27 protein-coding genes and 13 pseudogenes (2 of these 40 cut by a window edge) are annotated in these 57,671 nt (G+C 58.0%); 18 read left to right on the top strand and 22 right to left on the bottom strand.

Annotated features, from left to right (window positions below):
* Positions 1 to 227: the 5' portion of a hypothetical protein gene (locus QMO82_RS03830; RefSeq protein ID WP_164736476.1), read on the bottom strand. The gene continues 40 nt to the left of window position 1, outside the view; only the first 227 of its 267 coding nucleotides appear in the window; it begins with the start codon at positions 225 to 227; its stop codon lies beyond the left edge, outside the window.
* Between the two features lie 158 nt (positions 228 to 385).
* Between QMO82_RS03830 and QMO82_RS03825 the strand changes: the two are divergent.
* A pseudogene (locus QMO82_RS03825) lies at positions 386 to 1,565 on the top strand (IS256 family transposase).
* 31 nt (positions 1,566 to 1,596) lie between these two features.
* Here QMO82_RS03825 and QMO82_RS03820 read toward each other — a convergent pair.
* Positions 1,597 to 2,028, bottom strand: coding sequence for a hypothetical protein (locus QMO82_RS03820; protein ID WP_239789226.1), 432 nt, complete (start codon positions 2,026 to 2,028; stop codon positions 1,597 to 1,599).
* Positions 2,029 to 3,490: 1,462 nt separating this feature from the next.
* Between QMO82_RS03820 and QMO82_RS03815 the strand changes: the two are divergent.
* The 11 genes and pseudogenes from QMO82_RS03815 (at position 3,491) to QMO82_RS03765 (ending at position 15,342) form a co-directional block, all read left to right on the top strand.
* Positions 3,491 to 4,179, top strand: a pseudogene (locus QMO82_RS03815) (transposase).
* 31 nt (positions 4,180 to 4,210) lie between these two features.
* Positions 4,211 to 4,885, top strand: a pseudogene (locus QMO82_RS03810) (IS3-like element ISRel21 family transposase); the annotation flags it as partial.
* A gap of 419 nt (positions 4,886 to 5,304) precedes the next feature.
* Positions 5,305 to 6,198 carry a nitrogenase iron protein gene (gene nifH, locus QMO82_RS03805; RefSeq protein ID WP_004675840.1) on the top strand — a complete coding sequence of 298 codons (894 nt, stop codon included), beginning with the start codon at positions 5,305 to 5,307 and terminating at the stop codon, positions 6,196 to 6,198.
* A gap of 107 nt (positions 6,199 to 6,305) precedes the next feature.
* Positions 6,306 to 7,808: a nitrogenase molybdenum-iron protein alpha chain gene (gene nifD / locus QMO82_RS03800; protein WP_010023084.1), complete on the top strand. Its 1,503-nt coding sequence runs from the start codon at positions 6,306 to 6,308 to the stop codon at positions 7,806 to 7,808.
* Positions 7,809 to 7,931: 123 nt separating this feature from the next.
* Entirely contained in the window at positions 7,932 to 9,473 is a 1,542-nt protein-coding gene (nifK, locus tag QMO82_RS03795; RefSeq protein WP_004677342.1) for a nitrogenase molybdenum-iron protein subunit beta, read from the top strand.
* A 58-nt stretch (positions 9,474 to 9,531) separates the two neighbouring features.
* Positions 9,532 to 11,022, top strand: coding sequence for a nitrogenase iron-molybdenum cofactor biosynthesis protein NifE (gene nifE / locus QMO82_RS03790; protein ID WP_011053415.1), 1,491 nt, complete (start codon positions 9,532 to 9,534; stop codon positions 11,020 to 11,022).
* Between the two features lie 9 nt (positions 11,023 to 11,031).
* Complete coding sequence (gene nifN, locus QMO82_RS03785) at positions 11,032 to 12,387, top strand: nitrogenase iron-molybdenum cofactor biosynthesis protein NifN (protein ID WP_004672660.1); 1,356 nt, start codon at positions 11,032 to 11,034, stop codon at positions 12,385 to 12,387.
* On the top strand, positions 12,384 to 12,878 hold the full coding sequence (nifX, locus tag QMO82_RS03780; RefSeq protein WP_008536565.1) for a nitrogen fixation protein NifX: 495 nt from the start codon (positions 12,384 to 12,386) through the stop codon (positions 12,876 to 12,878). The genes nifN and nifX overlap by 4 nt, the downstream gene beginning before the upstream one ends.
* 3 nt (positions 12,879 to 12,881) lie before the next feature.
* Complete coding sequence (locus QMO82_RS03775; protein ID WP_012489542.1) at positions 12,882 to 13,370, top strand: NifX-associated nitrogen fixation protein; 489 nt, start codon at positions 12,882 to 12,884, stop codon at positions 13,368 to 13,370.
* Positions 13,371 to 14,035: 665 nt separating this feature from the next.
* The gene (locus QMO82_RS33745) at positions 14,036 to 14,188 is read left to right on the top strand and encodes an IS66 family transposase zinc-finger binding domain-containing protein (RefSeq protein ID WP_196411598.1); all 153 of its coding nucleotides are present in this window, start codon (positions 14,036 to 14,038) and stop codon (positions 14,186 to 14,188) included.
* A 221-nt stretch (positions 14,189 to 14,409) separates the two neighbouring features.
* Positions 14,410 to 15,342, top strand: coding sequence for a cation diffusion facilitator family transporter (locus tag QMO82_RS03765; protein ID WP_008536567.1), 933 nt, complete (start codon positions 14,410 to 14,412; stop codon positions 15,340 to 15,342).
* 607 nt (positions 15,343 to 15,949) lie between these two features.
* On the opposite strand, the gene QMO82_RS03760 is transcribed toward QMO82_RS03765, so the two are convergent.
* A complete protein-coding gene (locus QMO82_RS03760; protein WP_029875819.1) occupies positions 15,950 to 16,678 on the bottom strand; it encodes a carbonic anhydrase in 729 nt (242 codons plus the stop codon).
* Between the two features lie 635 nt (positions 16,679 to 17,313).
* On the opposite strand from QMO82_RS03760, the pseudogene QMO82_RS03750 reads away from it, so the two are divergent.
* Both QMO82_RS03750 and QMO82_RS03745 read left to right on the top strand, forming a co-directional pair.
* A pseudogene (locus QMO82_RS03750) lies at positions 17,314 to 17,556 on the top strand (biotin/lipoyl-containing protein); the annotation flags it as partial.
* Between the two features lie 117 nt (positions 17,557 to 17,673).
* A pseudogene (locus tag QMO82_RS03745) lies at positions 17,674 to 19,047 on the top strand (ISNCY family transposase).
* Between the two features lie 229 nt (positions 19,048 to 19,276).
* Here the strand turns inward: QMO82_RS03745 and QMO82_RS03740 are convergent.
* The 7 genes and pseudogenes from QMO82_RS03740 to QMO82_RS03715 form a co-directional block, all read right to left on the bottom strand.
* A complete protein-coding gene (locus QMO82_RS03740; protein WP_283196505.1) occupies positions 19,277 to 22,300 on the bottom strand; it encodes a Ulp1 family isopeptidase in 3,024 nt (1,007 codons plus the stop codon).
* Positions 22,301 to 23,490: 1,190 nt separating this feature from the next.
* Positions 23,491 to 26,295 carry a Ulp1 family isopeptidase gene (locus QMO82_RS03735; protein ID WP_283196504.1) on the bottom strand — a complete coding sequence of 935 codons (2,805 nt, stop codon included), beginning with the start codon at positions 26,293 to 26,295 and terminating at the stop codon, positions 23,491 to 23,493.
* Between the two features lie 639 nt (positions 26,296 to 26,934).
* Positions 26,935 to 30,141: a Ulp1 family isopeptidase gene (locus QMO82_RS03730; protein ID WP_283196503.1), complete on the bottom strand. Its 3,207-nt coding sequence runs from the start codon at positions 30,139 to 30,141 to the stop codon at positions 26,935 to 26,937.
* A gap of 760 nt (positions 30,142 to 30,901) precedes the next feature.
* Positions 30,902 to 32,099 (bottom strand): annotated as a pseudogene (locus QMO82_RS03725) (transposase).
* Positions 32,100 to 32,364: 265 nt separating this feature from the next.
* Positions 32,365 to 32,519, bottom strand: a pseudogene (locus QMO82_RS33740) (group II intron reverse transcriptase/maturase); the annotation flags it as partial.
* Between the two features lie 263 nt (positions 32,520 to 32,782).
* Positions 32,783 to 35,194, bottom strand: coding sequence for a Ulp1 family isopeptidase (locus tag QMO82_RS03720; RefSeq protein WP_283196502.1), 2,412 nt, complete (start codon positions 35,192 to 35,194; stop codon positions 32,783 to 32,785).
* A 514-nt stretch (positions 35,195 to 35,708) separates the two neighbouring features.
* A pseudogene (locus QMO82_RS03715) lies at positions 35,709 to 35,931 on the bottom strand (hypothetical protein); the annotation flags it as partial.
* An 88-nt stretch (positions 35,932 to 36,019) separates the two neighbouring features.
* On the opposite strand from QMO82_RS03715, the gene istA reads away from it, so the two are divergent.
* On the top strand, positions 36,020 to 37,306 hold the full coding sequence (gene istA, locus QMO82_RS03710) for an IS21 family transposase (RefSeq protein ID WP_029875831.1): 1,287 nt from the start codon (positions 36,020 to 36,022) through the stop codon (positions 37,304 to 37,306).
* The gene (gene istB / locus QMO82_RS03705) at positions 37,306 to 38,106 is read left to right on the top strand and encodes an IS21-like element ISSme2 family helper ATPase IstB (RefSeq protein WP_009997167.1); all 801 of its coding nucleotides are present in this window, start codon (positions 37,306 to 37,308) and stop codon (positions 38,104 to 38,106) included. Before istA ends, istB begins: the two co-directional genes overlap by 1 nt.
* A 503-nt stretch (positions 38,107 to 38,609) precedes the next feature.
* Here the strand turns inward: istB and QMO82_RS03700 are convergent.
* On the bottom strand, positions 38,610 to 40,778 hold the full coding sequence (locus tag QMO82_RS03700) for a Ulp1 family isopeptidase (protein WP_283196506.1): 2,169 nt from the start codon (positions 40,776 to 40,778) through the stop codon (positions 38,610 to 38,612).
* A 252-nt stretch (positions 40,779 to 41,030) separates the two neighbouring features.
* Positions 41,031 to 41,539: pseudogene (locus QMO82_RS03695) on the bottom strand (transposase); the annotation flags it as partial.
* Positions 41,540 to 42,063: 524 nt separating this feature from the next.
* Here QMO82_RS03695 and QMO82_RS03690 point away from each other — a divergent pair.
* Positions 42,064 to 42,951: a hypothetical protein gene (locus tag QMO82_RS03690; RefSeq protein ID WP_029875558.1), complete on the top strand. Its 888-nt coding sequence runs from the start codon at positions 42,064 to 42,066 to the stop codon at positions 42,949 to 42,951.
* Positions 42,952 to 43,068: 117 nt separating this feature from the next.
* On the opposite strand, the pseudogene QMO82_RS03685 reads toward QMO82_RS03690, so the two are convergent.
* Positions 43,069 to 43,333, bottom strand: a pseudogene (locus QMO82_RS03685) (LLM class flavin-dependent oxidoreductase); the annotation flags it as partial.
* 705 nt (positions 43,334 to 44,038) lie between these two features.
* The gene (locus QMO82_RS33735; protein ID WP_335723779.1) at positions 44,039 to 44,419 is read right to left on the bottom strand and encodes a nuclear transport factor 2 family protein; all 381 of its coding nucleotides are present in this window, start codon (positions 44,417 to 44,419) and stop codon (positions 44,039 to 44,041) included.
* A gap of 781 nt (positions 44,420 to 45,200) precedes the next feature.
* On the opposite strand from QMO82_RS33735, the pseudogene QMO82_RS03680 reads away from it, so the two are divergent.
* Positions 45,201 to 45,758: pseudogene (locus tag QMO82_RS03680) on the top strand (radical SAM protein); the annotation flags it as partial.
* Positions 45,759 to 45,968: 210 nt separating this feature from the next.
* Here QMO82_RS03680 and QMO82_RS03675 read toward each other — a convergent pair.
* From QMO82_RS03675 to tssK, 8 genes and pseudogenes are all read right to left on the bottom strand, one after another.
* Positions 45,969 to 46,979, bottom strand: a complete 1,011-nt coding sequence (locus QMO82_RS03675; protein WP_029875556.1) for a LysR substrate-binding domain-containing protein — start codon at positions 46,977 to 46,979, stop codon at positions 45,969 to 45,971.
* 239 nt (positions 46,980 to 47,218) lie between these two features.
* Positions 47,219 to 47,497, bottom strand: a pseudogene (locus QMO82_RS03670) (carbamoyltransferase N-terminal domain-containing protein); the annotation flags it as partial.
* 823 nt (positions 47,498 to 48,320) lie between these two features.
* Positions 48,321 to 48,515, bottom strand: a pseudogene (locus QMO82_RS03665) (hypothetical protein); the annotation flags it as partial.
* A 143-nt stretch (positions 48,516 to 48,658) separates the two neighbouring features.
* Positions 48,659 to 50,275 (bottom strand): hypothetical protein, encoded by a 1,617-nt coding sequence (locus tag QMO82_RS03660; protein WP_012489526.1) that lies wholly within the window; start codon positions 50,273 to 50,275, stop codon positions 48,659 to 48,661.
* Positions 50,276 to 50,571: 296 nt separating this feature from the next.
* Positions 50,572 to 54,177 carry a type VI secretion system membrane subunit TssM gene (tssM, locus tag QMO82_RS03655; RefSeq protein ID WP_029875555.1) on the bottom strand — a complete coding sequence of 1,202 codons (3,606 nt, stop codon included), beginning with the start codon at positions 54,175 to 54,177 and terminating at the stop codon, positions 50,572 to 50,574.
* Positions 54,178 to 54,186: 9 nt separating this feature from the next.
* Complete coding sequence (gene icmH, locus QMO82_RS03650; RefSeq protein WP_012489524.1) at positions 54,187 to 55,476, bottom strand: type IVB secretion system protein IcmH/DotU; 1,290 nt, start codon at positions 55,474 to 55,476, stop codon at positions 54,187 to 54,189.
* Positions 55,476 to 56,567 (bottom strand): type VI secretion system-associated FHA domain protein, encoded by a 1,092-nt coding sequence (locus tag QMO82_RS33730; protein ID WP_010069401.1) that lies wholly within the window; start codon positions 56,565 to 56,567, stop codon positions 55,476 to 55,478. The genes icmH and QMO82_RS33730 overlap by 1 nt, the downstream gene beginning before the upstream one ends.
* A 136-nt stretch (positions 56,568 to 56,703) precedes the next feature.
* Positions 56,704 to 57,671, bottom strand: partial view of a type VI secretion system baseplate subunit TssK gene (gene tssK, locus QMO82_RS03645; protein ID WP_010069402.1) — the 3' portion only. Its footprint extends 388 nt past the window's final position; the window shows 968 of its 1,356 coding nt (coding positions 389-1,356); the start codon falls outside the window, past its right edge; its stop codon occupies positions 56,704 to 56,706.

Raw genomic sequence — 57,671 nt, 5'->3', positions numbered from 1 at the left:
TCGATGAAGATCAGCTGTTCTGGATCGAGATCAGTTGGCCGTCGAACCAGACACGCCGGCGCTTTAGGACATCCGGCTGGTTCCGCAAAGCCAATTTTTTCGCCGATACCAAGCTCGACGAATACCTCAAAGCCCTTTTCTGTGTAGTACGGCACTTCATTCGGCACGATCATAGTGCGGAATTCAGAAGGGTATTTTTCGCGCACGAAAACGATTTGTCTAGACATGTTCCGCCTCGATTTCGGATAATACTTTCGGTTAAAGCGCTTCCACAATATTTGGATGCGTTATTCTTGTTCCAAGAAGTGGTGTAGCTGGATTTCCTAGCCATCGGTGATTTCCGGTAGGGTCGGGTTGCTTAGAGCCAACCTGAGGGACACCACCGATGACCGACGACATGATGAACCTGCGCTCACTCGTTGAGAAGAGCGCCGATGCCGATTTGCTGCGCGAGATGATCGGCTTTACTGCCGAGAAGCTGATGGCGCTGGAGGTCGGCACGAAGACCGGCGCGGGCTATGGCGAGAAGAATGGCTTCCGACTGGCCCAGCGTAACGGCTATCGCGACCGGGATTGGGAGACACGGGCGGGCACCGTCGAGCTGCGCATTCCCAAGCTTCGCACAGGCAGCTATTTCCCGAGCTTTCTCGAACCACGCCGGATGGCCGAGAAGGCCCTGACGGCGGTCATCGAAGAAGCCTATATCCATGGCGTTTCGACCCGATCCGTCGATGACCTCGTCAAGGCCATGGGCATGAGCGGCATCTCCAAAAGCCAGGTATCCCGGCTGTGCGAAGAAATCGATGAGAAGGTGAAGGTCTTCCTCGACAGGCCCATCGAAGGAGAATGGCCCTACCTGTGGATCGATGCGACCTCCCTCAAGGTTCGGCGCGGTGGTCGTATTGTCTCCGTCGCCGTAATCATCGCCGTCGGCGTCAACACCGACGGTCGACGCGAGGTGCTCGGCACGTCCGAGGCCGAGGCGACCTGGACGGAGTTTCTTCGAAAGCTGACCAGGCGGGGTCTGCGTGGCGTGAAGCTCGTTGTCTCCGATGCGCATGAGGGCATCAAGGCCGCAGTATCGAAGGTGCTCTCCGCCACCTGGCAGCGCTGCAGGGTCCACTTCATGCGCAATGCCTTGGCCCATGCTGGAAAGAGCGGACGCCGAGTTTTCTCCGCCTTCATTGCCACGGCCTTCGCTCAGGACACGCCGGAGGCGGCAAGCACTCAGTGGCGCAACGTCGCCGACCAGATCAGGCCAAAGGTACCGAAGCTCACCAGTCTTATGGACAGCGCCGAGCAAGACGTGCTCGCCTACATGTCCCAAGCAGCATTGGGCCAAACTTCACTCGACCAACCCGATTGAGCGATTGAACGGCGAGATCAAGCGGCGGACAGAGGTCGTCGGCATCTTCCCCAACGACGACGCCATCGTGCGCCTGGTCGGTGCGCTGCTGCTCGAACAGAACGATGAATGGGCCGTCCAGCGATCCCGCTACATGACACTTGAGACAATCGCCACAATGAGCGATGATCCCCTCATCAGCCTGCCAGCAGCAAGCTGACACTCATCCGGCTGGGATGAGCCGTGGTCGTCTAAGCTACACCACGTCCTGGGACATGATCCGCTTCTTGCTTTTGCATTGGGTGTGCAGGCGGCATAGCCATGATCTCCTTGGTGGCTTGGAGAATATCCTTTACGGAGGCTTCGTCTGGGCTTGTACCGCCGGCAATTGGATAGATCTCAGAGGATTCGCCAAAATTCCTTAACAACGACAGCATGGGACCGGGCGACACCGCCCAATCCAAATAGGTATATTCATTCCCCTGAACCGTGTTTCTCAAAGGGTGTTGGACGGCCCAGTTCATGCTGATTGTGATCAGAGAGCCCGTTTTCCGCCAGCATTCTAAGGCCGAAAACAATTGCTGCCTTTCAGCAGCTCCCTCGCCCATACCAAATAGGAGGGATACCCCAACCTTGATTCCGGCTTCGGACAAGATCTCAACTGCTTTGTCCGCGCGTTCCATCCACGAACCCTTCTTGGTGGCGATGTTCTTGTGAAGACCTCCAACAAGTTCTGGGCGCGGTGTCTCGACCCCGATGAAAAGATATCCAGGCCCATGCGGCCTAGTCTTCGTGCAAGGGCTGGGTTATTGACAATTTGGTCAATGGTCGCTTGTCCGCCAAGCCGCACAGGATTTTCGAGTGGGTCGAATACCTTTTCAAACTGGGCTACGAGGGCCGAATTCCATCCAAGAAGAGTTGAGTCTTCAATGAACGCCGAGACAGGAAAGTTTTCGCCGTAATCTGCCTTGACTACGCGGCGGGCTGCTGCGAGTTGGCCGCATAACCGGTGGGGGCTTATCTTGAACTGTCGAGGAGGCCCGCCAACGCTGATCCTCTCACTGCAGAAGATACAATCATAGATACATCCACGCCCGATGTCGCTGAAGACGTGCGCGGTAGGCGCGCCACCAAACACGTCAAAGCTAGTTGTAACTCCGAACATTTCGGCTGGGGATGGCATCCCATTATAATCGAGCGGCATGCCCGAAGAGCACACAGTGTGGACCTGATCGTCCATGATTGTGCCGGCGATCCAGTGCCCCGGGGTGGTCGTCAGGTGGCCCAATGAGAATTTCGCCTCCCTTGGCGAAAAACCTCTTGCTTCCAAGGAAGCTACGACGCACCCAATTTCCGCGATAAAGTGTTCACCATCTCCGGAGAGCGCGATGTCGAAACAGCTGGAAACTTTTCCGTCAGCAATTAGCCGCAGAGGGGACGCTAGATGATGTCTTACACGATTTTCGTCATCCCGATATATTGTTTCGGTGGCGTGGCGACCGCCAAGAACGATACAAACGTCATCGCCTAGAAACTCTCTGATGTATTTCGCTGTCTCAATCGCACCACGGAAGCATATCGACATCGCTCCTATGAGAACTAAATTGGGCCGGACCCGGACTAATAGCGGCGTTAGCCTTCGCTGCACATCGTCCCTGTCAGATAGCAGAAGCGTTGATTGTCGCCTGTCACTCCTGGTGCCGCGCCAATTGCTTTCGCCCCATGCACCTTCCGCCTTGGATGCCAGTGACGCAGCATATCTGCAGGCATTGTAGAGGCTTGCCGGATCGGCGCTTGATAATGCCATTTCGCCCGCCTCGCCGTGAGAAAACTGGGGAGCAGAACACGCGATTACACGTAAGCCCACGGGCTTCCTCCACTATCTGTAATATTTTTTGAAATGATTCGGGCGGTTAAGCGATCTTTTCTCCGGTATTAGACTCGGTCGTATCCGATGGCATAAGTATTGATACAACAAATAGGGCTCGTATAACCGCGAAGCACGCAGAATACACCAAGTGGTAATGCCCGGTATATTTGATAATCCGTCCTCCGCCGAAATTGCCTAAGAGCCCGATTTAAAAGAAGTTGAGCGATAACAGTCAGTTGTGATTCCCTATTGGTGCTAAATCAAATGGGGTTTCGATGAGCTGGACTGCTATCGCTCGCCGTGAGCATAACCGAGACGTGCTTCGTTTTCCAAGTGATTTGAAGGACCGGGAATGGGCGTTGATCAAACCGCTGATCCCGCCAGCGCGTCGTGGCGGGCGGCGTCGGACGACGAATATGCGCTCGGTCGTGGAGGCGATCCTCTATATCGCCTCGAGCGGCTGCCAATGGCGCATGCTGCCGGGCGATTTTCCGCCGGTTTCGACAGTGCGCGGTTATTTTTATGCTTGGCGCGCGATCGGACTGTGGCAGAGCATCAACCAGCTTCTGGTGATGGCGGCGCGGGAAATCGAGGGACGGGAGGCGCAACCGACGGCAGGGATTATCGACAGCCAAAGCGTAGCGACGGCGCACCCCATGTCCTCAAGGCGATCCGCCGCCGTTTTCCGTGGCTGCGCCACATCTTCGCCGATGGTGGCTACGCCGGAGCCAAGTTGAGGCGAGCAATGTGCGGCCATGGTGACTGGACGATCGAAATGGTCAAGCGTTCGGATCACGCCAAGGGCTTCGTCGTCCTGCCCAAGAGATGGGTGGTGGAAAGAACTTTCGCCTGGCTTGGACGCTGCCGCCGTCTCGCCAAGGATTGGGAGAAATCGATCGAAAGCGCAACCGCATGGGCGCAAATCGCTTCAATCAGAATGCTCACAAGGCGCATCGCAAGATAGGATATACGAATGAACTTTTGAATCGGGCTCTGAGACGCGGGTGCGCTACGGCTATCGCCGCGTGCATGTGCTGTTGGAACGCGAGGGTTGGGGCACCAACATCAAGCGAACCTACCGCATTTACAGGGACTTGGGGCTACAGTTGCGGAACAAGACACCGAAGCGGGGGGTAAAAGCCAAGCTTCGCGAGGATCGGCACATGGCCGTCGGACCCAACGACGTCTGGGCGATGGACTTCGTTCACGACCAACTCGCAACGGGTAAGAAACTGCGCGTGCTGACGGTGGTCGACACCTTCTCGCGCTACGTGCCGGTGCTTGATCCACGTCATAGCTATAGAGGCGAAGACGTTGTGCAAACCCTTGAACGGGTGTGCCAAAAAGCCGGCTATCCGAAAACGATCCGTGTCGACCAAGGGACCGAGTTCGTGTCGCGCGACTTGGACCTGTGGGCCTATTCCAAGGGTGTGACGTTGGACTTCTCACGCCCCGGCAAGCCGACTGATAATGCTTTCATCGAAGCGTTCAATGGCCGCTTCCGTGCAGAATGCCTGAACCAGCATTGGTTCCTGACCCTTGCGGATGCCCGCGAAAAGATGGAGGATTGGCGTAGATACTACAATGAGGAAAGACCTCATGGTGCGATCGGCAACAAGGTGCCGATCTCGTTGGTGAATTCGGGAGGCGCAACCAGCCCGCCTCCCTGAATGAAGCCGGAAAACTCTAGCATCCGGTGGTCCAACGTTTGGGAGCGTTTCAAGACCGCCGAGGCTCTAATCGCCGTCAGTGGCAGGTCAGGATCGAAAGCTTCAACATTTTTCGATTGGGAGCTGGGTGCGATTGTCTCCAGTTTTCGGATCCGTTGTCCTGCTGATAGTCGCGGTCGACCTAGCGGTGCAAGTGATGCCATCACGACACCGTCTGTCGGCTTTGTCTGATCGGCGACATTAGGTTTGTTTGGCAGTTTCCTGTGGTGGTTCGGAGTAACTTTCTGAAACCCAACAAAAGGATCTTTCCTTTGGCTCGATCGGCCCACATGGCACGGGTTTTGAAGATTGCCATGCGAGGCGGCGCGAGCTGCCTGCCTTTTACTCAGCGATGGATGGAACGAAAGAAGGAAGGCGATATGTCAGATTTGCGTCAAATCGCATTTTACGGCAAAGGGGGGATCGGCAAGTCCACCACCTCCCAAAATACGCTCGCAGCGCTTGTCGACCTCGGGCAGAAGATCCTGATCGTCGGATGCGACCCGAAAGCCGACTCCACCCGGCTGATCCTGAACGCCAAAGCACAGGACACGGTTCTGCATCTGGCAGCGCAGGAAGGTTCGGTGGAAGACCTTGAGCTCGAGGACGTGCTCAAGGCCGGCTACAAAGGCATCAAGTGCGTGGAGTCCGGCGGTCCGGAACCGGGCGTCGGCTGCGCCGGGCGCGGCGTCATCACCTCGATCAATTTCCTTGAAGAGAACGGTGCATATGACGATGTCGACTACGTCTCCTATGACGTGCTCGGCGATGTGGTGTGCGGTGGCTTTGCGATGCCGATCCGTGAGAACAAGGCCCAGGAGATCTACATCGTGATGTCCGGCGAGATGATGGCGCTCTATGCCGCCAACAACATCGCCAAGGGCATCCTGAAATATGCCCATTCCGGCGGCGTGCGGCTCGGCGGCCTGATCTGTAACGAGCGCCAGACGGACCGCGAGCTCGACCTCTCCGAGGCGCTGGCTGCCAGGCTCAATTCCAAGCTCATCCACTTTGTGCCGCGTGACAACATCGTCCAGCACGCCGAGCTCAGGAAGATGACGGTGATCCAGTACGCGCCGGACTCCAAGCAGGCCGGGGAATATCGGGCGCTAGCCGAGAAGATCCATGCCAATTCGGGCCAAGGGACCATTCCGACCCCGATTACCATGGAAGAGCTCGAAGACATGCTGCTCGACTTCGGCATCATGAAGAGCGACGAGCAGATGCTGGCCGAACTACAGGCCAAGGAGTCAGCGGTGGTTGCGGCTCAATAACTGCCGCTGTCGACAGGACGCGCTGGCCCTTGCGCCAGCGCGTCCTTCCAAGAAAGCCGCTTCGGCGACGACGACCTAACCCGAACCTTGAAAGGGGGCAGGGGCCCATGAGCCTTGATTACGAGAATGACAGCGTTTTGCATGAACAGCTCATTGCGGAAGTATTAGCGCAATATCCAGACAAGGCGGCGAAGCGCCGCAAGAAGCACCTCAGCGTCGCAACGAGCGGCGACGAGCCTGGCGATGAGCCGAAGGCCCTTTCCGAATGCGACGTCAAATCGAACATCAAGTCCATTCCGGGCGTGATGACGATCCGCGGCTGCGCCTATGCCGGTTCCAAAGGCGTGGTATGGGGGCCGGTCAAGGACATGGTCCACATCTCGCACGGGCCGGTCGGTTGCGGTCATTATTCCTGGTCGCAACGCCGCAACTACTACGTCGGCCTGACGGGCATCGACACGTTCGTGACGCTGCAGTTCACCTCAGACTTCCAGGAAAAGGACATCGTGTTCGGCGGCGACAAGAAGCTTGAACAGGTCATCGACGAGATCGAGGAGCTTTTCCCCCTCAACAACGGCATCAGCGTGCAGTCGGAATGCCCGATCGGGCTGATTGGCGACGACATTGAGGCGGTGTCGCGCAAGAAGGCCAAGGAGCACGAAAAGACGATCGTGCCGGTACGCTGCGAGGGCTTCCGCGGCGTCTCGCAATCGCTCGGCCACCACATCGCCAACGACGCCATCCGTGACTGGGTTTTCGACAAGAACGAAGTCGAGTTTGAGACCGGCCCTTACGATGTCAACGTCGTCGGCGACTACAATATCGGTGGCGACGCGTGGGCTACGCGCATTCTATTGGAGGAGGTGGGGCTGCGCGTGGTCGGCAACTGGTCGGGTGATGCCACGCTCGCTGAGGTCGAGCGCGCGCCAAAGGCCAAGCTGAACCTCATCCACTGCTACCGCTCGATGAACTACATCTGTCGGCACATGGAGGAAAAATACGGCATCCCGTGGATGGAATACAATTTCTTTGGTCCGTCCCAGATCGAAACCTCCCTGCGCGAAATAGCCAAGCACTTCGGTCCGGAAATCGTCGACAAGACCGAGGCTGTCATCACCAAGTACCGGCCCCTGGTCGATGCTGTCGTCGACAAGTACCGGCCGCGCCTCGAAGGCAAGACGGTGATGCTCTATGTCGGCGGCCTGCGTCCTCGCCACGTCATCACGGCCTATGAGGACCTCGGCATGCGGATCGTCGGCACCGGCTACGAGTTCGCCCACAACGACGACTATCAGCGCACCGGCCATTATGTGAACAAGGGTACGCTGATCTATGACGACGTGACCGGTTACGAGCTGGAAAAGTTCATCGAAGGCATCCGCCCCGACCTTGTTGGGTCCGGCATTAAAGAGAAGTATCCGGTGCAGAAGATGGGCATCCCCTTCCGCCAGATGCACTCCTGGGATTATTCCGGCCCGTATCACGGCTATGACGGCTTCGCCATATTCGCCCGCGACATGGATCTGGCCATCAATAATCCGGTGTGGGATCTCTACGACGTCCCCTGGAAAAAAGAGGCCGCGCCAGCTGAGGCGGTTGCGGCCGAATGAGAGCCTGGCCTGTCTTGGGAAGGGGCAGGCCAGGCTCTTCCTATCGGACTTGATCCGCACTCGTGACAGATGACATCCCATTGCCGCCACCGGTGCGGCGCGATGAAAAGAAAGGTGCTTACTATGCCGCAGTCGGCGGAAAAAGTTCTCGACCATGCTCCCCTGTTCCGCGAGCCGGAATACAGGCAGATGCTCGCCGAGAAGAAAGCCAATTTCGAATGCCCCCACCCGGATCAGGTCGTTGCCGATCAAAACGACTTCACGAAGACCTGGGAGTATCGCGAAAAGAACCTGGGCCGCGAAGCCCTGGTCGTGAACCCGGCCAAAGCCTGCCAGCCGCTCGGTGCCGTCTTCGCAGCCGCAGGCTTTGAGCAAACGATGTCCTTCGTCCATGGCAGCCAGGGCTGCGTCGCTTATTACCGTTCGCATCTGTCGCGTCACTTCAAGGAGCCTTCATCGGCGGTCTCGTCCTCGATGACGGAGGACGCGGCAGTGTTCGGCGGGTTGAAGAACATGGTCGACGGGCTCGCCAATACATACAAGCTCTACGATCCGAAGATGATCGCCGTCTCGACCACCTGCATGGCCGAAGTCATTGGAGACGACCTCCACGGCTTCATCGAAAACGCAAAGAACGAAGGGTCGGTCCCGCACGACTTCGATGTTCCTTTCGCCCACACGCCTGCCTTCGTCGGCAGCCACGTCGATGGCTATGACGGCATGATCAAGGGCATTCTGGAGAACTTCTGGAAAGGCAACGAGCGGAAGGAGGTTGCTCAAGCCATCAACATCATTCCCGGCTTCGACGGCTTCTGCGTCGGCAACAACCGCGAACTGAAGCGCCTGCTCGACATGATGGGCGTATCCTACATCTTCATCCAGGATGCCTCCGACCAGTTCGACACGCCGTCTGACGGTACGTACCGCATGTATGACGGCGGCACGAAGATCGAGGACTTGAAAACGGCGTTGAATGCCGAAGCGACCCTGTCGCTGCAGCACTATAACACGCGCAAAACGCTGGAATATTGCAAGGAGGTCGGTCAGGTTACGGCTTCGTTCCATTATCCGCTGGGTGTTCAGGCGACCGACGAATTCCTGATGAAGGTCTCGGAGATTACCGGCAAGGAAATTCCTCCGGCAATCGGCCTGGAACGCGGCCGTCTCGTCGACGCTATGGCAGATAGCCAAGCCTGGCTGCACGGGAAGAAATACGCGATCTACGGCGATCCTGACTTCGTCTACGCCGTTGCCCGGTTCGTCTTGGAAACCGGCGGTGAGCCGACCCACTGCCTTGCTACCAACGGCACGTCGGCCTGGGAAGCCGAGATGAAGGCGTTGCTCGCATCCTCGCCCTTCGGCAAGGATGCCCAGGTCTGGGCGGGCAAGGACCTGTGGGCGTTGCGCTCGCTGCTCTTTACCGAGCCGGTTGATCTTATGATCGGCAATTCCTATGGCAAGTATCTCGAGCGCGACACCGGCACCCCATTGATCCGGCTGACCTTTCCGATATTCGACCGGCACCATCACCACCGTTTCCCGCTCATGGGCTACCAAGGCGGCCTGCGCGTCCTGACGACGATCCTCGACAAGATCTTCGACAAGCTCGATCGCGAGACGAGCGAGCCGGGTGTGACGGACTATTCTTACGACCTGACCCGCTAGGAGCGGCGGCGGTCGGCCTTGTGAGGCCGGCCGCCTTCATCTGAACTTGGAGACCGCAATGCCCTTGCTCAATGCTAAAGTCCAGGATGTCTTCGACGAGCCTGCCTGCGAGAAGAACCGCAGCAAGGATTCCAAGGCGCGCAAAAACGGCTGTTCGAAGCCGCTGATCCCCGGGGCGGCAGCCGGCGGATGCGCTTTCGATGGCGCCAAGATCGTGCTGCAGCCGATCACCGACGTCGCGCACCTGATCCATGGGCCTCTCGGCTGTGAGGGCAATTCCTGGGACAACCGCGGATCGGCTTCCTCAGGTCCAACGCTCTGGCGCACCAGTTTCACGACCGACCTCACTGAAACCGAAGTGGTGATGGGGCACGGCGAGCGGAAACTTTTTAAAGCAATCCGCGAGATCAAGGAGGCCCATGCTCCACCGGCGATTTTCGTCTATTCGACCTGTGTGACAGCATTGATCGGCGACGACATCGAGGTCGTCTGCAAGCGGGCCGCGGAAAAATTCGGCCTTCCGGTGGTGCCGGTCAACGCACCGGGCTTTGCCGGCTCCAAGAACCTTGGCAATAAGCTCGCCGGTGAAGCGTTGCTCGATCATGTGATCGGCAGCGTAGAGCCGAACGACGTGACCGCCTACGACATCAATATCATTGGTGAGTTCAACCTATCCGGCGAGTTTTGGCTGGTAAAGCCGCTTCTTGACCGGCTGGGGATCAGAGTAAGGGCCTGCATTCCAGGAGACGCCCGATATCTTGACATTGCTTCTGCGCATCGCGCCAAGGCGTCCATGTTGGTGTGCTCGACAGCACTCATCAACCTCGCCCGCAAAATGGAGGAGCTGTGGGATATCCCGTTCTTCGAAGGCTCCTTTTACGGAATTACCGACACCTCGGAAGCACTCAGACAGATCGCCAAGCTGCTCGTGATGCAGGGGGCGGATCCCGAAATCCTCGAGCGCACCGAGGCATTGATCGCGGAGGAGGAGGCGATTGCCTGGATGAAACTCGCAGCATATCGACCAAGGCTTGAAGGCAAGCGCGTGTTGCTCAACACCGGCGGCGTCAAGTCCTGGTCGGTTGTCCATGCGCTGATGGAGGTGGGCATCGAGATCGTGGGCACCTCGGTCAAGAAATCCACGCCTGAAGACAAGGAACGTATCAAGCAACTCCTGAAAGACGAAAACCACCTGTTCGAGTCAATGGCGCCGCGCGAGCTTTATAACATGCTCGCCGACGGTAAAGCCGACATCATGTTGTCTGGCGGGCGCACGCAATTCATCGCGCTGAAGGCCAAGACACCTTGGCTCGATATCAACCAGGAACGCCACCACCCCTATGCCGGCTATGACGGCATGGTGGAGCTCGTTCGCCAGATCGATCTTGCTATTCACAATCCGATCTGGATGGAGGTGCGGGAGCCGGCACCGTGGGAATGCCAGCATGCGGTGGAAGAAGAACTGACGAATACCAAGAGCGAGAACGAGACTGGGTACGTCTTGCAAAACTTTGTCGGCGCGGTCGCCGGCAGCTTCTGCAAGCGTTGAGGAAAGCCGATGGTTCAAGTCTTTCCCCAGACCAAATCAGCTGCGGTCAATCCGCTGAAATCGTCGCAGCCGCTCGGCGCCGCGCTCGCCTTTCTTGGCGTCGAGCGTGCCGTGCCGCTGTTCCACGGCAGCCAGGGCTGCACCAGCTTGGCGCTGGTACTTTTAGTCCGGCACTTTAAGGAAGCCATTCCCTTGCAGACAACGGCATTGGACGCAGTGGCGACCATTCTTGGCGGCGCAGGCAATCTGGAAGAGGCGATCCTAAATCTCAAGAGGCGCGCAAAACCCAAGCTGATCGGAATTTGCACGACAGCCCTGGTGGAAACCCGCGGCGAAGATTTCGCAGGCGATCTCGCCAACATCAAGCGGGATCGTGCCGATGAGCTCGCGGGTACGGAGGTTGTGCTGGCGAATACCCCGGATTTCGAGGGAGCGATCGAAGAGGGATGGGCGAAGGCCGTCATCTCTATGGTCGAGCGCATCACCACTCCAGGCGAGCAGAGCCGCCACCAAAAGAAGATTGCGATCCTACCAGGATGGCATCTGACAGTCGCTGACATCGAGCTTCTGCGCGAAACGGTCGAAAGCTTCGGTCTGAAGCCGGTGATCCTGCCGGACATTTCCGGCTCTCTCGACGGCACGGTGCCCGGCGATCGTTGGGTTCCGACCACCTATGGCGGTACTCCCGTCGACGAGATACAAGAGCTTGGCACGGCGGCGCAATGTATCGCGATCGGCGAGCATATGCGCCGCCCCGCAGAGCTACTGCGGACCCGGACGGGAGTCCCTTACGCATTGTTCCAGTCGCTGACAGGATTGAAACGAGCCGACCGGTTCGTCTCGTTTCTTTCTGAGATTTCTGGTGCGCCGGTGCCAGCAAACATCCGCCGTCGCCGAGCACAGCTGCAGGACGCCCTGCTCGACGGACATTTCCATTTCGGAGGCAAGAAGATCGCAATTGCTGTGGAGCCGGACCAGCTCTACCAATTCGCTACCTTCTTCACCGGCATGGGCGCCGAAATCGCGGCAGCGGTCACCACGACCGGCACCTCAAAAATACTCGCGGAAATGCCGGCCGAATCGCTCCAGGTCGGTGATCTTGGCGATCTCGAAGAACTTGCCGTCGGCGCTGATCTTCTCGTCACGCATTCGCATGGACGACAAGCGGCGGAGCGCCTTGGGATTCCGCTCATGCGGGTGGGCTTCCCGATATTCGACCGACTCGGCAGCCAGCATAAGCTCACAAGTCTCTATCAGGGAACGCGCGACCTGATCTTCGATGTTTCCAACATCTTCCAGGCCAATCAGCGCGCGCCGTGTCCTGGATCGCTTGATCCCTCCCGCAAAGGAGAACTGCCTAGATGATCGCCGCTCGTCGCCTTTCCCTCGTCCCTGACGGGGTTCACTCGTCAGCTCCAAAACGGAAGGCTGGCGCGTTGCGCGTCGCAATCGCCACTCAAGATATGAAATCTCTCGACGCCCATTTCGGATCGGCAAAACGTTTCGTCGTCTATGATGTGAGTCCCGACGACTGGAAACTGGTGGAAGTCCTGGACTTCGAAGACGTTTCCGACCAGAGCGGAAAGCATCGGAACGAGGACGTCGATCGTATTAACCCGAAGGTGAAGGCGTTGGAAGGTTGTCACTTATTGTTCTGTCTGGCGATCGGTGGGCCATCGGCAGCCCGAGTTGTTTCGGCCAAAATCCACCCAATTAAAGTATCCGATCCTCAACTGATCGAAGATGTTTTGTCGCGAACTCGGGCGATGCTCAGGACTACTCCGCCACCCTGGTTACGCAAGGTGCTAACCGAAGCAGGCGCCATTGAAAAGAAGCCTTTCGATGAGGAGGACTAAGAAATGGGTACATTGACAGGAAGTACGGATGGCCCTGCTGTCAACGAGGATGGGGATCTCGCCACCCCTTTTCTCAGATGCCTGATAAGGCTCATTCGCGCTCAGGATGCCCATGGGGCGTGGGAAGGCAAATCGGACACTGACCTGCTGGCCGACTTCATCCTCACCAAGGAGCAGCGCCGTAAGATCCCGATCATAGGCGATCCGGATCCGTATGTGCTGTGGAGGCTACAGAACTTTTACAGTTGCGTGGGGCTTGTGATCGAAGAGTGCACAGGCCTGTTGGCATCGCCGATCATGACGATCGGCCATGAGGGCTTCGGCCGCTTGCTTTTCACGACTGGACGGTTGGTCGTTCTGTCGAAGACCCTGCGCGATGTCCACCGGTTCGGCTTTGAGACGCTAGGCAAGCTCGCCGAGACCGGCACGAAAATGGTCGATGACGCTATTGAAGTTATCGAAACCTATCCCGACGTGGCGCGGGCATCATGAAATCAATTTTCGAGGAAAGAGATCATGTCAGACATTGTGGAGCAGCTGAAGAAGGTCCGCAAGCTGCAGTCCCGCGCCGCCGCTGCCAAAATCTCAGCATTTGCAATGGCCAGAACGAGAGTTCGATGGTGAGCTCACTGGCATGATCATGGCTCTCAACCACGCGGCGGTTGCCGCCTGAAGAACTGCCAGACTCTCGTTGCCGCAGACGACATTGCTGCGCAATCTCGCGAACAAATTAGGAGAACGGTGTTGCGTTTCACAATCTTTTGCGGCCTCCTGCTGCTCGTCGTCTGGGCGAAGGCACTAACGAGTTACTTCGTCTGGCATTCCATCCACGAAGTCATCGTTGCAATGGTGGCTAGTTTGTTGCTTCTTCAGTGGGCGTATATCGCAAGCCTGCTCTTTTCCATCTGGCAATCCAGCCGTAATTGCAGGAGTCGCCAAAGGGCTAGACGATCCGATCATCGCTAGACTAGAACGTGGTGTCAGCCACAGCCTATCATGAGGGCGAAAACCTCGGCGTTCTTTGGAACGCCTCTCATCAAATCAGATCCAACCATGAGTCAACGGAATTCGAACCTGCCGGATTACGTGGATGCGTCGAGAGCCCTATCGCCGCGCAAGCTCTGCAACCTCGGCCGTGCCATGATGACGTGTAACAGGTGGCCTGCTCATGCCCTATCTGTGGTGGCTCCGACTTCATTCGCGGCGGCGAGACCGTCAGCGAAGTGCTGGACTATGTTCATGCGTCCTTCCGTGTCGTGCATCATGTCCAGCCCCGCTTTACCTGCAAAGCAAAATTGGCCCTTGTTTAGATAGTCGAGGCCGCACTGCCAGAACACAGCGAGGCGATTTTGTCTTGTGGCCAGGTATGTGAAAGACGCTCATGCGAGCCCACTGGACAGGAGAGGTCAGCATTTGAATTTAAAAAGGTACCTTGATCCAAAAGTGGATGTGCTCGCTTCAGTAGCTGAATTGGATGGTCTGTACCGCGTCCAGAGGACCATAAAGAAACGTAAGTTATAAGGCTGAGCCTATGAATTTCATGAGAACGGAGCAGGGGCTTCTCTGCGTTTCAATTGCCGTTACCATCCTCCTTGCCTGCATCGGCATTTTGTTCGGGATCATTTCAGGTTCGTTCGCAATCATATTCGATGGTGTCTACGCATTGACGGACGCTGCTATGACTGTCGTAGCTCTGCTTGTTACAAAGCTCATCGCGTCATCCGAAGCGCCCTCCAGCAAAGGAAAACTTATCGAGCATTTCACGATGGGGTTCTGGCATCTTGAGCCCATAGTCTTGGCTCTCAACGGCATTCTCATAACCGGGTCGGCTGTTTACGCACTTGTCAACGCAATCGGCAGCATTTTGCATGGGGGACGTCCGCTCAACTTTAGTCAAGCGATCGTCTACGCCGTCGTAACACTCGGTGTGACAGCCACCATGGGGGTTATTGGTGATCGAGCTAATCGTAAGATCAAATCTGATTTCGTTGCCCTGGATACGAAAGCTTGGCTGATGTCCGCCGGGCTAACGATCGGGTTACTCGTCGCGTTTGCCATCGGATATTTAATTCAGGGGTCTTCTTACGAATGGATCTCGCCGTTTATTGACCCGGTCGCGCTGGCATTAATCTGCATTGTGATCATTCCCATTCCGGCGGGCACGGTTCGGCGAGCGCTCGCCGACATACTGCTTGTTACGCCATTAGATCTCAAACAACAAGTTGACGCGGTCGCCAAAACAATCATCGAACGACATGGATTCATATCCCACCGGGCTTATGTGGCCCGGGTCGGCCGAGGCCGGCAAATCGAGCTACATTTCGTTGTCTCAGAGGACCTCCCGGCGAGGAAATTGCAGGAATGGGATAAGATCCGTGACGAAATCGGGCTCGCGATTGGTAACGAGGGTCCGAGTCGTCGGCTCACCATCGCCTTTACAACCGATCCTGAGTGGGCGGATTAGGATTTTGAACCGAATTTGGAGCCCTGTATCGCAGGCATTCCATAACGGGCGTGATCCTCGAACCGGATGCATAGCTCGGCGTTTTTTCCAGCCACCATGCGTCAATTTCACGGTTCGTACCAATCTTCGATCAATGCGGCCAGTTTCGATGCCGTAGTTTTCCGTTATGCCTCCAGGCGCGATACTCGATTCAGCGAATAGGGTTGGCTGAACCCAGATCGCGCCTTTGCGTTCAAGCTCCACAGGCGGTTTCGCCGTCTTGATCTTGTTGAGATCCTGCCGGAGGCCGATTGTCTCGCGTTCTTTGAAACGAGCGACGCCTATGTCCTTGTACTGGCTCAGGAGGGCGCGGCCCAGCTGCCCAGGTTCCGATAGATGTCATCGCGCAGCTGTCGGACCTGTCGATTGAGCTCACCAAGTTGCGCAGGCGTATGGTCGGAAATTTCCAGAAGAGCATCGCCCAGGCAGCCAGCTCGCGACCTCAGCTCCGGCCCGCGTAACCCGCCGGGTGATGCTGCGGGCTGCAAGGGTCATCAGCGACTATGGTTCCGCGAACGCGACGAGGCGCCCGCGGATAGCCGTCGGCAACATGAAGTCGCCTCGTAGGTCAGACCTTGTGCAGAAAATCGACCACGCCGGTATCGAGATCATAATAGGCGGGCACGATCTTCACCTTGCCTTCCTCGACCAGGCGAGAAACAATCGCACTTTCGGTGAGGATGCGCTCGGCGCCGTTGAAGGCATTGGCATGGACGGTCTTGTCGACAAAATTGTCGCCGCGATCGGTCTCCGCCAAAGCCACGGGCAGGATCGGCTGGGTCATCTTGCCGATTGAGCCATCGAGCTTGGTGCCCTTGGACACGACCTCGCAGGCGGCGGAGACCGCCCCGCAACGCTTGTGGCCCATGACGACGATCAGCGGCGCATGCAGATGTTCGGTGCCATATTCGATCGTGCCGAGCACATCGGTGTCGACCACGTTTCCGGCATTGCGGGCGACGAAGAGTTCGCCGAGCGTCACGCCGCCGAATACAAGTTCCGGCACGACACGGCTGTCGGAACAGGTCAGCACGATCGCCCAAGGTGCCTGGCTCTTGGCGACGCCCTGCCGGCGCTTGGAAATATTGGCGGCGCAGGCTTCCGTGTCGGCGACGAATTTCTTGTTGCCTTCCTGGAGTTTTGCCAGTGCTTCATCCGGCAGGAGGGCGGGAGCGTTCGAGGCGAATGCCGGCATGGTCATGTCAAAGCCTGCAGTCATGACGGCCACGCCTCCGATGCCGGCAAATTTCAGCAGGGAGCGACGGCTGAGTGGGGAGGAATTGCATTCAAAGCACATGGTATCGGTCCTTTTGCAATATCCGGGATGGCTGCGGAGAAATGGCACCTGCTCCAAGTCATGTCCGGCAATTCTCCGGGAATCGGAGAATGGCCGATTGGTTATGCCTTGATATGGCACTCATCAAGCGGAATTTTGACGCATCGGAGGAGCTAAGCCAATCCTGGAGTATTGCCCCGGCCGGACGGTAGATCAACCCGGCCCTGACGGGTTCTGGCGAGGGATGCTCATGCGCGGCATATTGGGTTGCAAGGGACCCTTTGGGCGCTGCCTTCTGCTTCTTTAGTGGCTCCGCTGCCGCCGGCGGGATCGCATTCATTAACTCACTCGGGAACCTAGGAGCATTTGTGGGGCCGTTCGTTATAGGGTATCTCCGTAGTCAGCCCGGAGGTTTTTCCACAGGCCTATACGCTTTGGCAATCATGGGCCTAGCCGCGACAGTCATGTTGATTTTCCTCCTGCGCCTCCTGCGCCTCCTGCGCCAAACTCGATAGAAACAACCAGATGTTCTTGTGTTTGTTGTCACGTGAGCCGAGCTGGTTAGGTGCACAACGAGATGCGGCTCGGGTCCGCGAGGAACCAACAGCAAGAGCTCGCAAAATTCCTCAGCGTCACCGGCCGCCGTCTTCGCACCCAAGGCCGAACCCGGCAATGCCGCTCATGTCGGCGCACCGATGCCGGGCGCCATCTCGCGCGTCTTTGTGTCGCCCGGACAGGCGATCAATGCCGACGATGTGCTGGTGTCGACCGAAGCGATGAAGGTGGAAACGGCAATTCACGCCGAGGAGAACGGCACGATCGCCGAAGTTCTCGTCAAAGCCGGCGACCAGATCGATGCCAAGGACCTGCTTGTAACTATCGCGGCCGGTTCAGCGTAAAGTTCCATAACATGCATTATGCCAGATTCGCCTGTAGCCGCAAAGTTAGAATGTCCTGATTCTGCAAAGTAAGAATGTCACTCTCTCCCCGTTTTCGATGACGGCGGAGATTTGCGGATGGGATTGATAGCGATGAGCGAGCGCGACCTGCAGCGGATCGAGGTTCTGTCGAAGGTGATCGCCGGCCGGATGACGCTGGTGTCTGCGGCGCATGTGCTTGATTTGAGCGAGCGCCAGGTGCGGCGGCTGTTGGATCGCATCAGCACCGACGGCGCGGCCTCGATCCGCCATAAGGCGATTGGCCGGCCCTCGAACAACCGGATCAGCGACGGTGTTCGGGATTACGCGGTGACGCTGGTTCGTGAACGATATGCGGATTTCGGTCCGACGTTGGCCGCCGAGAAGCTTGCCGAGCGCGATGGATTGCGTGTGTCGCGCGAGACGTTGCGCAGTTGGATGTCGGAGGCCGGCCTGTGGCTGTCACGCAAGCAGCGGCGGACGTTTCATCAGCCGCGGTTGCGGCGAGAAGCCTATGGCGAGCTGGTACAGATCGACGGGTCCGAGCATCGCTGGTTTGAAGATCGTGGAGATCCGTGCTCGCTCTTGGTGTTCGTCGACGATGCGACGGGCCGGTTGATGCAGTTGCGGTTCGTGCGCTCGGAAAGCGCCTTCAGCTATTTCGACGCACTTGAGCTTTATCTGAAGCAGCACGGGGCGCCGATCGCCTTTTATTCCGACAAGCACTTGGTCTTCCGGGTGACGAAGAAGGAGGCCAAGGGTGGTCAGGGCATGACCCAATTCGGACGGGCACTCTCGGAGCTAAATATCGAGATTCTCTGTGCAAACTCCAGCCAGGCCAAAGGCCGTGTCGAGCGGATGAACCGGACGCTGCAGGATCGTCTGGTCAAGGAATTGAGGTTGGCGGGAATCTGCGACATGGAGGCAGGCAATGCGTTTCTGCCGGGCTTCATGGTGGACTACAATGGGCGGTTTGCGATTGTCCCTGCCCGATCCGATGACCTGCACCGGCCGGTAAATCTTGCACCGGATCGATTGAAAGAGATCCTGTGCAAACGCGAGCAGCGCTATGTCGGATCGCAGCTGACGTTTTCGTTCGAGCGTAAGCGGATCATGCTGGAGGAGAGCGACGTGACGCGCGGATTGGCCGGCCGCTATGTCGAGACCTATGCCTATGCCGACGGCCGCCTCGATGTACGATGGAAGGGACATTCCCTGCCCTACAAAACCTTCGACAAGGACCAGCGGGTGACGCATGCGGCGATCACCGAGAACAAACGGCTCGGCGACGTTCTGACTTAAATCAAGGAGCGTCAGGAGCAGCCGTCGAAGCCGGTGGTGATGACCAACAGCGACAAGAACGGCTATGTGCGACGTGCTCACGGTCCGGGACGGCGGAAGGATTTTACGAACGATCCGGCCGTCATCGAACGCCATAAAGCTGCGCTGGCAAAGCGCGATGCTGCCGAGTGAGGCGTCGATCGCATCGTCTTAAAGCTAAAGCCGATGGGTGCCCCTCACCCGCCCCCGCTCCGCCCTTTCAACCCGGCCCAGCCGGTCGGATCGGGGCTGATCATCAGAGCCAGCGTCGCGTTTCTAACTGGCTGACAATGTCGCCCCTCTAATCAGCTTTGACAGCAATTGTAACCGCAAAGTTAGAATGTAAGAACGACTGGCATCTATTGCTCGATCCATCTCCACCCTATTGCAGGAAAAGGTAAATGTCGCTCTGCATGCCTGATGGCCCCAGAGTGGCCGTGTAGGGCACACCATGGATACTGAAGTTGGTGGGTTTGTCCGCGCTCGGCAGCAAGTCAAACAAGTACATTGCAGGCAGAAGGTCATCTGGTACCGGTTGATTGCCGTGTTGCCAGCTCGGAGGGACAAATCCTCCCAAGTCGTCCACAGGCAGCGTGTACTGTGGGGTGCCGAAGATCGATGCCCCCAAGCTTTGCTCCCATGGTGCGTCTGGCGGATTGACGCTTTGCACCGGTGAATAGGCAGCTGACGGCAAATCCTGCCGGAAGGTCGCTGTATTCCAGCTATCGGGAAGCTGGCCGGGTTGAGCCACTCCATGCCAAAACTCTGCGGGATCGGCGATCTGTGTGGAGGACTCCGGTCCAGCCGCCGCAGCCCCCGCTCGAGCACTGTTGGGCGCGGGGCTCAGACGTCGTTGGAGTTGCTCCCGATCGGCGACGAGGTTGTCGAGGTGCAGCACGGCTGGCCGGCCTCTTCGTGCCAGTCGTCTAACGAGCGCCCGCGTGCCGTCAACCACGAAGACTCCGCAATCATAGTCGTTGCGCTGTTGGGTCATGCGGACGGGCTCCAGACGGGTACCCAACCTTTGTGCGAGCATTGCTGCAAACTCGTTGTTCTGGCCCCGGAAGGAGTCATAGTGATAGGCAGCCGGCCCCTCGCGGTTGCGACGGTCAACGAGTAGCAGCGACCAATGGGTGCCGCGGTGATCAGGATCCGAAGCACTGGCATCGCTCACTGGAAGGAACAGGAAGTCGGCTGTATCTCTTCCATTCTGATCATTAACGATGCGCTGGAAAGCGCTCAGCGCGGTGCTCTCATCGCCCAGGCGCAGATGATAATGGGCTATCAGGGGATCGATAAGCCGCGTCCTGGCGGCGAGATCCGGATCGTTTCGCTGCAAGTCCTGCATTAGCAGCTCATAATCCGTCTGGATATGCTGGTCGCCCAGCCATTCGGTATGGTCGAGCGACAATCCGCTGCGGCCTTCGATCGATGGATCAACCTGCTGCAGCGGCGAAGTTGATCTGAACTCGGCACGTGGATCCGAACGGCCGTCCAGACCGGCCGGTTCCCGGCCACTTGCCTGCTCAGGGGACAACCCCGACGCTGCGTTCGCCTCAACGACTTGCTGGTACTGCCGAAGCCGCTTGAAAGAGATAGTGTGTTTTCCCATGTCTTCGGTGAAGTCTTGGTAATCTTTTTTCAACGACCATTGCTGCTGATCACTGCCGTTGAGCCGGCTCGCTATGCTCTCCCTACCCCTGGTTTGCAGCCAATCACTAAACTTTCGTTGATTGCTGGCCAGTCTCCAGACGACTCTCCTCTTGGAAGTCGAGGCCGATCCGAGCTTGCTCAGCTCTTCGTTGGCCAAGGCATCAATCATGAGGGCGTCGTCGGGATAAGGATGATGCTGTTTCAACTGCGACTCAGCGCCTAGATACTGCCGCAGCCGATCGAGACTCACGTTTATTTTTACTTCAACGTTAGTAGTAAATTCCCTAAAATCGTCCTTCAACGACCGTTGCTGCTCATCACTGCCAGTCAGGCGACTGCTTATGCTCCCCCGACCATTCTTTCGGAGCCAATTACTAAACCTCCGTTGATTGCTGGCCAGATTCAAGACGCCTTTCCTCTTGGAAGTCGAGTCCGGTCCGAGCTTGCTCAGCTCTTCATTGGCGAAGCCATCAATCATGCGGGTGTCGTCGGGATAAGGATCATGCTGTTTCAACTGCGACTCGGCGCCTAGATACTGTCGCAGCCGATCGAAACCCACGCTTATTTTTACTTCAACGTTAGTAGTAAATTCCCTAAAATCGTCCTTCAACGACCGTTGCTGCTCATCACTGCCAGTCAGGCGACTGCTTATGCTCCCCCGACCATTCTTTTGGAGCCAATCACTAAACCTCCGTTGATTTATCGCCATATTCTGGACAACTTTCCTCTTGGAAGTCGAGTCCGGTCCGAGCTTGCTCAGCTCTTCGTTGGCCAAGCCATCAATCATGAGGGCGTCGTCGGGATAAGGATTATGCTGTTTCAACTGGGACTCGGCGCCTAGATACTGCCGCAGCCGATCTAAACTCACGACCACTTTTCCCTCGGCCTCGGTAAATTTCCTAAAATCCTCCTGCAACGACCGTTGCTGCTGATCAGTACCCGTGAGTCGGCTGACTATGCTCCCCCTACCCTCCCTTTTGAGCCAATCGCTAAACTTTCGTTGGTTACTGGCATTTTTCTGAGAAATCGAGACCGGTCCGAACTTACTCAGCTCTTCCTTGGCCAAGCTATCAATGACGCGGGCGTCATCGGGATAGGGATCATGAATTCGGCGGCCCATCAGGCGCGGCCCAGCTCCAACGGCTTGGAGTTCTTGCCCCTCAGGTCCGAGCCTCCTGAAATGAGACAGCGCTGAGTTAAGACGGTTCTGATCGTCCTCACCGCTTGCCCAATAATCCGCGATATCAACGGCTAGTGAATCTGGATCGTTTAAAAACCGAGAAGCCATCGAATCTCTGTTTGCTGCTCGGAGCCAACGAGCGAACCTCCTAAGAATCCCTAAATTGTTCTCGACGGTAGCCTCGGGAACCCTTCCGTCCCCTCGGCCGACGCTACCGTCGGGTAGAATTTCGTAGTTTCGGACTGCTTCCGCGAACTGGTTGATGCGGGTCTCGTCATCGGGATGCATGTCCCGGTCGGCGGGGCGACCACGCTTGGCGCCGACGCGAACCTTGGTTGAGGCCACGTGAGTCTCCGTTGCGGCATCGACGTCTTGCTGCCCCGAACCCCTCTCCGGCGCCAGCGACTGCGGCGTCACTCGCATCGAACCGCCCACGGATCTGCGACGCGGCACACGGTCGCCGGCGTCACTATCGTGCGAACCGAGGCGTAAGTCGCTCGGATCCTGTTCCATGTCTCGGCTCTCTGAATAGTAGTCCTCGATCCAGGCGTCCGTATCGAAAGCTCCGGTCACGCCTTCGATCCACCCACTTACTTCGCGAGAATCGTCATCGCGCGGCTGGTTCCGTCTTGGGTACATCGATGCCGGTCCTCCGGAAATTCAAATTTGGAACCTCGATCCTAATGCCCGCCGACCGCCGCCCAGCATGCTAAAGCCAGATCCAATCATGCCCTCAAGGCATGGCCGAACACCATATGGCGACGGCTTGCCGACAATCGTCTGCACTCGACCATCAGGCCGGCACATGGCTTGAGAGGCTCGCCAGCTTGCCGCTTGCCATGCGGAGCCCGCTAAAATTGGCCTTCATTTAAGCAGTTTCGGGTGATGTGTGGAACATGCAGCGCGAAGGGTGCCGTCAGAATTTCCGATTCCAACCAATCTTTCCGCCGGCCTTTCTGATTTCGCCGCCTCAGGCAACGGAACCATTGCGGTGTAGCTGCTGACAGAACCCGTTGCGCGCCTGATAGTTATGCGACCTATGGGGCGGCGATCAGGATGAGACGCGCGCGACAATCTGGATGAGATTCTTATGTCGCGGTCGGGATGAAGTTATCATGTTGATTGTCGCTGGCAAGAGCTTCATCGTGGTCTGATTGCCGCTCCGCGACTAACCGTGCGGTGCCTTTGATTGTCGCGAATGAGGCTGGCCTGCCGCGCCGGCGTTTGACCCCCATGGGTGGAACGTCGTCGATAGCTTTCAACGTTCATTTCGAATGATCGTTGCGTGATGAACAAGTCGGTCCACCGCGGCACCCGCCCGCAGGCATTAGTTGCAGGATACGGGGTCGGCATCGAGTACCCAACTCACACGTTGGCTCATGATCGCCGCATGAAATGCATCCGGCGCCATGGGCGGGTTTCGTCCTGGCCTGAAGCCATAGTAGAACCCGCAAAGGATAGGCCGTCATAGACGGCACTAAGCACTTCAGCGACCGCGCCAGCATCCTTCGCACCCGAGGCTCTTCCCGCATCCGTATCTGTCTACACTTCAGATGCGACAGCCGTCGCCTCTTGGGATGCTGGCCAAACGTCACGTTTTGAAGGAAGACTGACGACGTGCACATTCGATGTCGCCCCCGGCACTGGGGATCGTCTCATCTGGGTTGGCGCGCTGCACGTGGCCGCGTAAAAACGGATTCTCTCTCAACGGTTTGGTGCTTTTTCAAGAACCACTGGCATCTATTGCTCGATCCATCTCCACCCTATTGCAGGAAAAGGTAAATGTCGTTCTCCATGCCTGATGGCCCCAGAGTGGCCGTGTAGGGCACACCATGGATAGTGATGCTGGTCTGGGGGTTGTCCGCGCTCGGCAGCAACTCAAGCCAGGACATTGCAAGCCGAAGGCCAGCCGGTGCCGGTTGATTGCGGTGTTGCCAGCTCGGAGGGACAGCTCCTCCCAAGTCGTCCACAGGCAGCGTGTACTGTGGGGTGCCGAAGATCGATGCCCCCAAGCTTTGCTCCCATGGTGCGTCTGGCGGATTGACGCTTTGCACCGGTGAATAGGCAGCTGACGGCAAATCCTGCCGGAAGGTCGCTGTATTCCAGCTATCGGCGGGAAGCTGGCCGGGTTGACCCACTCCATGCCAAAACTCTGCGGGATCGGCGATCTGTGTGGAGGACTCCGGTTCAGCCGCCGCAGCCCCCGCTCGAGCACTGTTGGGCGCGGTGCTCAGACGTCGTTGGAGTTGCTCCCGATCGGCGACGAGGTTGTCGAGGTGCAGCACGGCTGGCCGGCCTCTTCGTGCCAGTCGTCTAACGAGCGCCCGCGTGCCGTCAACCACGAAGACTCCGCAATCATAGTCGTTGCGCTGTTGGGTCATGCGGACGGGCTCCAGACGGGTACCCAACCTTTGTGCGAGCATTGCTGCAAACTCGTTGTTCTGGCCCCGGAAGGAGTCATAGTGATAGGCAGCCGGCCCCTCGCGGTTGCGACGGTCAACGAGTAGCAGCGACCAATGGGTGCCGCGGTGATCAGGATCCGAAGCACTGGCATCGCTCACTGGAAGGAACAGGAAGTCGGCTGTATCTCTTCCATTCTGATCATTAACGATGCGCTGGAAAGCGCTCAGCGCGGTGCTCTCATCGCCCAGGCGCAGATGATAATGGGCTATCAGGGGATCGATAAGCCGCGTCCTGGCGGCGAGATCCGGATCGTTTCGCTGCAAGTCCTGCATTAGCAGCTCATAATCCGTCTGGATATGCTGGTCGCCCAGCCATTCGGTATGGTCGAGCGACAATCCGCTGCGGCCTTCGATCGATGGATCAACCTGCTGCAGCGGCGAAGTTGATCTGAACTCGGCACGTGGATCCGAACGGCCGTCCAGACCGGCCGGTTCCCGGCCACTTGCCTGCTCAGGGGACAACCCCGACGCTGCGTTCGCCTCAACGACTTGCTGGTACTGCCGAAGCCGCTTGAAAGAGATAGTGTGTTTTCCCATGTCTTCGGTGAAGTCTTGGTAATCTTTTTTCAACGACCATTGCTGCTGATCACTGCCGTTGAGCCGGCTCGCTATGCTCTCCCTACCCCTGGTTTGCAGCCAATCACTAAACTTTCGTTGATTGCTGGCCAGTCTCCAGACGACTCTCCTCTTGGAAGTCGAGGCCGATCCGAGCTTGCTCAGCTCTTCGTTGGCCAAGGCATCAATCATGAGGGCGTCGTCGGGATAAGGATGATGCTGTTTCAACTGCGACTCAGCGCCTAGATACTGCCGCAGCCGATCGAGACTCACGTTTATTCTTTTTCCTTCAGCCTTGGTAAAGGCCCTCAAATCGTCCTTTAACGACCGTTGCTGCTGATCACTGCCAGTCAGGCGACTGGCTATGCTCCCCCGACCCTTCTTTCGGAGCCAATCACTAAACCTCCGTTTATTGCTGGCCAGATTCAAAACGCTTTTCCGCTTGGAAGTCGAGTCCGATCCGAGCTTGCTCAGCTCTTCCTTGGTGAAGCTATCAATCATGAGGGCGTCGTCGGGATAAGGATTATGCTGTTTCAACTGCGACTCGGCGCCTAGATACTGCCGCAGCCGATCTAAACTCACGACCACTTTTTTTCCTTCCTCCTTGGTAAAGGCCCTAAAATCCTCCTGCAACGACCGTTGCTGCTCATCAGTACCCGTGAGTCGGCTGACTATGCTCTCCCTGCCCTCCCTTTTGAGCCAAGCGCTAAATTTTCGTTGGTTACTGGCATTTTTCCGGGAAGTCGCGGCCGGTCGGAGCTTACTCCGCTCTTCGTTGGCCAAGGCATCAATAATGAGGGCGTCGTCGGGATGGGGATCATGCTGTTTCAACTGCGACTCAGCGCCTAGATACTGCCGCAGCCGATCGAAACTCACGCTTATTTTTTTTCCTTCAGCGTTGGTAAAGTTACTGTAATCGTCCTTTAACGACTGTTGCTGCTGATCACTGCCAGTCAGGCGACTGGCGATGCTCTCCCTGCCCTCCCTTTGGAGCCAATCGCTAAACCTCCGTTGATTGCTGGCCATATTCCAGACAACATTCCTCTTGGAAGTCGAGACCGGTCGGAGCTTACTCCGCTCTTCGTTGGCCAAGGCATCAATAATGAGGGCGTCGTCGGGATAGGGAACATGAATTCGGCGCCCCATCAGGCGCGGCCCAGGTCCAACGGCTTGGAGTTCTTGCCCCTCAGGCGAGAGCCTCCTGAAATGAGACAGTGCTGAGTTAAGACGCTTACGATCGTCCCCACCGTTTGCCCAGTAATCCGCGATATCACCGGCTAGCGAATCTGGATCGTTTAAAAACCGAGAAGCCATCGAATCTCTGTTTTCTGCTCGGAGCCAACGAGCGAACCTCCTAAGAATCCCTAAATTGTTCTCGACGGTAGCCTCGGGAACCCTTCCGTCCCCTCGGCCGACGCTACCGTCGGGTAGAATTTCGTAGTTTCGGACTGCTTCCGCGAACTGGTTGATGCGGGTCTCGTCATCGGGATGCATGTCCCGGTCGGCGGGGCGACCACGCTTGGCGCCGACGCGAACCTTGGTTGAGACCACGTGAGTCTCCGTTGCGGCATCGACGTCTTGCTGCCCCGAACCCCTCTCCGGCGCCAGCGACTGCGGCGTCACTCGCATCGAACCGCCCACGGAACTGCGACGCGGCACACGGTCGCCGGCGTCACTATCGTGCGAACCGAGGCGCAAGTCGGTCGGATCCTGTTCCATCTCTCGGCTCTCTGGATAGCAATCCTCAATCCAGGCGTCCGTATCGAAAGCTCCGGTCACGCCTTCGATCCACCCACTAACTTCGCGAGAATCGTCATCGCGCGGCTGGTTCCGTCTTGGGTACATCGATGCCGGTCCTCCGGAAATTCAAATTTGGAACCTCGATCCTAATGCCTGCCGACCGCCGCCCAGCATGCTAAAGCCAGATCCAATCATGCCCTCAAGGCATGGCCGAACACCATATGGCGACGGCTTGCCGACAATCGTCTGCACTCGACCATCAAGCCGACACAGAGGCTCGCCAGCTTGCCGCTTGCCATGCGGAGCCCGCCATTCGATGTTGCCCCGGCACTGGGGATCGTCTCATCTGGTTTGGCGCGCTGCACGTGGCCGCGTAAAAACGGATTCTCTCTCAACGGTTTGGTGCTTTTTCAAGAACCACTGGCATCTATTGCTCGATCCATCTCCACCCTATTGCAGGAAAAGGTAAATGTCGTTCTCCATGCCTGATGGCCCCAGAGTGGCCGTGTAGGGCACACCATGGATAGTGATGCTGGTCTGGGGGTTGTCCGCGCTCGGCAGCAACTCAAGCCAGGACATCGCAAGCCGAAGGCCAGCCGGTGCCGGTTGATTGCGGTGTTGCCAGCTCGGAGGGACAGCTCCTCCCAAGTCGTCCACAGGCAGCGTGTACTGTGGGGTGCCGAAGATCGATGCCCCCAAGCTTTGCTCCCATGGTGCGTCTGGCGGATTGACGCTTTGCACCGGTGAATAGGCAGCTGACGGCAAATCCTGCCGGAAGGTCGCTGTATTCCAGCTATCGGCGGGAAGCTGGCCGGGTTGACCCACTCCATGCCAAAACTCTGCGGGATCGGCGATCTGTGTGGAGGACTCCGGTTCAGCCGCCGCAGCCCCCGCTCGAGCACTGTTGGGCGCGGTGCTCAGACGTCGTTGGAGTTGCTCCCGATCGGCGACGAGGTTGTCGAGGTGCAGCACGGCTGGCCGGCCTCTTCGTGCCAGTCGTCTAACGAGCGCCCGCGTGCCGTCAACCACGAAGACTCCGCAATCATAGTCGTTGCGCTGTTGGGTCATGCGGACGGGCTCCAGACGGGTACCCAACCTTTGTGCGAGCATTGCTGCAAACTCGTTGTTCTGGCCCCGGAAGGAGTCATAGTGATAGGCAGCCGGCCCCTCGCGGTTGCGACGGTCAACGAGTAGCAGCGACCAATGGGTGCCGCGGTGATCAGGATCCGAAGCACTGGCATCGCTCACTGGAAGGAACAGGAAGTCGGCTGTATCTCTTCCATTCTGATCATTAACGATGCGCTGGAAAGCGCTCAGCGCGGTGCTCTCATCGCCCAGGCGCAGATGATAATGGGCTATCAGGGGATCGATAAGCCGCGTCCTGGCGGCGAGATCCGGATCGTTTCGCTGCAAGTCCTGCATTAGCAGCTCATAATCCGTCTGGATATGCTGGTCGCCCAGCCATTCGATATGGTCGAGCGACAATCCGCTGCGGCCTTCGATCGATGGATCAACCTGCTGCAGCGGCGAAGTTGATCTGAACTCGGCACGTGGATCCGAACGGCCGTCCAGACCGGCCGGTTCCCGGCCACTTGCCTGCTCAGGGGACAACCCCGACGCTGCGTTCGCCTCAACGACTTGCTGGTACTGCCGAAGCCGCTTGAAAGAGATAGTGTGTTTTCCCATGTCTTCGGTGAAGTCTTGGTAATCTTTTTTCAACGACCATTGCTGCTGATCACTGCCGTTGAGCCGGCTCGCTATGCTCTCCCTACCCCTGGTTTGCAGCCAATCACTAAACTTTCGTTGATTGCTGGCCAGTCTCCAGACGACTCTCCTCTGCGAAGTCGAGTCCGGTCCGAGCTTACTCAGCTCTTCGTTGGCGAAGCTATCAATCATGAGGGCGTCGTCGGGATAAGGATCATGCTGTTTCAACTGCGACTCAGCGCCTAGATACTGCCGCAGCCGATCGAAACTCACGCTTATTCTTTTTCCTTCAGCGTTGGTAAAGTTACTGTAATCGTCCTTTAACGACTGTTGCTGCTGATCACTGCCAGTCAAGCGACTGCCTATGCTCCCCCGACCCTTCTTTCGGAGCCAATCACTAAACCTCCGTTGATTGCTGGCCAGATTCAAGACTACTTTCCTCTGCGAAGTCGAGTTCGATCCGAGCTTGCTCAGCGCTTCCTTGGCTAGGTCATCAATGATGCGGGCGTCATCGGGATAAGGATCATGCTGTTTCAACTGCGACTCGGCGCCTAGATACTGCCGCAGCCGATTGAAACTCACGACCACTTTTTTTCCTTCCTCCTTGGTAAAGGCCCTAAAATCCTCCTGCAACGACCGTTGCTGCTCATCAGTACCGGTGAGTCGGCTGACCATGCTCTCCCTGCCCTCCCTTTTGAGCCAATCGCTAAATTTTCGTTGGTTACTGGCATTTTTCCGGGAAGTCGAGACCGGTCCGAGCTTACTCTGCTCTTCGTTGGCCAAGGCCTCAATAATGAGGGCGTCGTCGGGATAAGGATCATGCTGCTTCAACTGGGACTCGGCGCCTAGATACTGCCGCAGCCGATCAAAACCCACGTTTATTCTTCCTTCAGCCTTGGTAAAGCCCCTAAAATCGTCCTTCAACGACCCTTGCTGCTGATCACTGCCAGTCAGGCGACTGGCTATGCTCCCCCTACCATTCTTTTGGAGCCAATTACTAAACCTCCGTTGATTTATGGCCGTAATCCGGACAACATTCCTCTTGGAAGTCGAGTCCGATCCGAGCTTGCTCAGCTCTTCGTTGGCGCAGCCATCAATCATGAGGGCGTCGTCGGGATAAGGATTATGCTGTTTCAACTGGGACTCGGCGCCTAGATACTGCCGCAGCCGATCTAAACTCACGACCACTTTTCCCTCGGCCTCGGTAAATTTCCTAAAATCCTCCTGCAACGACCGTTGCTGCTCATCAGTACCCGTGAGTCGGCTGACTATGCTCTCCCTGCCCTCCCTTTTGAGCCAAGCGCTAAATTTTCGTTGGTTACTGGCATTTTTCCGGGAAGTCGAGACCGGTCGGAGCTTACTCCGCTCTTCGTTGGCCAAGGCATCAATAATGAGGGCGTCGTCGGGATAGGGAACATGAATTCGGCGCCCCATCAGGCGCGGCCCAGGTCCAACGGCTTGGAGTTCTTGCCCCTCAGGCGAGAGCCTCCTGAAATGAGACAGTGCTGAGTTAAGACGCTTACGATCGTCCCCACCGTTTGCCCAGTAATCCGCGATATCACCGGCTAGCGAATCTGGATCGTTTAAAAACCGAGAAGCCATCGAATCTCTGTTTTCTGCTCGGAGCCAACGAGCGAACCTCCTAAGAATCCCTAAATTGTTCTCGACGGTAGCCTCGGGAACCCTTCCGTCCCCTCGGCCGACGCTACCGTCGGGTAGAATTTCGTAGTTTCGGACTGCTTCCGCGAACTGGTTGATGCGGGTCTCGTCATCAGGATGCATGTCTCGGTCGGCGGGGCGACCACGCTTGCGAACCTTGGTTGAGACCACGTGAGTCTCCGTTGCGGCATCGACGTCTTGCTGCCCGCGCAAGTCGCTCGGATCCTGTTCCAGGTCTCGGCTCTCTGAATAGTAGTCCTCGATCCAGGCGTCCGTATCGAAAGCTCCGGTCACGCCTTCGATCCACCCACTTACTTCGCGAGAATCGTCATCGCGCGGCTGGTTCCGTCTTGGGTACATCGATGCCGGTCCTCCGGAAATCAAATTTGGAACCTCGATCCTAATGCCTGCCGACCGCCGCCCAGCATGCTAAAGCCAGATCCAATCATGCCCTCAAGGCATGGCCGAACACCATATGGCGACGGCTTGCCGACAATCGTCTGCACTCGACCATCAGGCCGGCACATGGCTTGAGAGGCTCGCCAGCTTGCCGCTTGCCATGCGGAGCCCGCTAAAATTGGCCTTCATTTAAGCAGTTCGAGTGATGTGTTGGACATGCAGCGTGAAGGGTGCCGTCAGAATTTCCGATTCCAACCAATCTTTCCGCCGGCCTTTCTGATTTCGCCGCCTCAGGCAACGGAACCATTGCGGCGTAGCTGCTTGCAGAACCCGTTGCACGCCTGATAGTTATGCGACCTATGGGGCGGCGATCAGGATGAGACGCCGTATTGCCTCACCCAAGAGTGTTCCCGGAGAATAATGTCGTTGCCTCACTCGATGTTTTCGAATGCCTCACGGGTTGTTCCGATCGTATCCCCGCACCTGGTGCAGGTGACGGAGGTAGCGAAGCCGCTCGCGAGCGCGCCTCTCAATAGCGCTGTAGCGAGCGGGCGGCTTCGCGGGCGGTCATCATGTTTTCCGGTGGGGTCGGTTGTCGAAGGCCAACCTGGCGGTAAGAGCGCGGATGACGATCCTGTATTGTTCGGTAATGATCTCACTGCCCGACCTCTATACTTTCCGTCTGCCGCGCGGCATCGGCGAATGGCCCGAACACCAGCGCATTGGCCTGTGTACTGCGCCAGATTTTCATTCGGCGCTGCACGGTCCGAATGAGGCCGTCGGGATACACGCCGGGGCATTTGACCTGCAAGCGTTCAAGCAACTCTCGCGAAGTTCGCCAAGGCTCCGCCTCGAACCATTCCTCGAGTTCGGCAGTGACGGCGAGTAGAGGATCGGGCCTCCGCCGCTCTCGCTTGGCCGCTGGCTTGGAGCGGGCAGTCGGTTTCACTTCACCACCACGCCAAGCAATCCGTAAGCCAGAAAGAAAGTCTTCGAGCGTCAGGTACATCGCCTTGAGCCAAAGGCATGTATCCTCCGGCGTGCGTGGGTCGTCAAGCAGCCGCTGGAAGAGTGTGGCAGGACGATGATAGCGCTTGATCACCTTGGCTCCGTCACGGTGCTTTTCTTTCAGCTTGAATGATGGCTGAAAGAAATTCACGAACAACCGCATTGACGAATAAAGCTTGGCCAGCTCCCGAGTGGCTCGCAGCCCCTCGAAGCGTCGGTATCCAACGATCTTGCGCACGATTGCGCCATTCTTCTGCTCGACAAATGCCTGATCATTCTTTCGGTAAGGGCGGCAACGGGTAAGTTCGATATTATCGCGCAAGCAATACTCATGAACACTCTCGTTCATGAACACACTGTCGTTATCGGTGTCGAAGCCCAGCAGCGGGAACGGCAGCAACTTGCGCAGTTCGGCCAACGCAGTGATCAGTACCGTTTGCTCGCGAACCATCCTTGAGGACCCGATCAATCGTCGCTGGGCTCATCGTCAAGAGTCGCCGGCGCGTCTCGCTATTCATATCGCCGTGTCCATGACGTTCCATCGCTTCGATTAGTGTTGGCAACAGGGGGTGTAGTCGCTTGCCGCAAATTCGATCCGACGCCTCCCAAACAACGACGAGCGCTGCCCGCACGTCGTCGCCGTAAACCCGGCGCCCTGGCCGAGGACCACCCTTCGCCGGTTTGCGTTCTCCTCGCAGCAGTCGCATCGCATGCTTGCGATGAAAGCCCGTGAGCGCCACGAACTCGTCTAACATCCTCGCCTTCTCGGCCCGCCCGCCTAACACATAGCGACAACTGATCGCTGCCACCAATTCCGCACGTGTCGCCATGCTGACCTTCCTCATCACAGCTCCCGAGGTTGATTCGGCGGGAGCAATTTAGATGAGGCAATAACCCATTCTCAGGGAGCAGTTCAGGCGAGGCAATGCGCGCGACAAACTGGCGGTGCCTTTGATTGTCGCGAATGAGGCTGGCCTGCCGCGCCGGCGTTTGACCCCCATGGGTGGAACGTCGTCGATAGCTTTCAACGTTCATTTCGAATGATCGTTGCGTGATGAACAAGTCGGTCCACCGCGGCACCCGCCCGCAGGCATTAGTTGCAGGATACGGGTCGGCATCGAGCACCCAACTCACACGTTGGCTCATGATCGCTGTATGAAATGCATCCGGCGCCATGGGCGGGTTTCGTCCTGGCCTGAAGCCATAGTAGAACCCGCAAAGGGTAGGCCGTCATAGACGGCACTAAGCACTTCAGCGACCGCGCCAGCATCCTTCGCACCCGAGGCTCTTCCCGCATCCGTATCTGTCTACACCTCAGATGCGACAGCCGTCGCCTCTTGGGATGCTGGCCAAACGTCACGTTTTGAAGGAAGACTGGCGACGTGCACATTCGATGTCGCCCCCGGCACTGGGGATCGTCTCATCTGGGTTGGCGCGCTGCACGTGGCCGCGTAAAAACGGATTCTCTCTCAACGGTTTGGTGCTTTTTCAAGAACCACTGGCATCTATTGCTCGATCCATCTCCACCCTATTGCAGGAAAAGGTAAATGTCGCTCTGCATGCCTGATGGCCCCAGAGTGGCCGTGTAGGGCACACCATGGATACTGAAGTTGGTGGGTTTGTCCGCGCTCGGCAGCAAGTCAAATAAGTACATTGCAGGCAGAAGGTCATCTGGTACCGGTTGATTGCCGTGTTGCCAGCTCGGAGGGACAAATCCTCCCAAGTCGTCCACAGGCAGCGTGTACTGTGGGGTGCCGAAGATCGATGCCCCCAAGCTTTGCTCCCATGGTGCGTCTGGCGGATTGACGCTTTGCACCGGTGAATAGGCAGCTGACGGCAAATCCTGCCGGAAGGTCGCTGTATTCCAGCTATCGGGAAGCTGGCCGGGTTGAGCCACTCCATGCCAAAACTCTGCGGGATCGGCGATCTGTGTGGAGGACTCCGGTCCAGCCGCCGCAGCCCCCGCTCGAGCACTGTTGGGCGCGGTGCTCAGACGTCGTTGGAGTTGCTCCCGATCGGCGACGAGGTTGTCGAGGTGCAGCACGGCTGGCCGGCCTCTTCGTGCCAGTCGTCTAACGAGCGCCCGCGTGCCGTCAACCACGAAGACTCCGCAATCATAGTCGTTGCGCTGTTGGGTCATGCGGACGGGCTCCAGACGGGTACCCAACCTTTGTGCGAGCATTGCTGCAAACTCGTTGTTCTGGCCCCGGAAGGAGTCATAGTGATAGGCAGCCGGCCCCTCGCGGTTGCGACGGTCAACGAGTAGCAGCGACCAATGGGTGCCGCGGTGATCAGGATCCGAAGCACTGGCATCGCTCACTGGAAGGAACAGGAAGTCGGCTGTATCTCTTCCATTCTGATCATTAACGATGCGCTGGAAAGCGCTCAGCGCGGTGCTCTCATCGCCCAGGCGCAGATGATAATGGGCTATCAGGGGATCGATAAGCCGCGTCCTGGCGGCGAGATCCGGATCGTTTCGCTGCAAGTCCTGCATTAGCAGCTCATAATCCGTCTGGATATGCTGGTCGCCCAGCCATTCGATATGGTCGAGCGACAATCCGCTGCGGCCTTCGATCGATGGATCAACCTGCTGCAGCGGCGAAATTGATCTGAACTCGGCACGTGGATCCGAACGGCCGTCCAGACCGGCCGGTTCCCGGCCACTTGCCTGCTCAGGGGACAACCCCGACGCTGCGTTCGCCTCAACGACTTGCTGGTACTGCCGAAGCCGCTTGAAAGAGATAGTGTGTTTTCCCATGTCTTCGGTGAAGTCTTGGTAATCTTTTTGCAACGACTGTTGCTGCTGATCAGTACCGGTGAGTCGGCTGACTATGCTCTCCCTGCCCTCCCTTTGGAGCCAAGCGCTAAACTTTCGTTGATTGCTGGCCATATTCCAGACAACATTCCTCTTGGAAGTCGAGTTCGATCCGAGCTTGCTCAGCGCTTCCTTGGCTAGGTCATCAATGATGCGGGCGTCGTCGGGATAAGGATTATGCTGTTTCAACTGGGACTCGGCGCCTAGATACTGCCGCAGCCGATCGAAACTCACGACCACTTTTTTTCCTTCCTCCTTGGTAAAGGCCCTAAAATCCTCCTTCAACGACTGTTGCTGCTCATCACTGCCGGTGAGCCGGCTGACTATGCTCTCCCTGCCCTCCCTTTTGAGCCAAGCGCTAAACTTTCGTTGGTGACTGGTATTATTCCGGGAAGTCGAGACCGGTCCGAACTTACTCAGCTCTTCCTTGGCCAAGCTATCAATGACGCGGGCGTCGTCGGGATAAGGATCATGTATCTGGCGCCCCATCAGGCGCGGCCCAGGTCCAACGGCTTGGAGTTCTTGCCCCTCAGGCGCGAGCCTCCTGAAATGAGACAGTGCTGACTTAAGACGGTTCCGACCATCCCCACCGCTTGCAAAATAATAATCCGCGATATCAACGGCTAGTGAATCTGGATCGTTTAAAAGCCGAGAAGCCATCGAATCTCTGTTCTCTGCTCGGAGCCAACGAGCGAACCCCCTAAGAACCCATAAATTGTTCTCGACGGTAGCCTCGGGAACCCTTCCGTCCCCTCGGCCGACGCTACCGTCGGGTAGAATTTCGTAGTTTCGGACTGCTTCCGCGAACTGGTTGATGCGGGACTCGTCATCGGGATGCATGTCCCAGTCGGCGGCGCGACCACGCTTGGCGCCGACGCGAACCTTGGTTGAGACCACGTGAGTCTCCGTTGCGGCATCGACGTCTTGCTGCCCCGAACCCCTCTCCGGCGCCAGCGACTGCGGCGTCACTCGCATCGAACCGCCCACGGATCTGCGACGCGGCACACGGTCGCCGGCGTCACTATCGTGCGAACCGAGGCGTAAGTCGCTCGGATCCTGTTCCATGTCTCGGCTCTCTGAATAGTAGTCCTCGATCCAGGCGTCCGTATCGAAAGCTCCGGTCACGCCTTCGATCCACCCACTTACTTCGCGAGAATCGTCATCGCGCGGCTGGTTCCGTCTTGGGTACATCGATGCCGGTCCTCCGGAAATCAAATTTGGAACCTCGATCCTAATGCCTGCCGACCGCCGCCCAGCATGCTAAAGCCAGATCCAATCATGCCCTCAAGGCATGGCCGAACACCATATGGCGACGGCTTGCCGACAATCGTCTGCACTCGACCATCAGGCCGGCACATGGCTTGAGAGGCTCGCCAGCTTGCCGCTTGCCATGCGGAGCCCGCTAAAATTGGCCTTCATTTAAGCAGTTTCGGGTGATGTGTGGAACATGCAGCGCGAAGGGTGCCGTCAGAATTTCCGATTCCAACCAATCTTTCCGCCGGCCTTTCTGATTTCGCCGCCTCAGGCAACGGAACCATTGCGGTGTAGCTGCTGACAGAACCCGTTGCGCGCCTGATAGTTATGCGACCTATGGGGCGGCGATCAGGATGAGACGCGCGCGACAATCTGGATGAGATTCTTATGTCGCGGTCGGGATGAAGTTATCATGTTGATTGTCGCTGGCAAGAGCTTCATCGTGGTCTGATTGCCGCTCCGCGACTAACCGTGCGGTGCCTTTGATTGTCGCGAATGAGGCTGGCCTGCCGCGCCGGCGTTTGACCCCCATGGGTGGAACGTCGTCGACAGCTTTCGACGTTCATTTCGAAGATCGTTGCGTGATGAACAAGTCGGTCCACCGCGGCACCCGCCCGCAGGTGTCAGGCGAAATGAGAAACTGACCCCCTAACGAAATGAAGAACTGCCCCCTCGTGTGACAACGAGGAGAGATGGATGACAAGTGCGATTTCAGCGCATCCTGCATCGTGGGGAACGATGCAGGGCGAAGATATGCTTGAGGCAGATGAGGTGGTGGCAATGTTGCGGCTGCACGAGCTTGGTTGGGGTGCCAAGCGTCTATCGAAGGAATTTGGATGTGCTCGCAACACTGTCCGTCGATATCTTCGTGAGGGTGGAGCGGTACCCTTCAAGAAGCCGGTTCGGAGGAGTGCTTTTGATGGCCTTGATGATTGGCTTCGTGAACGCTTCTTTCGCCATGATGGCAATGCCGATGTGATCCGGCAGGAGCTGGCGAGCGAGCATGGAATTATCATCGGTTTGCGTTCGGTAGAGCTTCGAGTCCGGGAATGGCGGCGGGAACTCAAGGCGCAAAAGCGTGCGACAGTGCGGTTTGAAACGCCGCCTGGTCGTCAGTTGCAGATCGACTTCGGGCAGACGCGTGTCTGGATCGGTGACGAGCGGCTTCGGGTAAACGTCTTTGTCGCCACGCTAAGCTATTCCAGACGCATTCATATCCGTGCCTCATTGAGAGAAGGGCAGACAGATTGGTTCGAGGGGATGGAAGGCGCGTTTCTTCGGTTTGGCGGCGTTCCCGTTGAGGTTTTGCTGGATAATGCGAAGGCACTTGTCGAACATCACGACGCGGTTAGCCGGGAGGTTCGCTTCAATGCGCGACTCTGGGCGTTTGCCCGTTACTGGGGCTTCGCGCCACGCGCTTGCGCTCCCTACCGGGCGCGAACAAAGGGGAAGGACGAGCGCGGGGTCGGGTACGTCAAGAAGAATGCTATCGCTGGTCGCCGGTTTGAGAACTGGGCTTCGTTCGAGGCGCACCTTGACCGATGGATACGAGAGATCGCAGACCGACGAGAACACGGCACGACTGGTGAAGCACCAATTGAACGCTTTGCTGCGGAGGCCGAAGCCCTTCGGCCGCTATCCGGCCGCGCACCGTTTGGACAACTACGCGACCTCGTGCGCAAAGTGCAGGCGGACTGCGCCATCGATCTCGACACAAACAGCTATTCCGTACCCTGGCGTCTCATCGGCGAGAGCGTCCAAGTCGTTGTATTGGCTGGCCGTGTAATTATCCGTCACGCTGGCCAGGTTGTGGCCGATCATCCTCTCTGCCAGGGACGGCGACAACGGATCGTCGACCGGGATCACTTTGTTGGCTTCGCGGGTAGCGAAGGACTGGTTCGCACCGCTCCAGTCGAGCTGGCACCAGCCGCCTTGCTGCGACCTCTTGCGGAATACGAGGCCGTTGTTGGAGGTGGCTGGTGATGACGACCGTCGATCACGATTTACTCATCGCGACACTCGATCGGCTAAAGCTGACGGCGATCCGCGATCAACTCGACACGTTGCTGGACGAGGCGGCCCGCTCGAAGATGACGTTGCGCGAAGCTCTGGCGTTCCTGGTCTCACGAGAGATTGCCCGGCGCGATGAACGGCGCATCTCGATGTCGAGCAAGTTGGCGCAGTTCCCCTTCGTACGCGAACTCGATGGCTTCGACTTCGAGGCACAGCCCTCGCTGGATCGAGGACAGATCAGGGAGCTGTCAACCTGCCGCTGGATTGCTCACGGCGACACCGTCCTATTCCTCGGACCTCCGGGCACCGGTAAGACGCACCTTGCTGTCAGTCTTGGCCGAGAAGCAATCCGCCAGAACTACAACGTTCAATTCGCCACGGCGGCCACTCTGGTTGCGATGCTCGCCAAGGCCCATAACGATGGCTCATTGGACAAGCAGTTGACAATCCTATCGCGGCCGAAACTGCTGATCATCGACGAGCTGGGATATCTGCCCTTCGAAGCTAACGCCGCCCACCTGTTCTTCCAACTGGTCTCTCGCCGCTATGAAAGGGGATCGATCCTGATTACCTCCAATCGATCGGTCGGAGAGTGGGGGAGCGTCTTTGGAGACCCTGTCGTCGCCACCGCGATATTGGACCGCCTGCTGCACCATTCGACGGTGATCACCATCCGAGGTGATAGCTACAGGCTTCGCGAAAAGCGCCGTTCCGGCCTTCTGCAGAAGGCCGGAACAGCGCTTGAGACAAACGAAACAGCAAATCAATGAAGGGGTCAGTTCTTCGTTTCGCCTACGGGGTCAAATCTTCACTTCGCTTGACAGCAGGCATAGTTTGATAGTTGCAGGATACGTGGTCGGCATCGAGTACCAAACTCACACGTTGGCTCATGATCGCTGTATGAAATGCATCCGGCGCCATGGGCGGGTTTCGTCCTGGCCTGAAGCCATAGTAGAACCCGCAAAGGATAGGCCGTCATAGACGGCACTAAGCACTTCAGCGACCGCGCCAGCATCCTTCGCACCCGAGGCTCTTCCCGCATCCGTATCTGTCTACACCTCAGATGCGACAGCCGTCGCCTCTTGGGATGCTGGCCAAACGTCACGTTTTGAAGGAAGACTGGCGACGTGCACATTCGATGTCGCCCCCGGCACTGGGGATCGTCTCATCTGGGTTGGCGCGCTGCACGTGGCCGCGTAAAAACGGATTCTCTCTCAACGGTTTGGTGCTTTTTCAAGAACCACTGGCATCTATTGCTCGATCCATCTCCACCCTATTGCAGGAAAAGGTAAATGTCGTTCTCCATGCCTGATGGCCCCAGAGTGGCCGTGTAGGGCACACCATGGATAGTGATGCTGGTCTGGGGGTTGTCCGCGCTCGGCAGCAACTCAAGCCAGGACATTGCAAGCCGAAGGCCAGCCGGTGCCGGTTGATTGCGGTGTTGCCAGCTCGGAGGGACAGCTCCTCCCAAGTCGTCCACAGGCAGCGTGTACTGTGGGGTGCCGAAGATCGATGCCCCCAAGCTTTGCTCCCATGGTGCGTCTGGCGGATTGACGCTTTGCACCGGTGAATAGGCAGCTGACGGCAAATCCTGCCGGAAGGTCGCTGTATTCCAGCTATCGGCGGGAAGCTGGCCGGGTTGACCCACTCCATGCCAAAACTCTGCGGGATCGGCGATCTGTGTGGAGGACTCCGGTTCAGCCGCCGCAGCCCCCGCTCGAGCACTGTTGGGCGCGGTGCTCAGACGTCGTTGGAGTTGCTCCCGATCGGCGACGAGGTTGTCGAGGTGCAGCACGGCTGGCCGGCCTCTTCGTGCCAGTCGTCTAACGAGCGCCCGCGTGCCGTCAACCACGAAGACTCCGCAATCATAGTCGTTGCGCTGTTGGGTCATGCGGACGGGCTCCAGACGGGTACCCAACCTTTGTGCGAGCATTGCTGCAAACTCGTTGTTCTGGCCCCGGAAGGAGTCATAGTGATAGGCAGCCGGCCCCTCGCGGTTGCGACGGTCAACGAGTAGCAGCGACCAATGGGTGCCGCGGTGATCAGGATCCGAAGCACTGGCATCGCTCACTGGAAGGAACAGGAAGTCGGCTGTATCTCTTCCATTCTGATCATTAACGATGCGCTGGAAAGCGCTCAGCGCGGTGCTCTCATCGCCCAGGCGCAGATGATAATGGGCTATCAGGGGATCGATAAGCCGCGTCCTGGCGGCGAGATCCGGATCGTTTCGCTGCAAGTCCTGCATTAGCAGCTCATAATCCGTCTGGATATGCTGGTCGCCCAGCCATTCGATATGGTCGAGCGACAATCCGCTGCGGCCTTCGATCGATGGATCAACCTGCTGCAGCGGCGAAGTTGATCTGAACTCGGCACGTGGATCCGAACGGCCGTCCAGACCGGCCGGTTCCCGGCCACTTGCCTGCTCAGGGGACAACCCCGACGCTGCGTTCGCCTCAACGACTTGCTGGTACTGCCGAAGCCGCTTGAAAGAGATAGTGTGTTTTCCCATGTCTTCGGTGAAGTCTTGGTAATCTTTTTTCAACGACCATTGCTGCTGATCACTGCCGTTGAGCCGGCTCGCTATGCTCTCCCTGCCCTCCCTTTGGAGCCAAGCGCTAAACTTTCGTTGGTGACTGGTATTATTCCGAGAAGTCGGGACCGGTCCGAACTTACTCAGCTCTTCCTTGGCCAAGCTATCAATGACGCGGGCGTCGTCGGGATAAGGATCATGTATCTGGCGCCCCATCAGGCGCGGCCCAGGTCCAACGGCTTGGAGTTCTTGCCCCTCAGGCGCGAGCCTCCTGAAATGAGACAGTGCTGACTTAAGACGGTCCTGACCATCCCCACCGCTTGCCCAATAATCCGCGATATCAACGGCTAGTGAATCTGGATCGTTTAAAAGCCGAGAAGCCATCGAATCTCTGTTTTCTGCTCGGAGCCAACGAGCGAACCTCCTAAGAATCCCTAAATTGTTCTCGACGGTAGCCTCGGGAACCCTTCCGTCCCCTCGGCCGACGCTACCGTCGGGTAGAATTTCGTAGTTTCGGACTGCTTCCGCGAACTGGTTGATGCGGGTCTCGTCATCGGGATGCATGTCCCGGTCGGCGGCGCGACCACGCTTGGCGCCGACGCGAACCTTGGTTGAGACCACGTGAGTCTCCGTTGCGGCATCGACGTCTTGCTGCCCCGAACTCCGCGACGACGTCTTGCCGCTGCTCAATCCGAACGCCTTCTTGAACCCTGACGCCATGCGCGACGTAAATCCGCGGCGTTTGCCCTGCGGCGCCGCGGCGACTTCGCCCGCCTCCGCCATATTGCTCGATGTCTTGCTCCCCGAGCCGCCGAATCGCAAGCTGCTGGAGCCCGCCCGAGAGACGTCTATGCTGTGGCGGGCGCCGCTCAACGAGTTCTCCGGCGCCAACGACTGCGGCGTCACTCGCATCGAACCGCCCACGGATCTGCGACGCGGCACACGGTCGCCGGCGTCACTGTCGTGCGAACCGAGGCGCAAGTCGCTCAGATCCTGTTCCACATCTCGTCTCTGTGAATTGTACTCCCGGATCCAGGCGTCCGTATCGAAAGCTCCGGTCACGCCTTCGATCCACTCACTTACTTCGCGAGAATCGTCATCGCGCGGCTGGTTCCGTCTTGGGTACATCGATGCCGGTCCTCCGGAAATCAAATTTGGAACCTCGATCCTATTGACGCCGGACGGCTCTCCTTCCCGTCGAAGCAGGACGAACAGTCGCCGATAGCCGAAACGCCGACGCTCGTTTGCAAGGTCACGCAGCTTTGCCCGCAGCGCCACCTCCGGCGGTCGGCAGGACCGATAACGCACCGTCTTGCGGTCGGCGGATATGATCTGGCAGGCCCGCCGCTCCGAAAGACCCATCACGGCCTTCAGATGCGTGACGGCTTCACGCTTGGCGGCAGGCCCTACCATTTTTTTGCAAGAAGCTCGCGGAGCGCCGCCGCATCCAGCATCTGTTCGGCCAGCAGCTTTTTCAGCCTGGCGTTCTCGTCCTCAAGCGCCTTCAGCCGCTTGGCCTCGGACACTTCCATACCACCGTATTTGGCTTTCCAGTTGTAAAACGTCGCTTCCGAAATCCCGTGCTTACGGCAGAGGTCGGCCGCCTTCGCGCCTGCCTCCTGCTCCTTCAGTACCGCAATTATCTGCTCTTCGGTAAATCTCTGCTTCTTCATTCGTCCGTCCTTTGATGGGCCGGACTCTAATCAAATCTGGAGGAAATTCGCAGTGGCAGGTCACCTTCACCACCTAAGGGGTCTACGTGGCTCCGCTTTTCCAAAGCATTTTAGAATATCGATTTTGCATGATGGCGACCAGTCCGGTTGCACTAGCATATGCGTAATCTGCAATTGGAGACCAACAACGGTGAAAACAGAACAGGCCCGCGGGGCGGTAAATTTTCCGAGACGCCTCTAACATTCAAGCTAATCTTAGCCCTGCCGCGGCGCAGACACCTCCGACGGACTGTCAGCCGATTCGACGATGGTCTGGCGAAGGGAGCCACGCTTTCGCGGATCCTCGAGGCTTGGGCTGAGGTAAAGGGATCAGGAGCGGCGCATGCAACGCGCACCGCCCGCTTCATCGAGTCTAGCAGTCACGTATCCGCTTTATAGGCCGGACATGTGAGCGCACCGTTCCCATGTGAAGCGACTGAAAAGAATGCGCTTCATCACACCTTTCACTCTCAGGAGAGACCGCCATGGATAACTCAGAACGATCGCTGCGCTACAACATTTCCGAGGAAGATGATCGCACCCGGGCCATGGCGGGGTGGATCGAGAATATGACCGGGGCACAAACGCTTACGGGCATGCCGTCCCGATCAACGCCAGATCCCCATGCTCTTTCGCCTTCGTCGCCAACGCGACCATACTCGCTCTCTTCCGAACCTCCAATTAAGGTGCTCGACAGATCGACATTTGCCAGAAAAGTAAGGGAATTTTACGGTGATGAAATCAAGCACATTTCCGTCAATCCACAAGAGTACTCGCCCTTCGTGTCCTCTAAAGCCCTGCGTACGGCTACCATCGCTCGACTCTACGGCGGCACCGACAATGATACGCCCAGCGCGCGATATTTCAGCTATGATCTGGGAGAACGAAGCGTTGGGCTTTTAAGAACAGAGGATGGATTTAGCATCGAAAACGAGCCGTGGCGGGAACTATTTCCCGGTCGAAAAAGAATCACGTCGATTGTAGACCTTCGCGTTACTCATCCGCTTGTCGAGAACGCAGGCGATATTCTGCTCGAACATCAACTTCAACTCGACGGCGAACAGCCGTTGATCATGTCACGTCCCGCTACGCCGGAGATGGGAACCCGTCTAGAGCAGATGGGTTTCGTTGATGTGGGTGAAAATCGCTGGGTGCTCGACCCTACGCAACATCCCGACAAGTGGACAAAGAATAGCAAGGGTGGATGGCAGCGCGCCGACAAACCTTGGAGTTATCTCTCTAAAACCGTGGAGTATCTTAGCGACGATGAAGCAGGTGTCGAGGAGCATTCGAGTGACGCCAGTGTCGAGACAGATTCATCCGATGATGACCCGTCTTGGTACTTCGAACACCTCAATTTGAACCGCGGCTAAAAGCTTGCCTCATCGTGAGGACTTTTTGCGCCGCCGGCTGAGTTGATACGCCCTTGTATTACGGGAGGACGCAGGCGAAGATTAGAGACTGCAATAATTGCTGCGACTCTCTGCGACGGCCCGCCTCATGCTGCACTCCGATCCTGCCGCGATGCAGATTGGCGGGGCTGGCTTCTGGGTGGTCCGCAACGATATCGCCGTTGGGGGTATCTTCTGATAATGGCCGTCGGGTTCGAAAACCTTCTGGTTGAGCCCCTAAAAGATCACCCAGGTACTCCCCAGGCGCCTCATGAATAACGACACCGAAGCGCTTGAACTCGAATCGCTCGTATCCGGACCCGTCGCCAAGCCCAAGGCGACCGTCCGACACGATGTCGATGAATGATCGACGTGCGAGCTGACCGGAAACCGCACGGTCCGGTCGACATCATCGGGACGCGCCCATGGGCCCCATCGGCACGCGTCGGCGAATAGCGGCGAGATCCGTCTCGTCGGCGCGTTCCAGTTCTCGACCATCGGCGTGCGCACATAGCCGAGCTCTTATGGCCGTCAGGCCCACTCGACGCGACGCCAACTCGCATGCCAAACTTTTCGTGATCAAGATCAGGCCCCTTCCAGGCAGCGTAGCCGTTGCGTCTGGGATCGCCCAGCAACCCGCCCAGCGAGGCCACATTGAAGATCACAGGGCCGCGCGGCAACGCCGCACCGCACCGTTCCGCTTCCAGGAAGATCCACGGCAACGACAATGTCGCCGTTCGCAAAGGCAGCGACCAGAGCGCGGCCAATCCCGCCTGCAGCGCGTGTAATGACGGCGGGTGTCTGCTTGCTTCATGGATTAGCTTCTCCTGCTCCGGCGTATGCGATCTAACGCTAAAGGAGCCAGATGACAGCAAGTTAGCACCACGTCCCGGAAAAGAAGAGTTCGGCACCAGCTGAACGCGCCGCTATTCCGCCTCGGCTTTCATGCTCTTTGCCGCTTCCGAGCGTATAGACCGGGTCGTTAGAATGCGATGTTCCGATCGGCTGCCTGAAACCGAACCGCTCAATCTCTGGCGACGCCGCCTGCTGTGTCTGCTCCTCGAGCCAATCATAGACCACTGTGCGGTCGGCAATTCTCCACTCCCCTTCCCTTTTCTGAAAATGGTCGCAATATCGACCACATAGGAGAAACCTGGCAACGTATGATCCGGCCGCAGTCCGGCCCTCGTTGGAGCGCAGTGAAGTAGCTCTCGACAGCTGCTTCAGTCGGGCTGATAAACTCAATCAGAACGTTGGTGATCTGGTGGATGTTGCGCGGTTCGGTCTTGAAGACACCAAGCGTGAACTCAATGAATCCCTCGGCGGAGCCCGTATACGCTCCGTGAACGTCCTGCGCATCAGGCCAGAAGGAGCTGCGCAGCCCCGCCTCGTCCGCCCGTCTATCCCGCGGCAATACCGATAGGACAGTCGCGGATCGTTTCGCGATCATGCAATTCGACCCATTTTCGTGGTCCATGGCCCGTCGCAAGTCTGGTCTTGAGTTGAAAATGGCGTTCTATGCATCTGCGAACGGACATTCGCGCCGTCGGCGCTTGACTTGGTCTCGCAATGCCACTTCCCAGGGAACGTCTGTGAACTCAAACAGCGTGCGTAGGACAGCAACTCCCGCGCAATCAAGGACCATTGGTGCGTTGGATTTTGTCTGCAAGAACAGCCAGGGCCTCTCTGCGCTTGTGTGGAAGGTAGCTAACGGTCCATTCGGCGACAATGCGGTCGACGAGTTCGCCAGAAAGAGCCCAATGTCGACTGGATCCCCGTTTGCGGCCGCCGGGGCTGCCGGTGCCTGTCTCGGCGAAGTCTCCTCCAAAGCCTGTGATCCGAACGATCCTGCCTGGCTCCCAATCGGGCTCGTCTGACCGAGCGGGAGCGGCTGATCGACGCGAGGGAGAAATCTGGGGCCAGGCGGCTCGCCTCTCGGCGTCACCCCACGTTAGGCTGGTTATGCCATCCGCGGGCATCAAATCGGGGTGAAAGAAAGTTCTAAGCCTGGTGTGGTCGAGCGGCCCGACCTGCCCTCCTCAACTCAAGCACTCGAGGCGAGCCGCCATTTTACCGGTGTAGGTCTATTGTCGAATGCCTGACAACCCTATGTCGGGTCGCAAATGGAGGGAACCGGACAAAAAACGCTAACCAATTGAAAACCTAAGCAATTTTCATTGGCATGGCCCTTGCTTCTTGAACCGCGACGTTAAGCAGCAACGGAGCCTTTAATGCCCCCACCAATGATTTCGCTCAAGAACCTGACCAGCACGACAACTATGAACCAACTGCTGGCCACAGCGAAGTCCACTGCTTGCGCCGCGTCATTGTGCGGTTCGTCCGCAAAGCCGCACCACGTCGAGCCGGCTGTCTGGGAGAAAATCACGGACCTTTCCTGCTATTTAGAAAAAGCGCACTACTATTTCGCGCGCATGCACGTCGTAGCCGCACCAGCTTGCAATATCCAGTGCAACTACTGCAATCGTAAATACTGCGCCAACGAAAGCCGGCCTACGCCTGACCAGGCGCTGCGAAAGGTCGTTGCGGTCGCCAATGAAGTCCCTCAGCTTTCCGTGCTCTTTATCGCCGGACCAAGCGATGCCTGTTATGACCGGAAGAAGACAAAGGCGACATTTGCACGCGGAGCCACAGAGGTCCCCGATATCAAGCTGTGTCTTTCAACCAACGGTCCGGCAGTGCCAGACCGTGTCGGCGAGCCTGCTGACATAAATGTTGATCACTTGACGATCACCATCAAAATGGTCGATCCGAGAGCCGGCGCGAAGATATCCGCGCCACTGCAGGGCCGAGCCGCAGCTCAGCAGAAGCCCGGATACAAGCAGACCCCGCGAGCACATAGGCATCCAAGTCTCGATATTCGTCCAACATGCCTGGCACTCTCGGGCGCAGCAGCGCTGAGCCCTTGGTCATCTCCCCGCGCAAAATCCCCGTTTGCTCTCTTTGATGCTTCGGGAGCATCCCGATCACCGCTTCTTGTGTCAGTCTGCTCCCGTCTCCAACGCTGCGGCGACCTCCTTGCGCAGCCATTTATGCTGCGGGTCGTGATGGCACCGCTCGTGCCAGATGAGCATGACCTTGTACGGTGCCGGCTCGAGGGGTGGATCAACAACCCTAAGCGGCAGCATCGCGGAAACTTGGGTCGCAACGCGGCGCGGGACGAGCAATACCAAATCCGTTGCCGAAGCTACCACCGCTGCCGTGAGAACGCTGGAAAAAAGTATGGGACTACGATCCGCTCGCAGGTTGGGCAAGTGGTCGTAGATCGGGCCGAAATGGTCGGGGGAGTCCGTACTGATGGCAGCGTGACGCAAGGTCGCGAAGTTGTCGATCGTCCATTCCTGCGCCAGCGCGGGATGGTCGTGGCGCAACAAACACGCGAAGCGGTCTGTATAGAGACTGCGCCGAAAATAGCCAGGCAGTTGCACGTCAATATGCCCAACGGCCAAATCAATATCACCTTGCTCAAGCCCCCGCACGGCACGATCAAACGGCAAACAGGCGAGTGTGTCGAGATGAGGGGCACGCTCGCGTAACCACGGCAGGAGGCGCGGTAGTACAGCCAAAGCTTGATGATCGGGGATCGCCAGCGTTGCCCCCCTCCCCCATTCTTTTGAGATTAGGCTGCGGCTTGTCACCATCTCTCGGATCGTACGCAGTGCCGACGGCAGCCTTTGAGCCAGGTGTTCGCCTTGCGGCGTTGGGATCAAACCCGTTGAAGACCGCACCAGGAGATCATCATTGAACAAGCCGCGCAGCCTTCCCAGTGCCCGGCTCATCGCCGGTTGACTCCGCCCGATGTGCTGGCCCGCGTGCGTCACGTTCCGGTATTCGAGCAGAGCCTCGAGCGCCACCAGGAGGTTGAGGTCTATTGATGCTAGGTTTAGCTGGTGTCCAGTGAGGCGCTCTCCTCTCCAATCTTGCAACATCTTTCGCCTATAAGCGAGTTGATCCGTCACCTCTTTTTCTACATAGCGTTTCATGACGTTCATTCCTCAACAATCAATTCCGGGTCCAACGTTTTCGAGTTCATCTCGGCGGTGGAGCGCGGGTGACAACCTCATGGCATTGTGCCATCACGCGTCCAAGGGGCGGCCAGATCTGTGTGACGATGGCGATCACATGGAACATCGGGGTGTCCCACAGGAATATAGCGCCCGTGTCGACTTCCCCGAGCCCGTTGCAACAGTCTCGGATCCGATGCTGGGGTGCTTGGGTGAAAGAGGCGCACGCGCTCGAGCACAGCGTTGCAATAGGCCTCGGTCGCATAATACGCGATGCGGTCGATGTCGCTCAGGTGAACACCTGCAGATGCGAGGCAATATTGAATCGAACGCGTTGGTAACTTGTTGGAGTGCTTGATCCGGTTAAGGCGCTCCTCCTCGACCGCCGCTATCACTCGCCCGTCGCGAACGGGAACCGCAGCCCCATCGTGCATAAAGGTGCTCGGTAGATCGGACGAATTTTCGTAATCTTTGCTTAGACCGCCACTGAGCCCTAGACACAGCATGTTGCTCTCCAGTTCGTTTCGGAAGGTAGGTCGCTCTGGCCTGGCCACCGGCCTTCGTAGTTTCATAGGGTGGCGCTTGACAGTGCAGCTAGAGCTCACGGGGTCGAAGCCGATACCATTAGTGACCGGCGCGGCGACATTGCCGACAACCGATCCTGCGCAACCTTCTTGATCATTGTTGCGACGCCGCACAGAAACCCGGGCCGAAGCGCTTGCAGCAGAACTGCCTAACCTATCCACATCACTCAATCCTTCATATTTCGGCCCGACAGCCGCAAGAAAACATCACGAGGTTTGGTGGCCCTGCAAAAGGCGCAGACCAAGTCCTCGCGGCTGCGAGCGCGCCTGCTCTGGCTTCTAGTGATTGTGGGAGATGCACTCACAGGTTAGTCGACCAGGGAACAGTGCTTCTTGTGAGAGCCCTATCAGCACTGAAACGGGAGAAGCAACGGTGAAGATTCTGCCCGATCACGACCAGCGTAAGATAACAATCGAGGCCAGGCAACTGACAGAGGGCTCCAGGTCGAATTTCCAGCATCGTCTCCGCACCTGAGGACCCATTTTTTTAGAACTCCACATAATCTACACAGCGCTCTTCAGCGTTTTCTAAGGGCAATCGTTTTGAGCAGTAAAATCGTTTTTGTGGATGGAATGCGTGCAAAAAGGAATGGGTGGATTCATAGCAAGGCGAGCGGCACTTTCAAACAGCGGCCGTGATGATCAACGTTTACGGCAAATCCGCCTCCGACGTCGGTGCCGACGACCGACCTCCGAAATCCTCGTGTATCGTCGTACCCGCAACACTCCTTCTCTACTCTGGTTTTCAGCCGATAAACCTAGCCGCAGCTTCGCCAGTCGGCACGTCGATAAGCGTGATCGGGCTTGCTGCAAGGAAACGGCGTTGGTTGTTGGTCGGCGCTGCCGCATCCAGCACCGCAAAACGTGGTGCGTTGGATCGCGTCATGATCCGTCGGGCGTAGGTGCGCAGCATCTGGTCGTTGAAGCGGCAGCCGATGAAGAAGAGCCTCTGTTGGTGCGCCGCTCCTTCACCGCTTCGCTGACCCACCTGAGCGGCGGAACTCCTTCCGTCGCTGATGAGGCCGTTGATGGCCTGCTCGCCCGGCCTTCCGGTGGGTCGGCCGGCATCGAGACAGGCGATTATTACGCGGCGGGCGCGGCGCGCGAGGTTTCGATGCGCTTCAGTCCATCGGTGATGGCCGCGAGCCCTTCCCGCAGCGTCTGCCCTATAGTGCCCGGACCGATGTCGATTGGAGGATTGTCAAGCATGGCTACAATGTCGCTGCCGTTGAGATAATCGAGCTTCTTCTGGACTGTGGTTCGGACACGCTCGGTCGCGCTCGACAGTGCCTCACCGTTGCGTTCGGTGATGGCGGAGAGCTGATCTGAAAGCTCTCCTCCGAACTGCAGGAAGATGTCGTCGACATACCTCCACGTTCCGCCGCGGGCTTCCACATCGACCATCTGGTTGATCTTGCTCTTTACCTCATCCCGCAGCGTCAAGGCAGTGTCGAGATGAGCCTGCCATATAGCTATGATACTTTCGACCGAGTTCTCGATGGATTTGGTCCTTTCGGGCTGGTCTGCGATGCCAAGAAGGACCAGAAGTTGATCATCGTTACCGAGCCGCGGGACCACCGCTGCGATCAGACGCTCCACAACCGCGCGCCTACGGGCTGCATCGCCTAGTTCCTTCGGCCATTGCGACGACACTATCTTCGCAATCCTCTCAGAATTCGCGTTCTCTAGCGGATAAGAAAGCTGTCGCTCCTGAGCCTTTGCCTTGATCAGACGGAACAAGGACTCTACTACCTCGTCTTGATCGAGAGCGCCCGTTGGAACTCTGTTCAGATCGATCCCATTCACCACGACCTCTTCGCGGCGGTCGCCGTTTGTCTCGCCCTGCCCCGCCCCATCGGGCATGTCATCCACATATTGAAGATTCCGCAGATTCTCAGGATAGGCCAGCATCAACAGAAGTCGGCCGGCGAAGTTGTGCAGCGTTGCCTCCTGCTCTTCCGGAGGCGTCGCAGCCAGCACACGTTGCAGCCAATCCGCGATCTTCGTGGTCAGATGGGACAACTCTGCGGTCTGTCCCGCGCCAATTTGCGCGCTGAGACTTACTGCGTGATTGGAAATGGTCGCGGCCGCGGCGGCAATGCCCTCCTTCACTTCCGGGAGAAGCTGCTCCAGGAGCTCAGCCCCGCCTTCACGCTTGCTTCTCTCTTCAGTTTCTTCAACACTCCCTGCAGAGTTCCCTTCCGCGCTATCGAGCGCCGTCATCGGCCGATTGAATTCTTCAGAGTCGTCGGGTGGAAGAAATTGGGAGTTCTCCTCGGCGTTCATCTCAAACTGCTGAATGTCTTCTTCAGTTAAGATTCCTGCTTCCTGCATGTCAGGCAACCTCATGCGGAAGTTCACGAAATACTTCTTCATCACCTTTTGGACCTGCGGGAACCCGGCCTTTCCACCATCAGCCAACTTGACGAGGATAACGCCGTTTTCGTTCATCCTGCCCGTGCCTCTCCGCAGAAGCGAAAAGTTCTCCTTACTACTATCCTCATCATCTTCAAAAGGCATGTTTTTCAAAGTTTGTGCCAATCCATTGAGCTTTTTCTTACTCACCAGGACAGCAGGCTTCCGCAGATCGCCAACCGTGCCGACCGCAAAGCAGAACTCCAAATCCGCTCTGTTCTTCGTCTGGTCGATCAACTGCAGAAATTTCTTCGCTCTTGTCCTATTGTGCTTCATTCCGGCCATTATATCTCTCCAGTTTCCTGTTCTAGATCAGTGTACGTCGGTTGATAGGGTGGGACAGGATCTGATCACCCAACTTCCCGAAGATCTGCCTGATGGAGGTGACCGCGCTCTCCAGCGGTCTAGTCGAGCGGGAAAGCGGCGCGCCGAGATCAAGCGACGATCGCCGCCAGTCGCAGCCGTGACCGCCTCCGATCCGGCCGGCAACCGACATGCCGACCTCTCCCGCCGCAGACCTGCGTGGGCGTCTCGTGACCCCATAGGGCTTTCCCAGCGCCAGTCGGATGCTATCCCGGCGTTCATAAGAAATCTGGACATCGGAATTCTGACAGCAGATTGCGGGACAACGGGCTCATCACGCTGTCAGGCTGGAGGTTAAAAACCGCCCAATGGCGACCGGACACCAGTCGTACCTGAATAAGGTCCCCTCCTCCCAATGGCTGCTTATCCGCCTCATTTAAGAGGCGAAACAGCGCCCAATGGCCGCTCCTGGAGAGGGTGGCGCCTTGAAAACCGATGAAAGCGACGGAAGCGCCGCCGACGCCGCCGGCCGTAGGCCAATGGAAATGCATGGCCGCGGCGGCCGTTCCTCGTCGATGTTCGAGGCGCTGGCCGTCGATGTCTACCACCACCTGGTCTGTCAACGGATCGGTCTCGGCGACGGTGAGCAGGAATCCAACTGACACCTGGCCGGCATCATCGAACATGGTGTCGCGGATCGTGGCTGCCCGTTGGAACTGGGCCAAGGTATTGCGGCCGATAGGGAAATCGACACCGCTCGTTGGCCGAAACTGCCACGAACCTTTGGATTTGTCGACGAATGGGGAAAGGTTCTCGGCGAAGAAAGTGTCGATCTCCGCCTTGCGGCCGAACAGCCGGGCGAAATCGCTCAAAGGGATATCCCGGCGGGATCCGCTCGCGAAGGGATACCGTCCTTCGGTAGCCCGTCGGCACAAATCGCCGGGGCCGCCCGCCCAACCGCTCGCCAACCCGCGCCTCATGCCGCTGACGGTTAGGTCCGAGCTGTGGCGGCTGAGGCCGAGGATCCATTGCCGGATGGGTTCGGGCAGATCGGCCGCCCCCGCCTCGATCTGTTGGATGGCGACGCCCGCCTGCCCGTTGTGTTCCAAGATGTTCGAACCCGCCAGCCCCTGCGCCTGGCTGAGGGAGCGATACAGTTCGCCGAGATCCCGGAGAGCACTGTCGATCGGCGCCTGCGCGCCCGCTTGGCTGTTCGACGGCACTTCGACCAGCTGGTGCAGCCACCGGAAATGATCGCCCATATAGAGCTGGACGTGAGCTTCAGGCGTGTCCGCGGCCGGTTGAGACCGGAACAGTGCCTCGAGCTCGCTTGGCAACACCTCGCCCTGGGGGACACTGTCACCTTTCGTCAAGCCGTCCTCGGGAGCCGGTGGTTGCTTGAGCTTTAGCTCCTGCGCCGCCGCGAAAAGGAACAGGCGCATTGGTGACGTCGGCGCGGACAGCGTGTTCAAGGTGCGCAGCGCGTCATCGATACCCCCAGACGGGCGGATGGACATATCGCCAATGAGCTGGTCCCAGCGCAACGCGAACTCCTGAGCGTAGAGATCCGCCGCCGAACGCCGCAGCTTCTGGCTCACATCACCGGCTGCAATCGGCGCGACTACCTGTGAGTCGAGAACCCAGCCTTCTGCAGCGACAGCGTCAGCCACTTGCGGCAGCAATCGCAGGAAGGTTCCGTAAAACCCCGCCCTCGTGTAGATGCCAGGAACCCCCTCGCTGAGCGGCTGTCCCGATTTGCGAGCCAGGACGCCCTGCGCCAGCGGCCCGGCATGGTCGGCCAGACGCCAGGTTGGCGCCCGCGAGGCTTCGGGACTGGTCGCGATGATGTCGAGGACGCGGCGCGCCATCGAGACGGTCTGGAGCTTCGCGCGGCTCCTCTCGATCAGTTCGCCATTAAGCTCACTATGGGGCAGCGGCCCTTCCATGAGTGCATCCAGGTGATCAGCGAGCGCGCTGCGCAGGCCGGCATCGGCTTCGGCCGGAAACATCACTCGCCAGTCGGCAGCCATCCAGTTTTTGACGACCGCGCGCTGGAGCGGACCCTGCTGACCCAGCATCAGGTAAACCTTTAACGCCTGGTAGACGAACTGATCATCGTCGTGCCGCTCGACCAATAAGGTTTCCAACCGGAACATCAGCCGCGGCAGCAGGATGGTGTTCACGGCGCGGCGGTACGCCGCGAGCGTCTGAACCTTGATTTTCTTACTCTGGTCGAGACCCGAACTTGATAGGCGGCCGCCCGCGCTGTCGCCGTTGGCATCACGCAGCCGCTGAAGCAGTGGCAGGATGGGTCGAAGATCGCCACTCTCAACCCGGTCGAGCTTCAGCTTTTCAGCCCCTCTGGCATAGCTGCCAGCCATTAGGCGAACGCTCTCGATCAGCTGAACATTCCGAATATAGCTGAACGTCCATAAGACGCTGGCGGTAACAATGACCGCCGCTATCGTCGTGTAGGCGCCATACCGGATCCGCCGCTGGCGCCGATCGAAGCGGTGATTGGCATCGACGAGCCCAGCTTCGGCGAAAACGACTTCGCGCAGCAGCCGGCTGATGAAATAATTACGGCCCGGGCCACGAAGCGCTGTACAGGGCGGCTGAGCGATCTCGAAGGTCTGAGATCTGGCGTTCGCAACTCGATCGAAGGGCATGCCAATTTGCGTGCCGCTTAAGAAGTAGACGCCGCGGAGCATAAGCGGTTCCTGGAACGAATTCCCGCCAAAGGCTTCCTTCAAGAACTGTTGCGTCAGGTGCTTGAGGCTAGCGACCTGCTGTGGGAAGCCGAACATGAGCGCACGACGCTGGAGGTTGCTTTCGTGCTGCATTCGTTCAAGCAGCCTTTCGTTTAGGCGGCCAACAAGCGCATCGTATGCTGCGGCAAACGCCATCGGATCGCCTTCGTCCTCCGACGCCTCTTGCGCAAAGGTGAACCCCCACACCGCCTCCCGCCCCTCGCGACCCAGATCGTCGAAGAATTCAACAAATCCCGCCAGCAGATCGCTCTTAGTGAAAAGCACATAAATCGGCAGTTGCAGGCGAAGCTCCCTGTACACTTCGAGGAGCCGCTCACGGATACAGCGCGCGCGATCGGCGAGCACTTCCTCGGATGTAGAATTCAGCTCGCTGATTGCGATCGTGACTAAGGCACCGTTCAGCGGCTGCCGTGGCCGGGAGCGTCTGAGCATACGAAGCAAGCCACGCCAAACCGCTTTGTCCCGGTCTGCATCACCCTCCTGTATCGTGTAGCGCCCAGCAGTGTCGACGAACACCGCGTCATCGGTGATCCACCAGTCGCAGTTTTCCGTACCCGCTAACCCACCGGCGGCTCTCAGACCGGACCTCGCCGCCATCGGAAAGCTGAGCCCGGAATTGACTATTGCTGTGGTCTTCCCCGAGTTGGGCGGACCGATCATCACATACCAGGGCCGCTGATAGAGCCACCGCCTGCTGATACCTCCTGCGTAGCGGCGCCCCTTGAGTGTGGTAAGGGTCTCGCGGAAACGATGACGAATCGCCTCCAGCTCTCTTTCAGCAAGCGTGCTGGCTTGCCCCACACTTCGGTCGGAAGGCCTTGGGTCTCCCTTCTTCTGCTCGGCCCCACCCGCGTCCAGCGCTCCCGACACTCGTGATTGGACGAGGTCTTCAAAATAGGCCTGAACCTTGTAAAGCTGGGACTGGATCAAGTAGATCACGGTGTATCCGACCGGAATCAGCATCGATGCCGCGATCTGGCTGCGAAGGCTGTCAAGCGGCGCAAATCCTCCGACCGAGATATGCGGTCCGAGCGTGAAGATTAAGGCACATACGATCGCCGCCCCGCCGACACGGAGCCATTGCCACCTAAGCGCTTTCTTGATTGACTGCATGGCTTGTCTTCATTGTGTCTTTGTGATGATGATTTGAATCCGACGGTTCCGCGCGCGGCCCTCGGGCGTGTGGTTCGAAGCGACCGGTTCTCCGCTCCCTCTGCCCTCTTCTCGCACGCGGCCTGGGTCATCCATCATGGATTTGATAATCTCGGCAGCTGCGCTCGCACGCGCGAGCGAAAGGGAATCGTTTGAAGGGAAGGCGAGTGATTGCACCGGAATGGCGTCGGTGTGCCCGGTCAGGAGGACCGATCCCGACTCACCGTTCAGAGAACGACCAATTCGTAAAAGAAGCGGCAGGAACATTTTCTTCACTTCCGGACTAGCAGAATCGAACATCCCGGAGGCGCGAATGATAACGACGATCTGCTGTGGGTCCTCGGACACAGTGACAAGCCCTTCGCGGATTTCGGGCTCGAGGAAGTTACGCAGTCGGTCGCTGCTCATAACAACCTTTGGTGGCAATGCGATTCTCGCCGATCTGACAACGCCGTTCGGCGGCAATGTCGCGATATCGTTGAAGACAGCGTCGGCGCGGGCATTTAATGCATGCAGGAGTCCGGTATAGATCGAGAGGAGTAATCCTGCCCCAAACGCTACGACGGCCCAGATTGGAACGATTGTGCGGCGTGGCTTCGGATTATTTGAGTTCCTCCGCCAGTGCGGGGATAGTTCGCGCTCGAAGTCACCACGGGCTGCTCGGATCAGGCGGTAGACGTCTTCGCACAGCACACTGAGCTCTGCGGCTCCTCCCGCAGTGACGCGGTAGCGGCCTTCGAAGCCCAACCTCATGCAGTAGTAGAGCAGCTCCAGCAGTTCTATATTGATGGCCGGTTCATTTTTCAATTGCGTCAGCAGATCGAAGAAGCGCTCGCCGCCCCAGGTATCGCTGAACAGCGATCCCACCAAGCTGCGCGTCGTCCAGACGCTGTTGCTGCCCCAGGCTGTGTTCAGAACGATGTCATCGATGGTCGCGCAGAGGGCGTATTTGCAGACCTTGATCGCTCGCGAGGGCAATCCGAGCGGCGTGATCCGACGCTCAAAAGCATCGATCTCCCGCAGCACCCTAAGGCGCAGTGCTTCAACGTCGATATGGCTAGCACTGCTCTTGAGCTGAGCGCTGAGACCCAGCAGCGCCGCCGCGGCCGCGACCAGTGGATTAAGTCGGTCGAGCGCAAGCATCTCCCAGGTAAGTTCGTCCGCCACTGGCGATGACGGCGAAGGGACAGCCAACTGCTCCTCGGCGTGAAGGAGGACGAGTGGCTGGGATTTTGGCATCGTTTCCTCAATCACCATCATCAACCCGCCCACTTCCCTTCGGAGCGGACGCTCTCATCGTGGGATCGGCGGGCGGGTCGACTACGCTCTCGCACTGGGCGCGCGAAGTCGGCGCCGAAGCTCCGGAGCAAATCGGTTTCGATGCTCGATACGACGTCATTGAAGACGCGCACGTACGCACTCCGGTTTCGCGCCTTATGGTTGCGGTGCAAAAGGGAACGGGGCCGCCCCATCGCCTTCTCGATCCCTGCTAGGGACAAGCGTGCACGGACGCTGGACAGAGCCTTCTGCACAGCCGCGAATGACACGTCATGCGTCCCACGGTCGGTGAAGGCTTGCTCAACGGCCGGGTCTCCGCGGAGGGACCCGCTGGAGTCATTGCACAGAACTGCGCGCAACGCCTCACCGACATCGGGAACGAGACTCAGGGTTTTTTCGTCGGAACTCTTATTTCTGAATAATTGTTCGCCAGCTCTCGCTCGGAGAGTATGCTGTGCAGCGCGGCGGAATACAGAAGCATTTTCCCTGCACGATCCAGCACGCTTACGATGCCGGCATTCCGGACATCTGCCAATGATAAGCCGCAGGCGGCAAGGAAAGCCGTGACCGCCGCTCGATGATTCTTGGCGAGATGATTGCTCCACCTTGGGTTGCGTCAAGATGGGGGCCCGATCTGGCACACTGTCTGCGTAGATATCCCACGGACTTCTCATCATGCCCGCCAGCGCGTCTAAACGAGTGCCTAAGAACGGCAATGGTAGGAACTCGCCGTCCCTCAGGTCCAGCAGCGCTTCTTCACCCCGGGTGCAATTGCCCGCCAGGAGCGACGAGGCCGTTTCGAGGGGGCCAAGAAGACTCAACTCCTCACTTGTCGCTGCAAGTTGTCCCTCCGGTTCGGCGGCACTCTCCGCAATGGATATCGAAGGCGACACCGCGACGACATCGGTCATATAGGCGCCGATCTGAATAACATCGCTGGTTTTCCGGGCGACCGGCGCCTCTGACGGAAGCGGCATCGCCTCGTCATTTTGACATGTGTCGTCGCGGCCTCGGTCGATCAGTACGTATCGCCGTGCCATGCACTCGATTGAGCAGTGGGATTTCGAGACCATCTGCTGATCATCCGGCAGAACCAGGCTGTTGCCTGCTCGGCTGGTAGTCAGTCCACCAGCCGCGTCGCCCGGCACGAGATATTCCGGAAAACTACATCTATTGCTGTGTACACGTAGCGTGAGGGGCATTGGTGGGCTAACTCAAATGTGGGTTCTGTCCGGCTCGGATGGCCCAGAGAGCCATTTCGAGATTTGGGAAGTCGCCAGCAACGTGCAGCGCCAAGCCGGCGGATTGGGGCATATCCTTCCAGAAGCGGCTATTTTGATCGATCTCGAAATAGCTGAATCCAACATGGAACGGGATCTGACGCGGCGCGACCGGTAGGGGATTGATGATAATGCCGGGCAGTGCGACATTGACGAGTTCCGTGATTTTCTCCGCCGGGCCGATCTTAATCTGAGACGGGAACTCGCGCCGGAGGCGCTCGACCTCAATATCAGCCCGAGCAGCCAGCACGAAGCTCGAGGTCGTAAAGAGAGAGCGGTCGGCCACCTCGGCCACATGGACACCGTATTTTTGCCGCTGCAGCGGTACGGGGACCGCAGTCTGCTCAATCACTGCACCCAGCGAAGCCCGGATCGACTGCATCACTGGCAAAAACGCCTCCGCGAGAGAGTCGTGCTTGTAAACACCAAGGGTCGGGGCACGTTTATCGACGCGGGCGAACGTGGCTAGTTCACCCGCCAACTGGAGCATGAGAACATACAGCGATTCCGGATTTACAACGGCGGCCTTGGATAGGTGGCAGAAGTACGGCTCGTACCGATTGATCGCCTGCAGCAGAAGGAAGTCCGCGAGCTCTGCAACCCGGTTCGTTCCCGACTGGGAGACCCGAGTGGCCAGAGCTTCACCACGATGGTGAAGCAGGCCGGTGATCTCAGTGATGTAGTTCGAGAGGACCCGGGAGCTGGCGCAGTCGGGGGTTGGCGGCACGTGCGTTTCGTCCAGAATGATCTGTCGGTCGGCCCGGACCTCTATGATACGGGCGATTGGGATGCAAGTGTAGCCAGACCGGTCTGCCGCGTCCGGCAGCAGTCGAAAATCCAGCCTCGCTACGTCGATGGAGGCGCTGCCTCGCTCGCCAGCGTTGGTGTCGACAACAT

Source organism: Rhizobium sp. BT04 (genome assembly GCF_030053135.1).
Taxonomy (GTDB): Bacteria; Pseudomonadota; Alphaproteobacteria; order Rhizobiales; family Rhizobiaceae; genus Rhizobium; species Rhizobium binxianense.
This window is presented reverse-complemented; position numbering and strand designations above follow the sequence as displayed.

Coding starts and splice junctions, on each gene's coding strand:
- QMO82_RS03820 (WP_239789226.1), bottom strand. CDS start 2,028: ATGGAACGCGCGGACAAAGCAGTTGAGATCTTGTCCGAAGCCGGAATC.
- nifH (WP_004675840.1), top strand. CDS start 5,305: ATGTCAGATTTGCGTCAAATCGCATTTTACGGCAAAGGGGGGATCGGC.
- nifD (WP_010023084.1), top strand. CDS start 6,306: ATGAGCCTTGATTACGAGAATGACAGCGTTTTGCATGAACAGCTCATT.
- nifK (WP_004677342.1), top strand. CDS start 7,932: ATGCCGCAGTCGGCGGAAAAAGTTCTCGACCATGCTCCCCTGTTCCGC.
- nifE (WP_011053415.1), top strand. CDS start 9,532: ATGCCCTTGCTCAATGCTAAAGTCCAGGATGTCTTCGACGAGCCTGCC.
- nifN (WP_004672660.1), top strand. CDS start 11,032: ATGGTTCAAGTCTTTCCCCAGACCAAATCAGCTGCGGTCAATCCGCTG.
- nifX (WP_008536565.1), top strand. CDS start 12,384: ATGATCGCCGCTCGTCGCCTTTCCCTCGTCCCTGACGGGGTTCACTCG.
- QMO82_RS03775 (WP_012489542.1), top strand. CDS start 12,882: ATGGGTACATTGACAGGAAGTACGGATGGCCCTGCTGTCAACGAGGAT.
- QMO82_RS03765 (WP_008536567.1), top strand. CDS start 14,410: ATGAATTTCATGAGAACGGAGCAGGGGCTTCTCTGCGTTTCAATTGCC.
- QMO82_RS03760 (WP_029875819.1), bottom strand. CDS start 16,678: ATGTGCTTTGAATGCAATTCCTCCCCACTCAGCCGTCGCTCCCTGCTG.
- istA (WP_029875831.1), top strand. CDS start 36,020: ATGACAAGTGCGATTTCAGCGCATCCTGCATCGTGGGGAACGATGCAG.
- istB (WP_009997167.1), top strand. CDS start 37,306: ATGACGACCGTCGATCACGATTTACTCATCGCGACACTCGATCGGCTA.
- QMO82_RS03700 (WP_283196506.1), bottom strand. CDS start 40,778: ATGCGAGTGACGCCGCAGTCGTTGGCGCCGGAGAACTCGTTGAGCGGC.
- QMO82_RS03690 (WP_029875558.1), top strand. CDS start 42,064: ATGGATAACTCAGAACGATCGCTGCGCTACAACATTTCCGAGGAAGAT.
- QMO82_RS33735 (WP_335723779.1), bottom strand. CDS start 44,419: ATGATCGCGAAACGATCCGCGACTGTCCTATCGGTATTGCCGCGGGAT.
- QMO82_RS03675 (WP_029875556.1), bottom strand. CDS start 46,979: ATGAACGTCATGAAACGCTATGTAGAAAAAGAGGTGACGGATCAACTC.
- QMO82_RS03660 (WP_012489526.1), bottom strand. CDS start 50,275: ATGGCCGGAATGAAGCACAATAGGACAAGAGCGAAGAAATTTCTGCAG.
- tssM (WP_029875555.1), bottom strand. CDS start 54,177: ATGCAGTCAATCAAGAAAGCGCTTAGGTGGCAATGGCTCCGTGTCGGC.
- icmH (WP_012489524.1), bottom strand. CDS start 55,476: ATGATGGTGATTGAGGAAACGATGCCAAAATCCCAGCCACTCGTCCTC.
- QMO82_RS33730 (WP_010069401.1), bottom strand. CDS start 56,567: ATGGTCTCGAAATCCCACTGCTCAATCGAGTGCATGGCACGGCGATAC.